This window comes from Ochrobactrum sp. RH2CCR150 (assembly GCA_014138095.1).
Taxonomy (GTDB): Bacteria; Pseudomonadota; Alphaproteobacteria; order Rhizobiales; family Rhizobiaceae; genus Brucella; species Brucella gambitense.
In genome coordinates this window covers 1-44,463 of sequence record JACGXE010000024.1, presented here as the reverse complement: position 1 = coordinate 44,463, position 44,463 = coordinate 1, and the positions used below count along the sequence as shown (strand labels likewise).

Sequence of the window (44,463 nt, the reverse complement as noted above, 5' to 3'; positions counted from 1 at the left end):
TTAAATCAAAACGCGACATCACTGCCTCCAAATCGATGGAGACAGTGAATCACAAACCATTCAAACCGAAAACTATTTTATGGGTATGTGACCTAAAGCGCTAGCGGGCTTTGGGTGCGGTGAATACGGGAAGCGGGTAAGTTTCTCCCAGAACAATCCCAGCTTCTCGCAAAACCGGCTCTGGCGCCGCAAATGGTTTGTGGATCCAGCGGTCCGGTAATGCAGCGATCTCTGGGACCCATTTGCGTACATAGACGCCATGTTTATCGAACTTGTCGCCCTGCAAGACCGGATTGAACACACGGTAGTAAGGCGCCGCATCCATGCCGCAGCCCGCCACCCACTGCCAGCTCCCCGGATTACTGGCTATATCGGCGTCCACCAGCGTATCCCAGAACCATTTCTCGCCTTCACGCCAGTCGATCTGCATGTTCTTGCTTAAGACCGATGCGACCAGCATTCTTACGCGATTGTGCATCCAGCCTGTCGCCCAAAGCTGACGCATACCTGCGTCAATCAACGGGATACCAGTTTTGCCCTTCTGCCAGGCATCAATCACCTCTGCATTGTTGTGCCAACGGATATCAGCCAACGTGTTGCGCATATCGTTTTCAGCAATATCAGGACGATAATAAAGCTGATGATAATGGAAATCGCGCCAGATCAGCTCAGAAAGAAATTTTTCACCGCCAGCTTGAGTGCTCTGATCTTGATCCATGAGTGACAGCGTAGCATGCCATGCTTGTCGTGGACTGATTTCGCCAAAACGAAGATGAGGGGACAGTCTTGATGTGCCTTCAAGGTCGGGGCGGTCACGATCCCCGGCATAGTTGCGAATAGTCGCGTCAAAGAAATGATAGAGTAGGTCAGTGGCAGCCGCTTCGCCTGTGTTCCAAAGACCGCGCATCTTTCTTGACCAGATGGCCTCTTTGTAAGCTTCCCGCTTGGGCTTGTGTTTGACGGTCGACTTCTCGACCCTCCGGTCTGGCGAGGGTAGTGGTCTACTCACGCCATGCTGGCGCAGTGATTTGGCATAGGGTGTAAAAACTTGATAGGAACCACCGTTACCGGTTTTAATCTCCCATGGTTCCGCCAGCAGATTGCCTGCAAAAGACTCCACGTGCAGTCCCTTGTCCCTTAGAACGGATTTGATGAGAGCATCGACTTCCCGCTCCTGAGGCGCATAACGACGGTTCCAGAAAACGGCATCAAAGCCGTTTTCCTCAATTAATTGTTCAATGATACTGAGTGCTTCGCCATCAGCAACAATCAATTCGATATTTCGTTCATTGAGGCTTTTCTCGAGCAAATTTAGGCTCTGGTCCAGCCACCAACGAACGGCACCGCCAGGGACACGCAATTGCGGATTGGTCTCATGCACAAAAAGGGCCGTGATCGTACCCCCCAGCTTAGACGCGGCATGAAGGGCAGGATTGTCAGCAAGGCGCAGATCGTTGCGCAACCAGACAAGCGCTTTCGCGGTCATTCAATCATCCTTGGTTAGAGGGTTGCAGGACGCACTTTTCGACGTAAAAATGGCACCATATTCATGTTGAGCCCCTTGATCTTCCGGAGCTTTTTCGTGGGCCTGGGAAAAACGCATTGACCCGGCTTTGCAGGGCACGGAATTTTTTACCGCGCGATTTCAGCATATGTTCTTCAAGCGGTGGGATGCCGGAGACATGCACCAGCAGCCAGTACATCTGGATCGGGGCGATCAGTGACAGCCAGCTCCATGGCGATGCGGTGATCGCCATCAGCGGCCACGCACACCAGAACAGCCATTCAAAGAAATAGTTTGGATGTCGGGAATAGGCCCAAAGGCCGGTTTCGCAAACTTCAGTTTTGGCTTCTGGCGTTTTGCGAAACTGCGCGAGCTGCGCGTCTGACAGGGCTTCACCAATCAGTGCTATGGCGATGATTACTACCCCGATTATATCCCATAAAGATGGAAAAGTGGGGCGGCTAACAGCAGCGAGATAGACCGCCAGAACCAGCATGAAGGCTGCGAGAGCCTGTATCTGCAAAAACCAGAAAAGGCGGGAAGAAGCATTTTCTCCCCATTCTATTATCAGCTTTGCATAACGTGGGTCTTCACCATGGCCCATGCTTCGCTGCGCTATGTGTAAGCCAAGGCGAAGCGACCACGCCAGAATGAGGATCAGTATCGCTGAACGCCGCTGCCATGTCGCATCTGCAAGCATGACGGCTATGACTGAGCCCGCCCCCACCGAAAACGACCAGATGGCATCGATCCAGCCACTTTTGCCGGTCTTTCGTTCAAGCACCCAGGCAAATGCCATGATGGCGGACAGGCTGACGGCAACAATTGAAAGCAGACCAGATTGCATGGCGGACCTTTGGCGGAGCGTTCGCTTCTTCCTGATCCAATACGTTCTATTCGACGGGTTGGTTTCGTAAGCGGTTCAAAAAAATAAAAAAGTTTATTAGCCGATTGAACCAAACTTCTTCTCACAACGTAAAACGATGAAAATGCAGCACAGATGCGGCGCAAGCACGCGGTGAAGAGAGGGACTATGGATATCACGAACCGTCCGGGCAGCTCTAAACGTCTCAGGGTCGCGATTATCGGCAGCGGGATTTCCGGATTGTCTGCTGCGTGGCTGCTGTCGCAACGCCATGATGTGACTATGTTTGAAGCATCGGACCGCATCGGTGGCCATAGCAACACCGTCGAATTTCAAAGCAGCCATGGTCCCGTGGCAGTCGATACCGGGTTTATTGTCTATAATGAAGTTACCTATCCCAATCTGAATGCCCTGTTTCGCGCGCTTGAAGTTCCAACCGCCGTGTCAAACATGTCGTTTGCTGTTTCAGTCGGAAATGGCTCATATGAATATTCCGGCGGAAACGGGCTTGGCCTTTTTGCCCAGCGCTTCAATCTGGTGAGCCCACGCTTCTGGTCGATGATCCGCGATCTTTTGCGATTTTATCGCAATGCGCCCAAAGATTTGAGCATCATGGGTGGCATTTCGCTTGATGATTATCTTACACGCAATGGTTATGGCCGGGCCTTCCGCGAAGATCATCTTTATCCGATGGCTGCAGCAATCTGGTCCACCCCTGCCATGGAAGTGGGACGATATCCGGCAGCAAGCTTCGTTCGCTTCTGCTGCAATCACAGTCTTCTCGCTCTTCGGAACAGGCCGATCTGGCGCACGGTATCCGGCGGCAGCCGGGAATATGTAAAGCGTATCACCAAGCCCTATGCAGACCGGATTAGGCTTTCGACGCCGATTAAATCCGTTAAGCGCTCCGAAGACTCTGTCGAGTTGATTGACGGAAGCGGCATTTCCCATGTTTTCGATGACGTTGTGATTGCGACGCATGCCGATCAGGCCTTGCGGATGCTGGCCGATCCGAGCGTGGATGAAAGGCGCATTCTCGGCGCATTTCAATATTCGCGTAATGAAGCGGTGTTGCATAGCGATGTGTCGCTGATGCCCAAACGAAGGGCGGCGTGGTCGAGCTGGAATTACCTCACCAACGCAGACACTGGCCCGGCGCAGCCATCCATCACTTACTGGATGAACCGCCTGCAACCGCTGGGCCAAGCGCCCGAGACTTTTGTGACGCTCAATCCATGTCGTGCGCCGCGCGAGGAACTGGTGATCCGTCGAGAGATCTATGAACACCCGATTTTCGATATGACAACGGATCGTGCACAGAAAGAAATCTGGACATTGCAGGGGCAACACCGAACATGGTTTTGCGGCGCGCATTTCGGCTCCGGCTTTCATGAGGACGGGCTTCAGGCCGGACTTGCCGTGGCAGAAGATCTGGGCGGTTTGCGCCGCCCCTGGCAGGTCGATCAGGAAAGCGCGCGTATCGTTCGCCAGCCTTTGCCGATACGGGAAAGGGCGCTGGCATGACCGAAAACTTCCAATCGGCACTGTTTCCCGGCCATGTGACCCATGCGCGTTTGCGGCCTAGGGTTCACAAGTTGGCCTATAAAATCTACTCGCTCCTGCTTGATCTCGACGAGCTGGAAGCGCTTGATCGCAAGTTGAAGCTGTTTTCACTCGATCGTTTCAATCTGTTTTCTTTCTACAGGAAAGACAGAGGCGATGGATCGGCCGTTCCGCTACGCGAGCAGGTGGAACGCGCCATGGAGGCAGCCGGAATAGTACCTGATGGCGGTGCGATCCGCCTACTCACAATGCCGCGTATTGTGGGCTGGGCTTTCAATCCATTGAGCGTTTTCTTCTGCTACAATCGTGGCGGCGAACTCGTGGCGATCCTTTGGGAGGTTGATAACACTTTCCGCCAGCGCCACGGTTACATGATCCCGGTCGAGAACTGCGATAACGGGCGGATCATACAAAGCTGCGGTAAGGCTTTTTACGTTTCGCCTTTCATGGATATGACGTTGCGATATGAGTTTGAAGTCACGCCCCCCGCAGACAGGCTCTCCATCCGCATCAACAGTTCTGACGATGAAGGCCTGCTTTTGACGGCTCGCCATCTGGCGCACCGGGTTGAACTGAGCGACGCCGCCTTACTGCGCGCCTTTGTTGCAATTCCGTTTCTCACCCTGAAAGTGGTGGGCGGCATTCACTGGGAAGCGCTGAGAATCTGGTTGAAGGGCGTTGGAATCCGCAAGCGACCGGCGGCGCCCGAAGTCTCCATCACATCTGTTCGCAACGAGACCGTCCAGCAGAGGAACAAGGCCGCATGAGCCAGCTCGACGAGTATCATCGACTATCGGCATCAAGCCGGATCGAACGACCGGCTTTCAGTCCGTCCGCTATCATGTTGAAGCGACTGCTGAAGCAGGTTCGACATGGGCGGTTGGTGCTTTCGCTACCCGGCGGTGAGGTCATTGCCGTTAATGGCCCGTCGCCCGGACCGGAAGCCAGGATCGCGATTGTTAAATGGAACAGCCTGCGTCGCTTGTTGACGGGCGGCGATATCGGCTTTGCGCAGGCCTATATCGAAGGCGAATGGACATCGCCTGATCTAACCTCGGTCATCCGCTTTGCGGCGCGCAATCGCGACACGCTGATATCCACATTGCGTGGATCTGGTTGGATGCGGACGCTTTACCGTATCGGCCATCTACTCAATGCAAATACGCGTCGCGGCAGCCGGCGCAACATCGAAGCCCATTATGATCTCGGTAATGATTTCTATGCCCGTTGGCTCGACCCTTCGATGCTTTATTCATCTGCGATCTGGAATGAGACGACGCTTAGCCTTGAACGTGCGCAGGAGCTGAAGTTGCAGTGTATTGCTGAAAAACTGGCGCTTGAGGGCGGCGAAAAAATTCTTGAAATCGGGTGCGGTTGGGGTGCGTTGGCGCGCTATCTTGCAGACTATCGCGATGCGCATGTAACAGGAATAACCCTGTCGCCATCGCAGCTCACCTGGGCAAAAGCCGTAATTGAAAACGTGGGGCTGAGCGATGCCGTTGATCTTCGCTTGCAGGACTACCGCGATGTTCAGGGCCAGTTCGACCGCATTGTATCAATTGAAATGTTTGAGGCTGTCGGCGAGGCCTATTGGCCGGAATATTTCGCAACTCTGAAGCGTTGTCTGAAGCCCGGCGGCAGAGCCGTCTTGCAGGTCATTTCAATAGAAGAAACGCGCTACGAAAGTTATCGCCGCAAGGCAGATTTCATCCAGAAATTCATCTTTCCGGGCGGCTTTCTGCCGTCAGATAAAGTTCTTGAGCGCGACCTTGCGAAGGCCGGTCTGGTTTTAAAGGAGACCGAGCATTTCGGCCATTCCTATGCTCTTACGCTTGCCGAATGGCGTCAGCGCTTTATCGCCAACTGGCCTGAAATCGAAAAGCTGGGCTTTGACGATCAATTCCGGCGGCTGTGGGAATACTACCTTTGCTATTGCGAAGGTGGGTTTGAGGAAGGCGCGATCAATGTTGGGCTCTATACGATTGAACATGCTTAAGCTCCACACCTACTAACGGAGGAAGCGTCGATGAAATGGATACTGACGATCGGCATAATGACGGTGTCGTTTCCCTTCGCGGCGCAGGCATCTGAGATCAATGGCAACTGGGCGCGCGGGGATGGAAATGCGCGGGTGAAAATTGCTGAATGCGGCAAGGATATCTGCGCCACCAACACCTGGATCAAGCCCGGAACACCAAAAGAGAAAACCGGCGATCGGCTGGTGATGAGCATCAAAGAAACTGCGAACGGGCAATACTCAGGCACAGCTTTCGATCCGCAACGTAACCTCACCTACAAGATCAGTGTGAAAGTTAACGGCGATACGATGACGAGCAATGGCTGCGTTCTGGCTGGCCTCCTGTGTCGCAATGTCGGCTGGACCCGTATCAAGTAAGAGAGGGAGCTATCGATGAAAGATTATCTCATAGCCTATGTGGTGACAGCGGTGGCATTTCTGGCAATCGACTCCGTGTGGCTATCCAACATGGCGAACGTGTTTTACCGTCCTGTCATGGGCGACATGCTTGCGCCGGGCTTTCGTCTCGCGCCAGCTGTCGCTTTCTATGTGATCTTTGTGTTCGGACTGGTTTTCTTCGCGGTGAGGCCCGGACACATTGTTGGTAGTGGTACAGTCACGCTCGTTCACGGTGCGCTTCTCGGATTCGTCGCTTATGCGACTTATGATCTGACCAATCAGGCCACTTTGAAAAACTGGTCATGGACCCTGACAATCGCAGACGTGGTCTGGGGCACTGTCCTCTCTGCCGCGTCGGCCTATATTGGCTATTGGATCACGTCGCGGGTTAGCGGATAGACTGGAGTAAGCATATGCAAAAATTGGGTCTTCTGGCCGTCTTTGCCTTCGTCATCATTGTAGTCGGAATGGCAATCGGCATTGGCTTCCCGCCGGGCGAATGGTATGCAGCGCTTCAAAAGCCATGGTTTACCCCGCCAAACGCAGCCTTTGGTCCCATCTGGACGATACTCTATATCTTCATTGCCATCGCGGGCTGGCGCACATGGATAAGTGATAGTGGGTGGCAGCGGCGCGGACCGTGGTTTGGCCAGATGGTATTGAACTTCATCTGGACGCCTATTTTCTTTGGCGCTCATTTGACTGTGTTGGGACTTGTCGTAATCATCGGCGTCTGGCTTTGCGTGCTTCTGTTTATCATTCGCGCATGGAGACCAGATCGCATCTCGGCGATGTTATTCGCGCCCTATCTCATATGGCTATCGCTAGCGACAGCGTTGAACGCAGCAATCGTCGTGTTGAACTAACAAAAAGGCGGCATATTTGCCGCCTTTTCTTTAGATGCCGATCAATGGCTGCACGAGCCGCATAAGCCAGCTCTGGAACTTGAGCGGCGCGTCAGTCACCGCAAGACAGATGCAATCGCCATCCGGTGAGGCAACCGGCTGATGCACTAGATCAGCATCCGCTTCCTCAATATCACCGCGCGCAAAGAGCCCGGTTCCATCATTGAAACTGCCGCTCAACACCAATGTCAATTCGCGCCCGCCGTGCCCATGCTCGGGCACTGGTTTCCCCGCAGGAATTCGCAAAAGTCGAACCTGCGTTTCGCTATCGCCGGTCTCGATTGGCACCTGATAGGCGCCCCGGCCAAGCGATTTCCATTTCAGGTCGGGTAAATCACCGCCGACATAGGATCGCAGCGGTTCCGGTATCACGGCAGGCTGCCTTGTCTCGGTGCGTGGAGCCGAATATTCCGTTGATTGCGGTGTCTTCTGCAACCTGTCTTTGAAACTATCCCATGTGGATGCTTCGAGTTTCTGCGGCTCAACCGCGTCAAGAAGCTGCCCGCCAATCTGTTCAAATTGTTTGAGCCTTGAACGGCAGGCCGGGCAGAGCGCAAGATGGGTGGCGACTGCGATGCTCCAACCCTCGGCCAACATGCCTGCAGCATAGCTTGAAAGGAGTTCGTCGCTCAGATGATGCTTGATATCCATCAGTGCGCTCCCGAATTATCGAGCGCTGCGCGCAATTTGTTGAATGCCAGCCGCAGGCGGGATTTAACCGTACCAAGCGGGAGGTTCAGCTTCTTTGCGATGGCGCTATGCGTGCTTTCCTCGAAATAAGCGAGTTCAAGCAAGGTGGATTGCTCCTTCGGCAAGTCAGCCATTGCCGCGCGCAACTGGCTGGCGGATTGCCGCTCGGCAATCCTCAAGTCAGCGGGCTGTTCCTCATCGGGCACAAAGGCCGGATCGGTTGGGTCGAACTCCGGGCGCCGGGCGCGTCGCACTGCATCGATGCGCTGGTTTCGTGCTATGGTGAAAATCCAGGTGGACAAGGCTCCTTTGGCAACATCGAACTGATCAGCCTTGTTCCAGACCGCAATCATAGTCTCTTGCATTAATTCTTCCGCTGTTTGCGTATCAGCAGACAGTTTGGCCATATAAGCCTTCACCCGGGGTGCGAAATGCTTGAAAATCACCTCGAAAGCGTCCACGTCGCGTCGGGAACTGACCGCCAGCATCAATTCCTCCATTGAGGGCTGATCTTCAGGTGCGGTCTGTCCATTCATCCGTATTAAACCCCATCCGCTCAGATGTAGCGAAGCCAGAACCTGTAAATTATGCTGAGCTTTCATGTGCCACTGTTGCGAGAGGAACGAAACTTTTGTGTTCATCAGCATTATACGCAAACAGATTTAGTCTGGATCACATGAGATTTCAAATAGCTCGCATCATCGGCGGCGGCCCTCTAAAGCTCTGCTTTCTAGCAATAATTCATGCATCGCCTGAGTGCGCGAATAGCAGCTCAACATGCTCCAGTGTTGCTCGCGATCTCAGGAGTCACCAAATGCTCTCTCGTAATTGATCTCAAACGTACGAAAGCTGTAAATCGCAGCCTCTGTGCACCGCTCTTCGTCCCTTTTATTGAATGGCATGGATTCAAGCAAAGAAACAGTCTTCTTCCAACCGGTCCGGTTTCCGACCTGCTTTGCCAGATGCCGCGCACCATACTCGGCGTCAAGACCGAGCAATCCCGCCTTCTGAATGAGGAATGTTGCGCCCAAGGCGGAACCTTGAAGCACATATAGCGTACCAATCGCTGAAGGCAGATCAACAGGCGCCCCTCCATCGAATTGTAACTTCGGCTTCTTCAGTTCTTCGCCGTCCGACAGGTCCGCATAATCCATTTGAAGTTCAGATTGAATTTTATGATTGTCCCAATCTGAGAACACTCGTCTCAGGTCACTGACATCCAGCAGCGTTTCCAGAGCCAATCTGCTGCGCCAGGTGGCTTCCAGATATTTGCTGTAGGCGTCCAGCGAATTGAACATGCCATATAACGAACCAAGCCTGTCAATCCGTTCGTGATAGGGTGCGGTAGCCGCCTTCAGATCCCAACGACGGTGCAGGACGGTGCGTTGATTCATTGGCAAAACTTTCTATTGTTTGATACACGAGCCAAGACTACGTACTATCGTTATGAATAGATTCCGTGCATTACAGTGTCGTAATGCTCTTCGATTTCCTGTGTGCACTTGCACGATTTGCGCTTCAAAGCGCTCTTGTCTTTGATGATGAATAGCCCGCGCCTGGTCGCAATAATATCCTCATTGCGCAGTTGACCGACAATGCGGGTTACAAATGTCCGGCCCACTCCAAGCATTTCCGACAACTGATCGTGCGTCATTTCAAACTGATCTGTGCCAGTTCGTTCTGCCGCTGATAGCAGCCATTTGGCCGTTCGCTGTGTGATCGTATGTGTCGCGTTACACGCGGCTGTTTGAAATACCTGTGCCATCAGGCAATCGGAATAACGCGCAAACCAGTGCCGAAGCGAAATGGAATCCAGCTTCAACTGTTCGAGCGCAGCCGTTTTGATCCTGACAAAGCTTCCGGAGTTGCGAACCATGGCGGTGGCGTAGGCGGGTAAACTCCCGTTCGACACAATACCTCCCACGGCCCCTTCCCTTCCGATCAGCGCAATTTCGACGGCGCTGTTGTCTTCGTCGACCCAGCGCTGAAAACTCGCCAGCGCAGAGCCGCACGGAAACCAGGTGTGAATAACATCGTCTCCGGCCTTCTGCAACACAGCCTCCGCCTCAAGTTCGTAGAAGACCGTATGTGGCAGCAGTTTTTGTCGATCTTCCTCGTTGAGCATCATCAAAAGCAAATTGCCCGACATCTCTTGCGTCGATGTTAAGTTCATACCGTCGATTTCCTCTTTTCGCGGGCGTTGTGTCCAATAGTGGACGGACGATCCTTCCGGTCTATGTTACTTTTAGACGCAAATAACGTAACCCATTGAAAAGACGGGTTTGTTTGCGTGCTTTATCGTTGATATCACAATCTCAACAGATATTTTCGTTTGTCAGCGGTCGCTTCGTCTTGCCGTTTTCAGCTCTCAGATAGTTTGGCAATCCTGCAGAAGGTGCGCTCACGAACGGTTAAGTCCGGGAAAGTTCTGCCGCAATGAATGTGCCCGAACCTGTCAATCTCACCAATTGTGACCGCGAACCAATCCACATCCCAGGTTCAATCCAACCGCACGGCGCTATGCTTGTTATGGACCCGTCTGGCCAGAAACTCCTTTTTGCTTCAGCTAATATTCCATGCATAACGGGCTATGGAGGGGATTTGATCCCTGGTACCGCCATTTCTTTGATTGTTGGCGAGAAAAATGCTCATGATTTCCGCAACGCAGCTGCCAAGGCAAGAGAGCCGGGCTTGTCATCCGTAATACTTGGGCTGCGCTTTCCCGGCAAATCCTTGCTCTATGATGCTGTAGTCCACACCCACCTGGAAAGGACTTTCGTTGAAATAGAGCCCTGCGCAGATCGGGGACAAAGTGCTCGTGAGGCACTTGATCTCACGCGTAGCCTCATTCATCGCATTGGTCGCGAGGAAACTGTTGAGAGGGTCGCTAAGACGGGCGTGCGCCTTGTCAGAGCCATGCTGGGTTACGATCGAGTGATGATTTATCAGTTTCTCCACAATGGAGCAGGTCGCGTCATCGCGGAGGCGAAGTCGCCCACGCTTGGCAGCTTCATGGGACAGCATTTTCCTGCATCGGATATCCCCCTGCAGGCCCGACACCTTTATCTTGTTAATACAATCAGAATGATCTCCGACACATCCTATCAATCCATTGCACTTTGTCCTTCACTTGAGTCAGACGAACCTGCTATCGACATGTCCTTTGCGCAGTTGCGCAGTGTTTCCCCGATTCATTGCCAATACCTGCAGAATATGGGCGTCTCCGCATCTCTGTCGATTTCGATTGTCGTTGATGATGAACTATGGGGTTTGATTGCCTGTCATCACGACAGCCCGAAAGTCGCCCCTCTTCCCCTGCGCATAGGAGCTGAACTGTTCGGGCAATATTTTTCACTACATATTGCCGATTGTGAGAGACGCACAACATTGCAGGTCACCGCTGATGCGCGAACCAAGCTCGACGCTATTGTATCGCAACTGAGTATCAGTGACGAAATTCGCGATAGTCTGGGGAAACAACTCAGCCGGCTTTCCGAACTGGTCGCCGGCAATGGAGCTGCATTGTGGATGAACGGGCAGTGGCTGCAAAGTGGCGATACACTCGACGAACATCAAACGCGCCAATTGCTCAAAGTCGCAGGCCGTGACTCTCCCCGTGAGCTTTGGGCAAGCCAGGAAATTAGGGGGCACCTGACCGACTATACAGGAAGCGTTGCAGGCATGCTCGCAATTCCACTTTCCATGGCGTTCAGTGATTATCTTGTTCTGTTCCGTAACGAAGAGGCCCATGCTATCGAATGGGCGGGCGAACCGGTGAAGACGACTGCCGAAACACCTTTCGGTGCCCGATTAACACCCAGAGGTAGCTTCGACACCTGGCGGGAAGAAGTTCGCGGGCGTTCAACGCCCTGGACCGCTAGCGACCTATCCGTAGCGCAGTCAATTGGCACTTATTTACGCGACGTCATCCTTCGGCAAAATGAATTGTCTGAACAGGAAAGAGCGAAGACCGAACAGCGACGCCGGGTGTTGAACGCCGAACTCAATCATCGCGTTAAGAACATTCTGTCTCTGGTGAAGTCAATTGCGCTTCAGACAGGAGCTAACGCTGCAAATATTGCCGACTACGCTCAAACGCTTGAGGGGCGATTGCGCGCACTTGCATCAGCACATGACCAATCTTTGGACGGCAAAGACGGCGGTTCGCTAGCAGGTTTGCTCGAAACCGAGGTCAATCTCTATAGTGACACACCCGGTCGCATAACTCTGGAAGGTCCGCCGGTTCATCTCGATCAAAGAGCATTTAGTGTTATCGCCATGGTCTTTCACGAGATGATGACAAATGCTGCGAAGTATGGCGCGCTTTCGGTTCCAGAGGGACGCCTGAAAATCAGGTGGAAACTGGAAGCCTCCGGTGATTGCGAAATGTTCTGGAATGAGACCAACGGACCATCCGTAACCTGGCCGTCACGAACAGGGTTCGGTAGCAAGCTGATTAAAAATTCTCTCGAGTACGACCTCCGAGGGAAAACCAGAATCGAATACCATCGGGATGGGCTTCAGGCACAGTTTTCTGTTCCATCTGTGTATGTGACACAATCATACGATGGGTTGATAACGCCAGACATTCAAATAGAGGCTGTCGGGAAAACCCACATAGATGGAATGAAGATTTTGGTTGTTGAAGACCAGAGCCTGATCGCCCTTGATATGGAAAACACCTTACGAAAATTGGGCGCCGAACATATTAATCTTGCCTCCAATGCGCCAGAGGCACTTGAGATGATTGAAATATCCAAACCCAATCTAGCGATTCTCGATTTCAACCTTGGAGACAACACTTCGGAGAATATCGCAGAATTGCTTCTAAAGCTGAAAATCCCTTTTCTTTTTACGACAGGCTATAGCGACAGGACGCTCATCCCCGAGAAGCTTCGCGACATAACCATAGTGCGTAAGCCCATAAGCGATTCTGCAATCGCAGCGGCCATCAACTCCGTTCTCGGCTAGAGGTATTCCACCGGTTTGATGAGGTCGAGAGAGTTGGAAGGTGGTTATCGCTGACTGCCTGTCCAGCGACTAAATTGCCGGTCAATTTCATCAACCTGCGATAACGGCAAGTCCTTTGCAAGACCGCACAATGTGACGCTGCTTCGAGTTCGCCGCCCAACGTTGATACTCCAAAAGTCAGACAACTTGGGCCGACACCGCTGCACCATTGTCGGAAAAAATGTGCATGTCCTTCGTCGAAGCTGTAAATGATGACCTATCGGATAACCTGAAATCCGCTTCTTCAGGCGTCTTGATCAAATATTTGGTGTCGGAACCGGCCATATCGATATAAAGGATCTGCGCCTCGCCCAGATGTTCTACAAGATCTACGGTTCCCGAAAAGACAGGTCCGTCAGTTTGCCCGCGGGCAATCCTGGTATTCTCGGGTCGAATTCCAACGCTAATTCTATCATTGAGCGCGAAAGTTCCATCACTAGCTTCAATGGCGAGTTTCGTTCCACAGTCGAGATGACAGGTATAAATGCGCCCCGAGGCTTCGGATATGGTGCCCGCGAGTATGTTCATGGCTGGGGACCCAATAAACTGGGCAACGAAAAGATTGGCTGGCTTTTTGTAGAGCTCCACTGGCGTTCCAATCTGCTCGATATTACCATCTTTGAACACAACGATCCGATCCGCCAACGTCATCGCTTCCACTTGATCGTGTGTCACATAGATCATCGTAACATCGGGCATGCTTAGCTTGAGTTTTGCGAGCTCGATGCGTGTGGCCACCCGCAGGGCTGCATCAAGATTGGACAAGGGTTCGTCAAACAGGAAAACACGCGGGTTTCTAACAATTGCACGTCCAATCGCAACACGTTGTCTCTGTCCACCCGAAAGAGCCTTTGGCAAGCGTTGTAGATAGGCAGTAAGCTGGAGAATTTCGCCCGCTTTCTTGACCCGTTTGTCTATCTCTGCCTTTGCCACACCGGCGATACGCAGACCGAAAGCCATATTCTCATAAACTGTCATATGAGGATAAAGCGCATATGACTGGAAGACCATTGAAATACCCCGTTTCGACGGAGCGACATTGTTCATCCGCTCCCCAGCGATGACGAGATCACCCGACGTTATCGTCTCAAGGCCTGCAATTGACCGCAACAGAGTTGACTTTCCACAACCGGATGGCCCGACGAAAACAATGAATTCACCCGATGTGATATCAAGGTCAATGCCATGGAGTACTTCCAGATTGGCGTAGGATTTACGTATGTTCTTCAGCGACAGGTCGGACATCGTTCCCGTTCCTTATATTCCTATTTCGCGTGGGTGGCTTTTCTCACGGAGCCAGACTTGCCAGAAACCTTGTTATGGGGCCCGGGGCACGGTTGAGGATTTCGGTGTCGTTCTTTCTTCGAATAGCCCTGCGGACGATTTTAGCGCCCAGATAACGCACAGGTTCGGGCGGAAGCTTGGTGCGATTTTTGATCCCCACCAAACTACAACTACTCCATTTATCCACGTGTCCGAGGATCAGGCTTGCAAGGATCCGACCTGCGACAGGTGTCTGTGCAATGCCGGTCCCATTAAAACCCAGAGCATAGAAAATATTCGGATGATGCCTTAGATGATCGAACACCGGCAGATGCTGCGCCGTACAGTCGATAGGACCGCTCCAGTCATGCAGGATGGGCACGTCCTTTAGCTGTGGATATACGCGGTGCAGTTCACGTATGTTGTCTGCACCCCCATCGCCGCTGCGATTAAAACGCGCGTCGATCCGATCATCATAGGCAATTCCACCTGTTCCCCGTCCGAATACGACCTGATCCGATGTCGTACGCTGATAATAGAGCACGTGATGCTGTGCATCGCAGATCGAAGCACCATCAGTCCATCCGATACGCTTGAGTATATCTCCAGCAGGGGCTGTCGCGATGAGCTGACTGCTTACCACATAAAGATAGGGATGAAGTTCTGGGATTGCAGAAGCCCAGGCATTAACTGTTAAAGCGACTTTGGTGGCAGTCAAAGTCCCGTCCGGTGTTTTAAGTTCGGGCCGCTCACCTGGAACGATCTCCAAAACAGGGCTTTTTTCATGAATAACAATCCCCTTGGAAAGCGCAAGCTTGCGAAGGCCAAGAGCAAGCTTGGCGGGTTGGACAGTCCCTGCCCGCTCTTCGACAATACCGACATATGACGCGCTGGAGCCAGTGCGCCGTTCAATATCGTTCGCATTCAGTGTCCCGAACGGGTTAAACCCTGATTTCTGGCAGATATCCAGTGCATTCGCCCATGCACCTTCCTGTGCGACAGAACTTGCGGTCCACAGCCAGCCATCAAGACGCAGATCCATGTCGATGGTTCCGCAATCTTGCAGCGCTTTCAGCTCATCAATCGCATCCCAGGTTGCCTGACAAAGCATGCGGGCATCTTCGTCACCGACAAGGTCGCGCAGCATATCGATTTCGGCATACCAGCTGTGGACTTGCCCGCCATTACGCCCTGATGCGCCCGAACCGCAAAAATCAGCCTCCAGGATTGTGATACGCGCCTTTGGTTCTTGTTCTCGTATCCGCAGTGCCGTCCAAAGTCCGGCATATCCGCCGCCAACGATTGCAATATCGCATTGCTGCTGCCCCATTAAAGGTGCGGTAACCGGATCGGCGTCAATGCTTTGCAGCCAAAAGGAACGATCCTCTTTCGCCGCGACAACAGGTGGTCTCATTTTGATAGAGCTCATAGTCACACCTTCTGTGCTGTTGCAATCACATCATGGTATTTGTCGAGCAACCATTGTGGGATTGACTGCAAGGGCTGGGGAAAACCGCCCGGATGCGCGCAGGTCTCAGACGCACTGACAGCTGCCTTTTGCAGTGCCTCTTCTTCAGAACAACCGTCGAAGAAAAGCGCCACCAGAAATGAGGCGATAAAGCTATCACCAGCTCCACAAGTGTCGACCACATTCACGGGTACGGAACCTGCGGAATACAATTGGCTTCCATTGTCATAGAATGAACCGCGTTTGCCGCAGGTAATAACAACCTGTTGAGCCCCAGCCCGTTTGAATTGTGTAATCAATGGCTGAACCGGTTCGTCCGGGTCGTCTGGTCCTGATGCAAAGACCAGTGGGACGCCCTCGAGAGCCAGGTCAAAATGCCGGGTGGAGACATCCACACTGAACCTGACACTGTCCTTTACAAGCTGACGCACCAGTTTTTCACTGGAATTGGTCCCGAGATGGGTCCAATCGGATGAGAGCAACGCCTGATATCGCTGCTGGTCTGGAATGTAGTTTTCGCCAACACCCAGAGATTCAAACAGAAAATGTCGTTCACCGTCATTATCGGTCAAAAGCGTGACAGCTGAATTTCCCTGAATAGTTTCAATATCGCTTGGAGCAAGTCCGACATCTTCGATCACACCCAGCATGATCTCTGCTTCCCTGTCGGGTGCCAGTGCACCCATATAACGGGCACCGATCCCAAGTCGTTTCCACTGCACAGCAACATTGAGGGCATTTCCACCAACCGTGACGACCCCCTTGTTCAGATAAGCATCAAGGCAGTTGTCACCCACAGCAACAAGTTTAAGATTCGCGTTCTTCATCGTCATTCCGCAGCATCAAAATGGGGGGAAATCGCATCAAGGCAGCGCCGCCAAACTGCAACCGGATCCAGTGCATATGAGCCGTTGCCAAATGGCTCGAAGGTCAATGTACCCCGGAATGAATGATCGGCGATTTCAGCAAGGTAGCCGTCAAGAGGCAAATTTCCGTCCCCCCACGCCAAATGTCCCGCCGGTGTTCCATCGACGACATGAACATGGGCAAGACGTTTGCCAAATCTCGAAAAATAATCACCAACCTTATCTCCGGCCGCGGCCATGGCAACCAGATCAAGTACCAGGTCGACATTTTTCGCATTCAGATCCTGCCAGAGACGTTCAAGATCGGCGGCATTATTGACGATGTTGCTTTCAGTGCGCTGCAAGGGTTCAAGCAGACATCGAAGCCCCAGATTGGCCGCATGTGTCGCAATTCTCTCCAACGACCGAAGAGAATGGCTCCAGGCGCTTTCGCGACTCTTACACTCAAACCCCGGTCCGGGTGTCAAGAAGAGGTAGCTCGCACCCAGTTCGGCACTTAAATCGGCTGCTCGCAGGAAGCATTCAACACTCTTTGCACGATAAGCCTCATCGCCTGAAGCTATGTTTACCGGATAAAGAACCTGTTCCGGGGTGAAGCAATGCACGCTGATCCCGTTATCATTCAGAATGGACCGGACATCTGAAAGCCGTGTCCGGTCGGAATGAAACAGATCTAGATGGGGAGCTATTCCCCACAGTTCCATACGTTGAAAGCCCATCAGCCGAAGCTTTTCTACAACCCATTGAAAGGGATAGTGCTGGAACGAAAAGTTGGCACCGATCAACTGTTCACGTTGTAACATTTTCCACCACACTATTTGCCGATGCCTTCCGCCAGCCCGCGAATGAAGAAACGCTGTGCGGCGAAAAAGACGATCAGGATCGGAAGAGCCGAAAGTGTCATTGCAGCAAAGACAACGGCGTAATTGGTTCCATGTTTTGCCATGATCGATGTAAGGCCGACGGGCAAGGTCTGCACATCGGCACCGCTGGTGAAGATCATGGCAAAGAGATATTCATTCCAGGCAAAGAGAACGTGCAAGATTACACACGAGACCAGTATCGGCTTGCAAAGAGGTAAGGTCACACGCCAGAAAATCTGACCTTCACTTGCCCCGTCCATGACGGCGGCTTCGTCCAGATCGCGCGGAAGACCGAGCATATAGGCGCGAATAAGAAACGTGGTGAACGGGATGCGAAACGCGGTGTAGAGAATGATAAGCGCCCAATAGGTGTTGTAGAGACCAAGCTTTTGCATGATCCGCACCAGCGGAATGACCGCAACCGTTGGGCTCAACATCAATCCACCAAGCACCAGACCGACAAAGAACGGCTTGCCCGGCAGTTTGGATCGCGTCAGGCCATAAGCAGTCCAGGCGCTCACCAGTACCGTACAGACAGCCGAAACCAGCGTGACGATGATGCTCGTTGCAATATAGTTCCTGATGCCCTGGTTCCACGCCGATATATAGTTGTCGAGCGTGAAGCCTGTTGGCAGCGCAAAGGGCTCACCAAATATCTCGGAGTTAGTCTTGAAACCATTCAGGGCCATCCACACCAGCGGATAGATTACAACGATACCAAGACTAATGAGGAAAGTAACTAGACAGACACGCACAAGCGTCTGCACAAAATCCGTGGGTTGCAGCTCGCGCGACTGATAGGAGGCGTTGCTCATAGTTCCACCCTCCGCTTTCTGGTATACCAGAGCTGTCCAAAGCCGGTCAGCAGCGTGATGATAAAAATCACCGTTGCGATAGCAGCGCCATAACCGAAGTCATTTTCAATAAAGCCCTGTTGATAGAGCCATGTTCCCAGCACCTGACTGCTGTTGTTGGGGCCACCGCCTGTCATAACCATGACTTCGTTGAAGACCTGAAACGCTCCGGTAATCGTAACGATCACCATAAGACCGGTCATTTCGCGTGTCAGCGGAAAGGTTATGTTCCACAGCCGACGCCACATACCCGCACCATCCATCGTCGCCGCATCATAAAGTTCGCGCGGTATCTTCTGGATCGCTATCGCAAATAGAAGGGTTGAATAACCAAAGCCTTGCCACTGGCTCATGGCAATGATCGAGTAGATCGCGGTCTGCTCTTCTCCCAGCCATGCCCGTGACAAGGCGCCAAGTCCAAGATGGTTAAACGCGGAATCCAGCAAGCCGATATCAGGCTGATAGATAAAGTAGAACAGCAGCCCCGTCACCGTGATCGAAATTGCTGATGGTATGAAATAGACAGCGCGCCAGAATCTGCGCCAGGTCTCATGCTGCAAACCTTCAATGATCGCAGCAAGCACGAATGCGCCAAACACCTGGAATACGACCGAAATGACAGCATAAAGCGTGTTGTTTAAGATTGCCGTCCAGATCACCGGATCGTCTTGCAGACGCCGATAATTATCCAGACCGACAAAGGCAGTCTCACCAGTAAAAATATCCTGATTTGTCGTGCTGACGATAAAATTGTCGATGATGGGATAGTAGACAAACCATAAGATCAAAACGAACGCGATCAGAACCCAGCGGAACGACAGCAACTTCGCCAGCAAACCGGACTTGTCGAATGACGACCCGTCCGGCAGGGGGGAGCCGTTTTTGGCCGCCTCCCCTCTATATTCACGCTTCATGACAGTCATCGGCCAATAACATCCTTATCGGGAAGAGGCTGCAGCCTTTTTTACCTTTTCCATGACCTGTTCCGGTGTCATGGATCCACCAATCAGAGCTTGGAGGCCTGAAAGCCAGACAGATGCAACGCGCGGTGGATTAGCCGTATCAAGCCACGGCATCAGATAAGACGAACCCGCGATAACCTTTAGACCTTCAACGACGGACGGGTTCATACTTTCGGCCGAATATCCGCCAACAGTCGCGCTTGGCTGCCCATAAGGCGGGGCTGACAAAACCTTTCCGTTTTCGGGTGAGGTGATAAACTTCATGAAGTCCACAGCCAGCGGAATATTCTTCGACGCTGAATTGATCATGTAACCTTCAGGTGCACCTTCTATTGATTTGACATCACCTTTTGCGTCTTTTGTTGCCGGCAGTTTGAAAAAGCCAAAGTCTTCCTTCTTCAGTGCGCCATCTGCCGTGCTTTGATCAAATTCGATAATTTCTTGGTAGTACATTGCGGATTTGGCGTTGCTAAACTGCTGCAATGCCGAAGCGTAAGATGAGCCGTTTGTACCTGCGCCGTCCGAACAATCGTCGATGAGTTTTTTCAGCTGCGTCAGGCTTTCAACATAGCCTGCATCCGAATATTCGGCCGTCTTCGGGTTGAAATCCTTTTCAAGCGTCGCCTGTGGAACGTTATAGGCCAGCAACTGTCCCGCAAAATGCACGGCCGGCCAGCCTTCCTTGTTCCCGAACGAAATCGGCGTCACACCCGACTTGCGCAGAGCCGCACAGGCACTGATCAGTTCATCGAAACTCTTCGGTTCCGCCACACCGGCCTTGTCAAAAAGGGCTTTGTTATAGCCCATGAACTTTGCGTCTAGATAAAGCGGAATTCCGTATAATTTGCCATTATACTGGAATGCGCTGACGGCGGCATGGGCGAGCTGTTTTCCCCATGGCGTGTCGGGACCAATAATCTTGGTCAGGTCGACAGCACGATTGCCTCGTACAAAGTTTTCGCCCCAGCTCCCAGTCCAGGTGAAGTAAATATCTGGCAGCGAGTTAGACGCAACCAGGGCCTTGGTTTTCCCCTTCACGCTATCGTCGCTTTCTTGAATAAGCTCGACTTTTACGCCCGGGTGAAGCTTCTCATATTCCTTGGCGGCGTTCACGAAATAGGGCGAAAGCTGCTGAAGGCCAAACTTCGTCAAAATGCTCAACGTGCCAGAATATTCGACGGGAGCATCAGGTTCCGCAACCACAGCGTCACTGGCGAGAGCTGCATTCATGTTGCCAGCCAACAATCCAAACATCAGGAGTGAAGCAAGGCTCGTTGTGCTCAAAAACGTTTTGCATTTCATCTCGAAGTTCCTCTCTTTTAGCTATTGTTTCTTTACGTCGCCAGAATGCAGGAACCCGATCCGGTAGAACCGGATCGGGAAAGGCTTTTAGTACTCGACACGTTTGTAATAGCGCCGCGTGGTCAACGGGTGGTCGCGCAGCACTTCCAGATGAGCACTCAAACGTTCCAACATGGTTGCCAGGATGATTGGGGAGATCAGGCTGCGAGTCTTTTGGGAAATGCCCGGGAGGCTGGCTGAAGCAGCGTCCAGAATACGAACCTTATCCGTGTAACGCTTTGCGAAACTCTCGACGCGCTCCGTCAATGGACGGCATGCATCCTCGCCCTTGAATATGAACAGGCTGACGCCTGGTTCAACTAGTTCGAGCGTGCCGTGGAAGAAATCGGACGCATGAACTGGACGGGTGCGGATCCATTGCATTTCTTCAAGAATACACATTCCGTAATAGTGGGCCTCTGGCCACGCAGCACCAGCGCCGGTAAAGATGTGATATTTCTCGTCCTTGATTTCCTGCGCGAGCGCGGCTGCGCCTTCTTCAAATTTTTCCTTCACCGAAACCAGCAGTTCGGGCAGGCGCTTCAACTCGGAGACGGTTTCATCGTATTCTGGAAATTCGCCGCGCTCAGCCAACAGTGCCAGCACGATCAAGAGGGTCTGCAGGTAAAACGATTCCGAAGAAGTGTCGTCTTCTGCAAAATTGGTGAAGTTGTAATCGGCATCAAGGCCCAGCGGTGTATCCTTGTGACCAGTGAGCGATAACGTTTTCACGCCCTTCTTCTTCAAGAATGCCAGTAGCTGCACGCTTTCCTTGGTCGTCCCGGACAGCGATGGAAGGATCACAAGAGCCTTTTCGTCCAACCCGGCGGGCGCCTCTAGAACAACCTGAGCGGAAAATGCCGATGACACCGGGAAAACGGTTGCATTACGGGCAATCTCGATTGCGGGCTGGGTCAAAAACTGCACACCGCCCGTCCCCATGAAGAAAATGCGTTCCAGACCATCATCGAGCAGCCTGCGCATCAGAGAGCGCACATCCTCTGCAATTGCGACCGCGCCGCCCTGTATTTTCACAAAGCGATCTTTATCGAAGTTGAGCATTACTACCTTCCCGTTTGCGCAGTTGAAACCTCGAGAAAAGCCCGAACCGGTTTTGCGCCTGAAACTCGTTGAGACAATGTGAGATCGATCTCACATATATTTAGCACACAAGATTTTTCTTGTGGCAAGTGGGTTTCAGAAATTTTTTTGCAGGCAGAAAATCAAGCTTCGTCGGATCATCGACGGCTGACCGAACCTCGGACTATCAGCTTGGTTTCAAAGCTTATTTTCTCCGGCGGTCTCTTTTTCCCTGCTATTTTTTCAAGCAAAAGTCGGGCAGCAGCACGACCTATTTCCGACACCGGCTGGGCAACGACCGTGATCTGTGGATCGGTAAAAGTCGCCAGATTAAAATCATCAAAACCGATCAGAGAGACATCGTGGGGAATCGATATTCCCATCGATCGGAATGCTAAAAGCGCTCCCTGCGTCATCAAACTGTCGACAGTAAAAAGTGCCGTTGGAGGTTTTTTTTGACTGAACAAGCGGATGGTTGCATCCACGGCATACTCAACCGTCGACTGTGCGACGCAGATCAATTTTTCACTGGGTTCGATGCCATGTGCAAGCAACGCAGCCTTATAGCCGTTGAAACGCTCGCGTGATGTGAAGATGCGTGCATCATCCTGCAAAAGCGCAATATCGCGATGCCCCATTTCGATCAGATATTCAATGGCTTTGCGTGCGCCACCTTCATTGTCGACCACAACACTATCGCACTCGACACCCTGCGCTGCGCGATCGATGAGGACCAGGGGTACGTTTTCGGCTATCAGACGTTGCAGATGTGAACTGTCTTCAGCTGATGTCGGTGCCACGATGAAACCGCGAATGCTCAACGACTGAAGGCTGGCCAGCAGTGATTTTTCCTGATCCAGTTGTTCTTCACTGCTCGCAATGATGAGATTGTGCCCCTCTTCGCGCGCCAGCACTTCGACATCATGGGCAATTTTAGCAAAAAACGGATTTTGTATGTCACCAAGAACGCAGCCGATAATCGGCAACTGCCCGCTGCGCAGAGCCTGGGCCAGTCGATTGCCTCTGTATCCCAGTTTCTCCGCAGCAGCCTGAACCTTCTGGGCCGTTTCATCACCAACATAGCCGTAACTGTTGAGTGCGCGGGCAGCAGTGGCGCGCGATACATTCGCTAACGCAGCCACATCCTTAAGGGTCGCCGATTTCAGAGCCATACCATTTTCACAACTGATGAACCTTGATCGTTGTTATCATTCGCAGGGGCGCAATAGTAGTACTGTTTATCAAATGGTTTGCATGATGATCGATCAAAAAAAATTCGGTGTTGATCTATTGGGTCGTGAGCTGGATTTCGCCTCTAAAATCATTCTAGACCGGACTAATCGTCGGTATTTTCGTAACAACGCTACAGGCTGCTATATCAATGGCAGTCGCGGTTTAGAGCTAACCATTTATACTCCGGAACATGAACGATAGAACCTGGCATCATATAGCGTTTTCAATTCGAACAGGCCATCAAGATGGAGAGGCCACCAGGCATTAACTTCGAACCACCCGTCCTTTCAATCAGAATGTTTACTCTGATGGCGACTGCGCTCGAGTGTTAGTTCGGCAGTGGTCTGGCCGAGCCGTTTTGCCAATTCCCGCATGATCGTGACGGCCATTTCCGGGTAGTCGCTGAGAATTTTCGTGAAGTGTTCCTTGCTGATGCGCAAGGTTTCCAGCGGTGTCGCCGCCCTCACCGTGGCGGTGCGCCCCATATCACAAAGAATACCTATTTCACCGACGATTGAATTCGGCTGGGCTTCGGCAACCTTGATCGGTCCACCGGGTGAATCGACCAGAATATCCGCGCTGCCCAAGAGGATCACATAGGCAGCATCGGATATGTCGCCCTGATGGAACAGTGTCTCTCCGGGCTTAAAGGTCATGCGATCAGAGGTGAAGGCGAGAAGCTTCAGCTTCGACGGCTCTATACCGGCAAAGAACGGCATGCGCCGCAGCATTTCGACCTCATCCTTCAACAACATCGATTTCCCCTTTCATCACGCTTTACGACAGCAACTCCTTGAGCGGCCCATCTTCCTGTATCAGTGCCTCATAGGTGCCATCCTGCACCACGCGTCCATGATCAAACACGATAACGCGGTCGAAGTCGCTGGCGAGTGGAAAATTGCTCAGCGCCCATAGTATCGCGGGTTTATGACCTTCTTTATGCAACGTATGCATGATGTTTCCCGCGATCTGGATCTGGATACGCTGATCCAGCGACGGCAACGGCCGGTTGAACACCACATAATCGGCATGTTTCAGCAAAGCCCGCGCCATATTGATCTTCTGACGCTGCACGCTGGTCAACCGCTTGCCGCCCGAACCAACATCAAAATCGAGGCCGATGATCATGATTGTACGCTGCTGACCTGTTTCCTCAAAAAGATCGATAAGGGTCGATCGAATCTTCTCCGACGCGTTCACCTTCCCGTAGCTTATCTTGCCGAACAGAAGATTATCGAGAAGCGTGGCGTGCTTGATGAAACGATCCGGCTCGTAGGGCTCGATAACGGCACGTAAATCCTTCGGCGTATCTCGCAGAAAGCGGGTTCGCGCCTTTACGATCTTGGCCTTCAACGCTTCAGTCAGAAGGCCGAAGCGATGCCGTGGCTCAATATAGGCGAAGCTTAGACGCACAATGCTGACGCGATCATCATCCGACACGGCATCAACACTGAGCCCCTTCACCCGTTGCAAAAGCGTCTCGTAATCGGGAATGTCTTCAGGACGCATGAAGGTCAGTTGCTGGAAGAAGGGATGATCCGGCGGCAGATCTCGGAAAAGCTCAATTGCATTTTCCGCGATTTCGAGACTCATCGCGTAGAGATCGGCGAGAAGATCGTTCTCGCCGATAACATCCCGGAAAAACGGATGCGCCGCCAATTGCCGGATAGTCATGGAGGAGCGGTCGAGCACACCGAACAGGAGATTTTCACCCACCGTCGCCTGCGCGTTATAGACATCCGGCTCGAAAGGAATGACGAGTTCGGCCATATCGCTGCCATCAAGCCGCTGGCGCAACGCCTGCCTGAGTTCAACGATCCGCCCGATGAATTCGGGATGAGCAACCGTATCGACCTTTGACAGAAGCGCTATGTCGAAAATGTCATGGGTCACCATCACCGCATCGAGGACAGGGCGCACAATGGCGTAAAGCTCGTCCCGCCCCTTAATTCCCATCGCCGCGTAATCGACCCAGTCGCTGTTGAGGTCGAAATCAGGGTTTCGTGCGCGGCGCGCTTCTGCGATTTCCCAGCGCCGTTTTTCTGCGTCATCGCCCTCATAGGCGACCTTGGTCAGCGGCGCATGTTTCAGCCCATAGAGCAGATTATCGCGTAAGGAACCGCTGAAGAAATAGCCATCGCCCGACGCATAGGCAATGCGCCGCCCTGTAACCGATTCAGGCAACTCGAGAAGATCGTGACTGTCGATTGAGACCCGTCCCGTCGAGGGCCAGACGAGCCGACCGAGCAGTTCGGCAAAAACGTCGCTGCCGCTGCCAGCAGGCCCGATCAGTGCTACAGTCTCGGTCGGCTTCAACTCGATGCTGAGATGTTCCAGAAGCGACGCGCCGCTGTCGTCCTGCACCGTGACATTGGTGACGACAAGTGGCTGATCAAGCGGGGAAACTGTATCGTAGTGGACGGACTGTACCTTCGGGTTGATGAGATTATCGACGCTGAACTGCTCGACGACCTGAGCATATTTGACCTGCACATCCTGCCGGTTCTGGTCCCAGTCGATCAGTTCCTTGAGCGGACCAGGCAGATCCTTGTAGGCGTTGATGACGGCGACGAGCTGACCAATGTCGAGCCGGCCCTGAAGCGCCAGAAAGCCGCCGATCATGTAGAACAGGAATGGCGTGACCTGCGCCAGGAAATTATTGATGAACTTGACCAGAAATTTCCACTGATAGAGATTATAGCGGATGGTGAAGATGTGGCCCAGTCGATTGGCGATATCGGCGCGCTCGAAATTCGACGTGTCGTTGCTGTGGATGGCGCTGATGCCCTCGACGATTTCGCCCACGCGGCCCGAAAGCTCACGCGCTGACAGCTGGCGCTGACGCCCAAGTTCCAGAAGCCGCTTGCGCATCCGGGGAATGATAATGCCCTGCGCGGCAACAATGATCGCAGCAATCATGCCGAGCCAGAAATTCTGCATCAGAATGAAGGCGAGCGCCGTAACAGCCTGCCCCCCAAGGAGGGCCGGCTGTACAAAGGCGTCGCCGGTAAAGCCTCCGAGCGGCTCCACTTCATCCTTGATCATGGTCGCGATTTCCGCAGAGCGCACCCGCTTGAAATGGAATGGTGGAAAACGCAGCACACGGTCCACGAGATCAAAGCGGATGCGGCGCAGCATGCGCTCGCCGAGCCTGCCCTTATAGGTATTGATGTAGAGCTTGAAGAGACCGTTGATCACCACCAGCAGCAGGAACACCATGCTGAGGCCGACGAGCATCTGGACGCGGTTAAGTTGCAGACCGCCGAAGAAGACCACCTCGCCCACAATCGGGAAATCATAGGTGATGCGCATGAAAGTCTGCGTAGCGCCCGGCTTCTCAAAACCTATGCCCTGAATGGGGCCGTTGATGATCTGTTTGGGCAGATCAAATGACAGGAAATAGGGGATCATCGAAACGGCGACGACAAAAAGAATCCAGGCTTGCTGGGCGCGCGTCGTGGACCAGATATAGCGGGCTAGGTTCTTTTCCATGAAGTCCCATTTGAAATCGATGGCCCGCCGGGCCGTGCTGCTATGGTGCCAATACGGTTGATCGCTCTAGCTATACCGATGCATGTTGCGAAACCTCCTCCGCTCTTGCCAGTATATTTCTAGTGCGTTTGCAACAAAATGGAAGTATCCCGTGTCATATAAAGGCGGGATAAAAAGTTTTAAGCTGAGGGCTGCACTTTGCCAATGAGGCTAACGACGACGATATAGAAAATAGCGCTTCGCCGGGATATTCTGCGGTACTGGTATCGGTGTCAATTCCGGGTGTTCTAGCGGCAGACCGCTGGCCGCGATACCACCCTGTGTCAACAAGCGGGCTGCCGCATCGGGCAGCCATGTCAGCGTCATGGCGTCCAGGTCGTCATGACCGGTGCCAATATCGGCATGCACAAATGCTGCCTCAATGCCAAAATAATCACGGATCGTGTCCTTGATTTCGCCCAGTACCAGATTGTCGCTGTCAGGCGTCGAGCTTTCGAAGGACTGCATCACACGATCAAATGCAATGATACGACGATCGGGAAAAAGCTCCCGGATATGATCATATGTGCGACCGTTACCAAGGCCAAGCTCCATGATGGTGCCCGGGGTTGCGCGTACATCATCCGTAATGCAGTTCAGGATATCACGCTGGGCACAGAGACGGCGGATGAAACTGTCAAGACGGCTCATGGTTTATTCTTCCTGCATGATGGAACGCTGCGGCATTCTTCAACAATGTGCCGAGCTATGCCTTGACGATATTGTCGCCGCTAATGCCACGGCGTCCGAACGCATTGCGGGTGTCGATGACCAAGGGCGCCCAGTTGACCAGCGCCTGATAGTCGATCGGATCATGGTCGGTGGCAACGAGCACAGCGTCAAAGCTTCTGACTACCTCTTCGGTCAGTTCGACCGAACTGCGGCCACGCAGTTCGATATATTCGCGTGTCGTTGGAATCGTCGCGACAAAGGGATCGTGATAGCTGGTCGATCCGCCACGAGCTTCAATCAGCTCGATAAGTTTCAACGATGGACTTTCGCGAATGTCAGGCACATTTTTCTTATAGGCAAGCCCGATGACTAGGACACGCGAACGGCTCACGGCCTTGCCGTGGCGGCGGTCAAGCGCCTCAGCCAACCGGTCGACTACATGGCGCGGCATGGCCGAATTGATCTCACCAGCAAGCTCGATGAAGCGCGTGGGCAGTTCGTATTCGCGCGACTTCCAGGTCAGGTAAAACGGATCGATGGGAATGCAGTGCCCGCCCAGCCCCGGACCCGGATAGAACGGCATATAGCCGAATGGTTTGGTCTTGGCGGCCTCGATCACTTCCCAAATATCGATGCCCATGGCCTCGTAAACGACCTTCAACTCATTGACGAGCGCGATATTGACCGCTCTGAAGATGTTTTCCGTCAGCTTTACCGCCTCGGCGGTGGCGTTGGACGAGACCGGAACAACAGTTTTGACGGCGGCTCCATAGAAGGCCGTCATGAGTTGGGACGCCTCTGGTCCATCGCCAGCCACGATCTTCGGGATGCTCGCGGTCTCGAAATCGCGATTGCCGGGATCCTCGCGTTCTGGCGAAAAGCCAAGGAAGAAATCCGTGCCGGAACGCAGTCCGGTCTCTTCCAGGATCGGTCGCACCACCTCATTCGTGGTGCCGGGATAGGTAGTGGATTCCAGCACGATCAGTTGGCCGGGCTTCAACGTTCGGGCGATCGCCTCGGAGGTCTTGACGACGAATGACAGGTCAGGGTCCCGCTGTTTGGTCAGCGGCGTCGGAACGCAGATGATGATGATATCGCAGTCGCCAAGGCACGCAAAATCAGTTGTCGCGCGGAAACGACCTTCGCCGACATGACACCCCAAAAGCGTATCGGATACGGACTCTATGTAGGATTTGCCATCGTCAATCATGACAATCTTGCCGGGGTCGATATCGAAGCCAATAACGCTAAAACCGCTATTTGCGACGGTCATCGCCAGTGGCAGTCCGACATAGCCAAGGCCGATGACGCCCACTCGCGCCGAACGATCTGCAATAGCGGTAAACAGGTTTCCGTGAAGCGGAACAGAATCGGTCAAGATCATGGATCTCCGGCAGTTGATGCCTTTCAGTGGCGGATTTGCAGGCTCCATGTCAAGCACGCGGCTTAATGGCAACTGCACGTAGAGCGAAAATCCTTTCTATTTTACTTTGGTGAAACTGGCTTTGCGGCTATTACACGCTATATTGGTCAGCGTGATTTGCTGATGACACGCCATGAAACGGCTGATGGCTGGAAAGAACAAAAAGCGATGGATGTCCCCCGGATTACGATTTCCGAAACATTGCTCAGTCCAGTTTTATACTGGCTACAACAGTCCGCGCTGAACGGCGCAAGCCTCGAAACTCTGGCCGAAGGATTTTGCGATCAACTCGCAGCGGCCGGTGTGCCGCTGATGCGTGTTCATTTGAGCTTTTCGATGTTGCATCCGCTCTACGATGCGCTCGGCTTCACGTGGATACGCGGCAAAGGCATGGAAATCGAAGGGTTTCGCGCCTCGGCCAGCGAGAAGGATACGGAGCGCTTTCTCAACAGCCCCTATTTCTATCTTCTCAGCAACAACCTGCCGCATCTGCATCGTGAGATCGACCCGTCCATACCTTCGGAATTCGCGGTTTTCGATGAATTGAAGGAAATCGGCGCCACCGACTATCTCGCCTTCGTACACTCCTTCGGCGAGGGTGACAGCCAGGGTATGGTGGGCTCCTGGACGACGGATGTCCCGGGCGGCTTCGGCGACGACGTCGTCGAGACACTCCTGAAAATTCAGGACAACCTTGCTATCGCGGCGAAGATGGCAGTGCTGGGCAAGCTCGCGGACAACGTGGTCACCACTTATCTCGGCAGCAATGCCGGCAAGCGCGTGTTGTCAGGCCAGATACGTCGCGGGGATGGGGAGACCATTCGCGCGGTACTCGTGATGGGCGACATGCGACAATCGACCAACCTAGCCGACCAGTATGGCAGGCAGGTTTATATCGACACCCTTAACGAATTTTTCGATGCAATCGCTGCGCCATTCAACAAGAATGGCGGCGAGATTCTGAGTTTCATCGGAGACGGTTTCCTTGCCGCTTACCCGTGCGGACGTCACCGGGAGCCTTCCGAGATTGCAGCCCGCGCGGCAATGGAAGCAGTGCGGAAAGCCGCCGCCGCCGTGACAGACATGAACGATGAGCGAAAGAAGAAGGGGTTAGATGAAATCCGCTACGGGATGGGGCTGCATGTCGGCAACGTCATGTTCGGAAATGTCGGGCTTAAGGACCGGCTGACATTCTCCACTTTTGGCAGCGCGGTCAATGAAGTGGCCCGGCTGCAGGGACTGACCAGACTCTATCCCGACCACCCAATCATCGCCAGCGAGGCGTTCGCCACCTATTGCGGCGGCGACTGGTTGATGCTCGGCGCGAAGAAACTGCGCGGTGTTCAGGAAAAGGTAACGATACTGGCGCCAGGTGCAGAGAACATGAAGTTGGGCAACGTCGAGGCAACCGGCCAAAACAAATCGGATGCGGGCTCGGAGGCCGAGCAGGTGATGCTGCTTTACCGCAATTCCCGCGATCAGAAGAAGCCCCGGAAACTTGAGGGAAACTTCATGCAATGATGAAGACATGGGCTGTTGCGTTACTTATACTCACATTCTTTGTCAGAGTCCCAGCGGTTGCCGATCCATTGAACACACCCCTTTTCGACACTTTCGACGGTGAAGATTTTTCACCCACAGGCGGGCTATATTACCGCAACAATGATGAACAGAAAGCAGGATCAGTCGAGTTCCAGAGTGCGGTCACCCGCACCGGAACCGGCGCTCTGAAACTGAGTGTGCGGCCCGGCTGCAAAGCAACAACAGAAAACTGCAGCGAACGGGCGGAAATCTGGGAAAAAACCGCGCTCCGTGTCCCGTATGACGAAGCTGTCTGGTATGGCTTTGCCGTTAAATTCGCCGACCCCATCCCGCAGGACGACCACCGTTATGTCATTGCGCAATGGAAACGCGAGATCGGCCCCGGGACAAAAGGCGACTTCAGCCCGTTTCTGGCGGTGCGGCTCAATAAGGGCAAACTCTTCATGACGGTGGAAACGAATTATCACGCGCCCGTTTCCACCGGGACCAAGGGCATAGCCGCAACATGCACCAAAGGCTCGACACCGGTTTGGTTGCGCCCGGAAACCAACCAGATGCGGGCGCTTGTTGCGACCGACAACAATTGGGTTGCCGAAGATGGCAATCTCTTCACGGGATGCACGGATAAAATCACTGTCACGCTGCGCGGTAACAACCTTCCCGCTCCGGATTCCGGATGGATCGACTTTGCGATCATGACGAAACCCGGACCTGACGGAACCGGCCATATCGAGATTTTCGCCAACGATCTCTGGGTCGCGACAGTCAAGGGCTTTATCGGCCATAACGACCCAGGTTTGGGCAAGAACCAGTATTTCAAATTTGGGCCATATCGTGCGGCTGGAACCGGCGAATGGTCGCTGTTCTATGATGATTTCCGGAGATCGGCCAACTGCAAGGACGTCCTGCGCGACAGCAACGCTTGCAGCCTCATCAAGTAACCCTTCCGGACGAGAAGAAATTCCCGCCGCATATCCTTCAATTGCCGTATGGCGACTACTGGGAGGTAGGAATCTAGTCATAGACTCGACAGCATTCGTGCGCTAGCGTTCACATCGGGGTATCCGCACCGGAAACACGCAACTGTGAAGGCCCACAAGCATGATCTCTGGTACGGATCTCTTGAGGATTGAAAATCTGAGCATTTCCTTCAGCCTGATGGGCGGGGAAATCATGGCCGTGAAGAAGGCGGATCTCCGAGTCCTGCCAGGGAAAGTCACAGCCCTTGTCGGGGAATCCGGTTCCGGAAAATCCGTTATAAGCCAGTCCGTTATGGGAATCCTGCCGCGCACTGCGTCCGCAAGTGGAAGGATACTCTTCCAAGATCCTGCTGCACCGGGCCAGCCGCCGATCGACATTCTCAGCCTTCCAACCGATGGCCCGGAGATTCGCGCCTTGCGCGGCAGCCGTATAGGCAAGATTTTCCAGGAGCCGTTGACCTCCCTATCACCGCTCCACACGATCGGCAACCAGATTTCCGAAGTGCTGTCGATCCATACGAAAGACACCAAAGCCGAACGGCGCGAGCAGACCGAGCAGATGCTTGGACTTGTGGGCTTTCAGAACCCGGCTCGCGCCTATGACAAATATCCATTCGAGCTGTCCGGTGGTATGCGTCAGCGCGCCATGATTGCAATGGCGCTTATATGCAAGCCATCACTGCTGATCGCTGACGAACCCACCACGGCGCTTGATGTTACCATTCAGGCACAAATTCTTGAGCTGCTAGGCGAGCTGCGCACCAAGCTTAACATGGCAATGCTGCTCATCACGCATGATCTGGGCGTTGTTGCGAATGTCGCGGACGAAGTCGTCGTTATCTATCACGGCGAAATCATGGAATCCGGTCCCGTCGAAACGATTTTCCGCAAACCAGCCCACTCCTATCTCAAGGGGCTGATGGCCGCCGTGCCGCATTTCGACATGAGGCCGGGCGAACGGTTGAAATCCTTGCGCGATGTGCCCGTCGATGTCACCAAGTTGATGGGTAAGACAAAGGCGGCTAATGAGGATCGCAGCAATGTGCTGCTCTCCGTGCGCAACGTCTCCAAGACCTTCGCCGCCCGCAAGACCCTCTTTTCAAAAGATGACGGACCGCCGACACGCGCAGTCAACGATGTCAGTTTCGATGTATTGCGCGGCGAATGTTTCGGTCTGGTCGGCGAGAGCGGTTGCGGCAAGACTACACTGAGTAAGATTCTGATGCGCGCCATCACGCCAGATGCCGGCTCAGTGACATTCAACGGCAGTACAGGCCCGATTGATGTCCTCGACGCCAGCGGGAGCGAGCTGCAAGCGCTGCGCACTAAAATCCAGATGGTGTTTCAGGATCCGGTATCGTCGCTATCGCCGCGCATGACGATCCAGAATATTCTCAGCGAACCGCTGGAAATCCACGGGCGCGGAAACGCCAAATCCCGGATGGACAAGGTGTCTGACCTGATGGATGTCGTCGGCCTCAACCGGCGCTATCTTAAACGCTATCCACATGGTCTCTCCGGCGGCCAGCGCCAGCGCGTCGGCATCGCGCGCTCCCTGGCGCTTGGCCCGGAACTGATCCTGTGCGATGAACCGGTATCGGCGCTTGATGTGTCTGTACAGGCGCAGATTCTCAATCTTCTCAAGGATTTGCAGAAGGAGCTCGGGCTCACTTACATCTTCATTTCACACAATCTGGCGGTAGTGGACTATATGGCCGACCGGATCGCCGTGATGTGTGCCGGACGGATCGTCGAAATAGCTCCGCGCAGTACCTTGATGCGGTCGCCCGTCCATCCCTATACGAAGTCGCTGCTTGCGGCGGTTCCATTTCCCGATCTTGATCGTCCGCTTGACTTTGGCAAGCTCCGGGCCAGCGGCGCATCCGACAAGCGCAACTGGGGGATCCAGTTCCGCAACGACGGTCCGGAAGATATGTTGACACCAACGGATCTGGGCAATGGGCATCTTGTGCTTGCACGCAGAACGGCAGATGTGCGGGAGTTGAGACCTTGATCAACCGCCGTACTGCTTTGGCTATGCTTGCTTCCTGCGTTCTGCCTGGCGTTGCGCGGGCGAGATCGTTTGACTGGAACTATTCAATGCCGCCGCGGGGACCTTCAGGGCTGCCCAGCATAACCGACCGTCTCCCCAAAACTCCAAGGGTCATCAACATGGCAGCCCTTGGTCGAAAGCCCGGCGTCAATGGTGGTGTCATCCGGACCTTGATCGGCAACCAGAAAGACATCCGGCTGATGACACTTTATGGCTATTCCCGCCTGGTCGGCTACGATGAAAAGCTCAACATGCATGCGGATATTCTCCAAAGCTTCGAAGTGATCGAGGACAGGGCCTTTACCTTCAAGATACGCCCCGGACACCGCTGGTCGGATGGTTCTCTTCTGACATCAGAGGATTTCCGCTATTGCTGGGAAGACGTGATGCTCAATACGGAGCTGAAGCGCGGTGGACCGCCGCGAGTGCTGCTCGTTGATGGAAGACCACCACGTTTCGAAGTCATCGACGAGTTGACCGTCCGATATAGCTGGGATGCTCCCAATCCGGATTTTCTGCCGCAGCTAGCTGCACCACAGGCGCTGACGATTGTTCTGCCGTCGCAATATATGAAGCAGTTTCACAAGAAATATCAGGACAACTTCCGGCTTTCCGCGCTGATGAAGCAATATCGCGTCAAGAAATGGGTTGATCTTCACTTCAATATGGCCCGCAGCTATCGTCCCGAAAACCCCGAGCTGCCGACGCTCGATCCGTGGCGCAACACGACCGCTTCACCGGCTGAACAGTTCGTTTTTGAGCGCAATCCGTATTTCCACCGTGTCGATGAAAACGGCCTGCAATTGCCCTATGTCGATAAAGTGGTTCTGAACATCAGTTCCCCTGCAATCATAGCAGCCAAAACCGGCGCAGGAGAAAGCGACCTGCAGGCACATGGTCTCGATTTTGCCGACTACGCTTTCCTGAAGGATTCAGAGAAGCGATTTCCGATCAAGGTCAGTTTATGGAAACGGACGGAAGGCTCGCGAGTGAGCTTGCTGCCCAATCTCAACTGTACCGACGCGACCTGGCGGTCGCTTTTCTGGGATGTACGGGTGCGCCGCGCGTTGTCGCTTGCGATCGACCGAACTGAGATCAACAAGGCGGTGTTCTACGGCCTTGCCGTTGACAGTGCCAATACCATCCTGCCCGAAAGCCCGCTGTTCAAACCCGGATACCGAACTGCGTGGAGTGCACACGATCCAGCGCAAGCGAACGCCCTGCTGGACGCCGCAGGTCTGCAAAAGCGTGACGAGAATGGCATACGCTTGCTACCCGACGGTCGTCCGGCAAAAATCGTGGTCGAAACCGCTGGCGAAAGTACGCTGGAGACAGATATCCTTGAGCTGATCACAGATCACTGGCTGGATATCGGCATTGCGCTGTTCATCCGGACATCTCAGCGTGACGTTTTCCGCAGCCGGGCCATGGGGGGCGAAATCATGATGGCAATGTGGTCAGGGCTCGACAATGGCATCCCTACTGCCGACATGAACCCGGGCGAACTCGCGCCAACCTCCGATGACCAATTGCAATGGCCGGTCTGGGGCATGTATTACATGTCGAACGGGATGAAAGGCCATCCCCCGGAAATTCCCGAGGTCAAGCAACTTATCGAGCTTCTTGACCAATGGCGGGATTCCAGCGACATGACCGAAAGAGCCGCCATTTGGACGCAGATGCTCGATATCTATTCGCAACAGGTATTTTCTATCGGCATCGTCAACAGCACGCCACAACCCGTCTTGCGAGCAGACAGTCTCCGGAACGTGCCAGACAAGGGACTTTACGGCTTCGACCCGACGGGTTTTCTCGGAGTATTTATGCCGGATGCGTTCTGGTATGGTAAGGATGCCTGACCATGCTGCGATACATCCTTTGGCGCATCGCAGCGATGATCCCCACACTGGTAATCATTTCAGCTCTGGTCTTCACCATCATCGAATTGCCGCCCGGCGACTACTTTGAAAGCTACGTGTCCGAACTTCGTGCCCAGGGTGAAGCGGTCGACATGCAGGAAATCGAAGAGCTGCGTGTCCAGTATGGCTTCGATAAGCCGCCAGTGCTTCGCTATTTCCACTGGGTCGCCGGCATGCTGCAAGGTGATTTCGGCTATTCATTCGAATATCAGCTTCCTGTCAGTGATGTGGTCGGCGACAGATTGTGGCTGACAGTGATGGTGTCGTTCTTCACGATCATCTTCACCTGGCTGATCGCCTTCCCCATCGGTATTTATTCGGCAACGCATCAATATAGCTGGGCGGATTACGGGCTGACACTCATCGGCCTGCTTGGCATTGCGATCCCGAACTTCATGTTCGCGCTCATCCTGATGTATTTCGCCAATATCTGGTTCGGGACGTCAATTGGGCATCTCATGGACCAGAAATACCTTGCCGAACCAATGAGCTGGGCCAAGGCATCCTCGATCCTCTCCCATCTCTGGATCCCGGTGCTGATCGTCGGCACCGCTGGCACTGCGGGCATGATCCGGCGTCTGCGCGCCAATCTTCTGGACGAATTGCAGAAACAATATGTGGTGACGGCACGCGCCAAGGGTATGCACCCTTTCCGTGCCTTGGTGAAATACCCCCTGCGTATGGCGCTTAACTTTTTCATCTCGGATATCGGCTCGATCCTGCCCGCGATCATTTCCGGTGCTGAAATCACAGCAATCGTCCTTTCGCTGGAGACGACGGGACCTATGCTCATCAAGGCATTGCAAAGCCAGGACATGTATCTCGCGGGTTCGTTCCTGATGTTTCTAGCAACATTGACGGTGATTGGCGTGTTGATCTCCGATATCGCGCTCGCCTTTCTCGATCCGCGCATCAGACTGCAAGGCGGAAGCACAAAATGACATCACCGCTTCCCGAACCCGGCGCACCCCTTCCTCACTTTGTCTCGACGAAGCCCTTCGATCCGCATTCGGTTGATGTCATGACCGAGGAGCAGAACCGCCTCTATCGGGCATCGCAGATGCAGCTGATGTGGTGGAAGTTCAAAAAGCACAAGCTGGCTCTTGCCTCTGCGATTTTCCTCGCCGCGCTCTATCTGATGATCGCATTCGTCGAATTTCTGGCGCCTTACAATCTCCACACACGCAACGTCGACTTCATCTATAGCCCCCCGCAAGCCGTTCGCCTTTTTCACAACGGCGATTTCATCGGACCGTTCGTCTACGGCCGCAAGATGACGCTCGATATGGATACGCTGCGGCGGGTCTATGTGGACCAAAAAGATCAGGTTGAGCCCTTACGGTTTTTCTGCTCGGGCGACCCATACAAATTCTGGGGCGTGGTCGCGACGGATTTCCACCTTGTCTGCCCCGCGAAGGGCGGGCAGCTGTTTCTGCTTGGCACTGATCGCCTCGGGCGCGACGTGCTGTCGCGCATTCTCTATGGCGCTCGCATTTCGCTTACAATCGGCGTAATCGGCATCGTTATCAGCTTCACTCTGGGAATTGTTATCGGCGGCCTTGCCGGTTACCATGGTGGAGTTTTCGACCTAATTGTCCAACGAATCATCGAAGTACTTCAGTCTATTCCAAGTATACCCCTGTGGATGGCCCTCGCCGCTATTATGCCGATTACATGGAGCCCCATGCTGATTTACCTCGGGATCACCGCCATCCTCGGACTGCTCGACTGGACGGGGTTGGCGCGCGCCGTGCGTTCCAAGCTGCTTTCACTTCGTGAAGAGGACTATGTGCTCGCGGCCCAGTTGATGGGTGCAAATAGTCGCCGCATCATAGGACGACATCTCATTCCCGGTTTCATGTCACACCTGATCGCAACTGCAACCATGTCTATTCCGGGCATGATCCTCGGTGAAACCGCGCTGAGCTTTCTCGGGCTTGGATTACGGCCACCCATAACAAGCTGGGGCATCCTTCTAACCGAAGCCCGAAGTGTAAGCGTCATCGTCTTCTACCCATGGCTATTGTTCCCCATCATTCCGGTCATTCTGGTGGTTCTGGCCTTCAATTTTCTTGGTGACGGTCTCCGCGACGTTGCTGATCCGTATAGTTGAGGTGGATGCTCATATGTTGAAAAATTTCCCATATCACGGGTTGCGTCACCACATTGCCGCGAGGTTCGCATCATGACACGCCGCCTGGAGGACGTCCGTATCCTGATGTATAGCCACGACACGTTCGGGCTCGGCCATTTGCGACGCTGCCGGACGATTGCCCATTCGCTGGTCGAGGACTATCGCGGTCTGAATATCATGATCATATCCGGCGCCACGATCGCCGGTGCTTTCGACTATCGCGCGCGTGTCGATTTCGTCAAAATCCCAAGCGTGATCAAGCTGCGCAATGGTGAATATGAGTCAATGGAGCGGCACACCGATCTTCATGACACACTGAAAATGCGCCAATCGATCATCCGCCACACGGCCGAAACGTTCCAGCCCGACATTTTCATCGTCGACAAAGAACCGATGGGCATGAAAGGCGAAGTCGAGGAAACCCTCACCTATCTCAAGACCCGTGGAGCGATGCTGATCCTCGGCCTGCGTGAAGTCATGGACGCCCCGCATTTGCTCGATGCCGAGTGGAAGCGCAAGAATGTGATGGACAAGATTGACAAGCTTTATGACGCGGTGTGGGTCTATGGTCCGCCGGATTTCTACGATCCGCTGGTTGGGCTCGACGTGCCCAAGAGCGTCCGCGATAAAATGAGTTTCGTCGGTTTCCTGCAGCGTAGCGTCTCCACCCATGAACTCCCGGACCATCGTCCAAAGGGCGAATACATTCTCGTTACCACGGGTGGAGGCGGTGACGGCGCCGATCTCGTCAACGACGTCATACGGGCCTACCAGCACGATCACACACTCCAGCACAAGTCACTCGTCGTTCTCGGACCGTATATGCCCGCGAAGAAGCGCCGCAAGATGATAAGCAAGAGCAGGGCGATCCCTCATATCGAGGTCATCGAATTCGATAACAGGATGGAAGAGCTGGTGGCGGGCGCCAAGGCCGTCGTTGCGATGGGCGGATACAATACCTATTGCGAGATCCTGTCCTTCGACAAGCCAGCGCTGATTGTTCCGCGCGTCCTTCCGCGCGAAGAACAGTTAATTCGCGCCAGACGCGCCGCAGAGCTTGGACTGATCGACATGCTGCTTCCCAGCGAATCCGAGGACCCGGTTCGCATGGCTGGCGCGCTCAAAGCCCTGCCCAGCAGACCTGCACCTTCCAAGAGTGCACTCAAGGGTTTCAGACTGGAAGGCTTGCCGCATATTTCTCAAATTGTCGGGGACCTAATGGATCGACGTCAACCGAACCACCTGTCACTCGTCAAGGGATAATCGCGTGTCATATCGTCGAAAAACGGTCGTGGTGTTAAAGGGATATCCGCGCCTGTCTGAAACATTTATCGCCCAGGAATTGCTTGGGTTGGAACAGTCGGGCTTCGAACTGGTCCTCGTGGCTCTGCGTCGACCAACGGATAAGAAGACCCATCCAGTGCACGACGAAATTCGTGCACCAGTACACTACCTACCGGAATATCTCCGTGATGAACCCCGCCGTGTTCTGTCGGCACTGATCGCCTGTATGCCGCGCCCGGGTTTCTGGCGCGGTTTGACGACAGCGCTCAAGGACTTTCGGAAGGACCCGACGCGCAATCGTATCAGGCGCTTCGGACAGGCCGCAGTTCTTGCCGCGGAATGGCCGGATGGAGCAGAATGGATTCACGCGCATTTTATCCACACCCCTGCATCCGTCGCAGCCTATGCCAGCCAGATCACCGGCATTGGATGGACATGCTCCGCTCATGCCAAGGACATCTGGACTTCGCCGGATTGGGAGTTGCAAGGTAAACTTACCAGCACACGGTGGACGGTGACTTGCACGCAGTCGGGCTTCAACCATCTGCGTCAGCTAGGAGGCCCCAAGTCCAATGTGCATCTGAGCTACCACGGCCTCGATCTTGCCCGGTTTGGGCCTTTCGAGGGGAGTCGCTCGCTGCGCGACGGGAGTGAAGCCGACGATCCTGTAAGAATCCTGAGTGTCGGTCGCGCCGTTGAGAAGAAGGGTTATGACATTGTGCTGAAAGCGCTCAGCCTGCTGCCCGACGACCTTCACTGGCGGTTCGAGCATATCGGCGATGGAGACAAGATCGCCAGCCTGAAAGCGCTCGCAAGCGAGCTGGTGATTGCAGACAAAATCCAATGGAAGGGCGCGCTTGACCAGAAGGACGTCCTCGCTGGCTATCAAGCCGCCGATATTTTCGTACTTGCCTGCCGGATCACGACGGATGGTGACAGGGATGGTCTGCCGAATGTGTTGGTGGAAGCGTCAAGTCAGGGGTTGATCTCGGTCTCCACCAACATATCCGGCGTGCCCGAACTACTGGTGGACGGGGAGAATGGCCTGCTTGTTGCGCCTGAAGATCCCCAAGCATTGGCTAGCGCCATGGAAACAGCGATCCGCGATGCGAATTTCCGCCATCGTCTGGGGCGTGCCGCCGAAAAGCGGGTGCGAACGGAATTCAACTTCCACAATAGCATCCGTCAATTAAAATCCTTGTTCGAAACCGAATGGCAGCCAAACAAATGAGGCAATCGACGGCAAGACCGCGCGTTTTGTTCTATGTTCAGCATCTGCTCGGCATCGGCCATCTCGCGCGCGCCAGTCGTATCGCCCGCGCACTGACGCAAGATGGTTTCGACGTCACCATGGTCACCGGCGGCATGCCTGTTCCGGGATTTCCGGGACCTGAAGTAAACCATGTGGCACTACCGGCGATTGCTTCGGGTGATGCTGGGTTTTCAGGTCTTGCCGATGCCTTCGGTAACCCGCTGACCGATGAGTTCAAGGCGGCCCGCCGTGAGATGCTGCTTGTAACATTTCGGGATATCAGGCCCGATATCGTCATCATCGAGGCATTTCCTTTTGGACGTCGGCAGGTTCGCTTCGAACTTATCCCTCTGCTGGATGAGATCAGCGGAATGACGCCGAAACCACTCGTGCTGACCTCGTTGCGCGACATCCTGCAGGAGCGCGCCAAGCCCGGTCGCGATGAGGAAAGTGTTGCGCTGGTGCAGCGCTATTTCGATCGCGTGCTGGTTCACGGCGATCCGCAGTTTGCACGTCTGGAGGATAGTTTTCCGCTGCATTCAGATATTGCCGACAAGGTTATCTATACCGGCCTTGTCGCCGCGCCACCGCCCTCATCGCCTTCGGAGACTTTTGATATCGTCGTCTCGGCGGGTGGCGGTGCCGTGGGCGCCTTGCTCATCCGTGCAGCTCTGGAGGCCGCAAAGCGCCAGTCGCCCGACCTTTCCTGGTGCATTGTGACTGGCCCTAATCTGCAGCAGACAGTTTTCGACGACATCTCAGCGGGGGCCCCGGACAATGTTCGTATCTTCCGCTTCCGGCAGGACTTTCCAAGCCTGTTATTGGGTGCTCGCCTGTCAGTCTCTCAGGCCGGATACAACACCGTGTGCGATATCCTTCGTGCGGGCTGCAGTTCCTTGCTCATCCCGTTCACAGCGGGTGGAGAAACCGAGCAGACTGCACGCGCACGCCATTTGGAAAAGCTCGGCCTCGCATCGGTTCTGACTGAAGACGAGCTATCGGCGGATAGCATGACCGACGCCATAGGCAAGGCGCTTGCCACACCTCGTTTGTCCGCTCACAATCTTGATCTCGATGGCGCGCATCGCACTGCAGAAATCCTGCATGATCTTCTGACAGTACGCTAGACGGTACCGATCAGCATAAATCTGGTATATTTCTTCATGGGCAGTGCGCCGGCAAACGCAATCGTTTCCAACGACGCTTGAGCTATGAACGCATCCAGCGAAGCGACGCAGTTCACATGGGTCGGCTCGCTGAAATAATCATTCGACTGCAGAAGAACGCGGGTTCCTTTGGGCAAAAGCGATAGCCAGGCAGGCAGATCAGCAATATGCTCGCAGCTGGTGTTGATCACCAGATCGGCTCCAAGGTCCGGATAGGCAAGATCATACATATCGGCGGTCAATGCCCGGAACCGATCATTCCACGCGCTGTTCAGGGTTTCCGCGACAGCGCCAACATCAGGATCAATATCAAAACTGTCGATCGCCTCGATCTCAAAGCGCGGATCATCGAAAAACATCGCGGCCAAAATGCCGTACCAGCCGCCAAGTATAACCACACGGCTGAATTTTCCGCCGAGAGTTTCAAACAGCGATTGCCGCGCCCATAGTTTGCAAGCCACTTGTTTGTGGTTGAAGGCATTTCCAAGATCAGCTTCGGGGTGGCGGGCAACGACCCGCGACAAACCCTTGATCAGCGGGCTTGATGTGTAGGCGGCAGTACCACGCAGAATGTCGAATGCGCTTTCATGCCAGTCAATGGTAGTCGCGTTTGCGTCGAATGTGTCCATCATGGGTAAGTTGTAGGCCAGACATTTATTGCTGGTCAATTCCTATGGCCGATCTTCAAACAGAAATGCGCTGGTTAGCTGGGATGTATCTTGCCGGTTGTCAGATCAATAGCAAAGTTTCGTGACGGCAAACCGGACATGAAGCGGTCGAACATCTGAAAAATTTTGCCAAAGGCTTCTTGCATTGATCCCGTTTCCATTACCTCTATACGACGGGCATAGAGGTCCGACACCCATTTATAGGCTGCAAGGTGTGGCCCAGATATCGCATCAAGCCCCAGATCGCTGCCCATCCGCACACGATACCAGTCACGGAGAAACGTCATTGCCTCAGTTCGCGACAGAAAATCCATATCAAGTCCGTATTCAACGGCAGATATAGTTAGCCGGCGCTGGATCTCTCCATCCGCAAGTACCGCCTTAAGATCGGGAAGCGCGCCGCAACTGACAGGAGGTTCGACCAGCGCGATGGCGGCCAAATCCAGAAGTCCAAGATTTTTCATTGCTTCTGCAAGGTCCTGCGGCCATTCCCGGCGCAAAAAACGCCGGCCGATGAGATGCGCGAGGTGGCTCGACAGGAATTCCCCATAATTGGCAGCGTTAAGCAGATTGCCGGGATTGATCTTGTTCCTCTCCGCTTCGTCTGCATATAGAGAGAGGATATCAGCGTCGAGCGTCATATCACCGATGCTGACCGTCTCGATATCCAGCGAATTGGGCTGGATGTGCAAAATCTTGTAAGCGCCGGGAAAAGCGACCAGCGAGGGCACGGACACATTGAACAGAAAGCCATTGGAATTGCGATAGCAAGCGGTATCGTTGATATGAAGATGACCGCTGAAATGCACGCGAACACCAGCATCAATCAAGGCGTCACCGACATCCACTTCCGGGATGCGTCCCAAGAGGCTTGTTTGCCCGAGAACTGAAAGTTCGTCATTCCGCGTGCCATCCAGTGGATCAAGCGCCGGATAATGAGAAAATGCGACGACTGTTTTGCCAAGTTTCCGCGCACGGTCCGTGACCGACTGTATCCAATCCAGAATGAAACGCTTGTGGATCAGCATAGCGTTCCAACCGGCATCGGTGCTGTCCGTGATAGCCTCCTCCGCATCGCCGGTGTGTCCCGTCACCGGCACGAACACGTTGGCGTCGATCATCAGCATCCATAGATCTTCAAAAGGCTCAACAAGATAGGACCCATCCATGAGCGTGCGCACCGTCAGTCCGTCAGGCGAGCGAATTTCGAATTGTCTAGCAGATGGATGATCTGCAACTCCGAAAGGGGTTTCCCAATGCAGATATTGCGGCTTTCGGAAAAAGCCGACATCACCTGGCGACTGAAGGCCGAGCGGATAGCCTGCGCAACGTAGATTTTCATTGACGATCAAGGCATCGTCGTCTGGCGAAGCCTCGCGCGCCGGATTGCTGGTTACCAGATCGTGGCCGCCGCGAGCATTCAGAAAACGTTTCGATCGATGCCTCCCGCCGGGACCAAAAATGTCGTGATTGCCGGGCACCGCATAGAACTGCATTCCATGGCGTCTGGTATAATCGTTCAGAAGGGCCCGCAAGCCAGTCATGGTCGCCGTCTGACCGTCATCCGAGTAGTCACCCAGAAGGACAACGTGGCGGATTCCTTGCCCAGCTATATCCTCCAGCGCGTATCGCAATGCGGCAAAGCTCTCGTTGAACACACGCGTCGAACGCACCGTGTTGGCAAATGGACGCAATGCCATGGCCCGGTTGTTCACAGTGACCCCGGCAGTGCCATAGTCACCGAAAATGTCATGGAAATGCGCGTCAGCAATCACGGCAATGGGCGGGAATTCAGATGTCATCCCTGGGAGATTTCCTTTTCAACATCTCGCGCTTCATACGACTGACAAGAGTGCTACATATTTAGTAGCAGGCTAGATTCGGTGCTCGCATATGCTTCACCGTCTGGCTAACATGCCATGATTGCGACAAAACCGGAAACGGTCGGACAAACGTTGATTTTCTTGCCGAAGAGCCAGCAGTCTCATGTAGCGGCGGCCTTCGGGATTGCGCGACGGCAGAAAGAGAGAGCGACACAGTGTTTCGGGTGCGTTTTTGGGGAGTGCGGGGCAGTTTGCCGGTATCAGGACCGGATTTCCGGCAGTATGGCGGCAATACTGTCTGCATAGAGATGCAATGCGGTGAGCACAGATTATTGTTCGATGCGGGTTCAGGCCTGCTGCCCGCAGGCAGATCGTTGCTCGCCGAAGGTATTTCCGACTTCAAACTGTTCTTCTCACACTGCCACTACGATCACATTATAGGTCTGCCCTATTTTGCGCCACTCTTTGATGCCCGCTCAACGGTGGAACTCTGGTCGGGGCATATGTACGGAAAGATGAGCACGAGCGAAATTGTCGCAGAGTTTATCCATCCCCCGTGGTTTCCCATTGAAATAAATGTCTGTCCCGCACGAATGATCTGCAGGGACTTTAAATCTGGCGAGGTTCTGAAACCCTATCCGGGTGTTGAGATTATGACCGGAAGCCTCAATCATCCCGGCGGCGCAATTGGCTATCGCGTGCAATGGGGTGGACGTTCCATAGCGCTGATCACCGATACCGAGCATGAACCTGGCATCCTTGACCCAGCGGTGCTGGACCTGATCGAAGATGTGGACCTCTTTCTCTACGACACCACCTATACCGACGATGAAATGCCCAAGCATGTCGGCTATGGTCACTCATCGTGGCAGCACGCTATCCGGCTTGCCAAGGCAGCCCGTGCGAAGAATGTTGCCTTCATCCATCATTCGCCGCTACGCACAGACGCAGAAATCGAAGCAATCGATCGCCAAGCCGCGAGCCAGTTTGCTGGCGCCTTTTCAGCCCGGGAAGGACAGGTGTTCGACGTCTGAACCACTAGGTCACATACCCATAAAATAGTTTTCGGTTTGAATGGTTTGTGATTCACTGTCTCCATCGATTTGGAGGCAGTGATGTCGCGTTTTGATTTA

The 44,463-nt window shown here is 53.8% G+C and carries 38 protein-coding genes; 17 read left to right on the top strand and 21 right to left on the bottom strand.

Annotated features, from left to right (window positions below):
* Positions 1–100: 100 nt before the first annotated feature.
* Together FHW03_RS25005 and FHW03_RS25000 are read right to left on the bottom strand one after the other, a co-directional pair.
* Entirely contained in the window at positions 101–1,486 is a 1,386-nt protein-coding gene (locus FHW03_RS25005; RefSeq protein WP_182523124.1) for a deoxyribodipyrimidine photo-lyase, read from the bottom strand.
* A 61-nt stretch (positions 1,487–1,547) separates the two neighbouring features.
* Positions 1,548–2,351, bottom strand: a complete 804-nt coding sequence (locus FHW03_RS25000) for a DUF1295 domain-containing protein (RefSeq protein WP_182523123.1) — start codon at positions 2,349–2,351, stop codon at positions 1,548–1,550.
* A 186-nt stretch (positions 2,352–2,537) separates the two neighbouring features.
* Here FHW03_RS25000 and FHW03_RS24995 point away from each other — a divergent pair, with 186 nt between their 5' ends.
* The 6 genes from FHW03_RS24995 to FHW03_RS24970 are packed head-to-tail and all read left to right on the top strand — an operon-like array spanning position 2,538 to position 7,214.
* Positions 2,538–3,893, top strand: coding sequence for an NAD(P)/FAD-dependent oxidoreductase (locus FHW03_RS24995; protein WP_182523122.1), 1,356 nt, complete (start codon positions 2,538–2,540; stop codon positions 3,891–3,893).
* Positions 3,890–4,699 carry a DUF1365 family protein gene (locus tag FHW03_RS24990; RefSeq protein ID WP_182523121.1) on the top strand — a complete coding sequence of 270 codons (810 nt, stop codon included), beginning with the start codon at positions 3,890–3,892 and terminating at the stop codon, positions 4,697–4,699. Before FHW03_RS24995 ends, FHW03_RS24990 begins: the two co-directional genes overlap by 4 nt.
* Positions 4,696–5,928, top strand: coding sequence for a cyclopropane-fatty-acyl-phospholipid synthase family protein (locus FHW03_RS24985; RefSeq protein ID WP_182523120.1), 1,233 nt, complete (start codon positions 4,696–4,698; stop codon positions 5,926–5,928). Before FHW03_RS24990 ends, FHW03_RS24985 begins: the two co-directional genes overlap by 4 nt.
* Positions 5,929–5,958: 30 nt before the next feature.
* A complete protein-coding gene (locus FHW03_RS24980; protein ID WP_182523119.1) occupies positions 5,959–6,327 on the top strand; it encodes a DUF2147 domain-containing protein in 369 nt (122 codons plus the stop codon).
* Between the two features lie 15 nt (positions 6,328–6,342).
* Complete coding sequence (locus FHW03_RS24975) at positions 6,343–6,747, top strand: DUF2177 family protein (RefSeq protein ID WP_182523118.1); 405 nt, start codon at positions 6,343–6,345, stop codon at positions 6,745–6,747.
* A 14-nt stretch (positions 6,748–6,761) separates the two neighbouring features.
* Positions 6,762–7,214 (top strand): TspO/MBR family protein, encoded by a 453-nt coding sequence (locus tag FHW03_RS24970; protein WP_182523117.1) that lies wholly within the window; start codon positions 6,762–6,764, stop codon positions 7,212–7,214.
* A gap of 30 nt (positions 7,215–7,244) precedes the next feature.
* Here FHW03_RS24970 and FHW03_RS24965 read toward each other — a convergent pair whose 3' ends face one another.
* From FHW03_RS24965 to FHW03_RS24950, 4 genes are all read right to left on the bottom strand, one after another.
* Positions 7,245–7,904: a ChrR family anti-sigma-E factor gene (locus FHW03_RS24965; protein WP_182523116.1), complete on the bottom strand. Its 660-nt coding sequence runs from the start codon at positions 7,902–7,904 to the stop codon at positions 7,245–7,247.
* Positions 7,904–8,479 (bottom strand): sigma-70 family RNA polymerase sigma factor, encoded by a 576-nt coding sequence (locus FHW03_RS24960; RefSeq protein ID WP_377515716.1) that lies wholly within the window; start codon positions 8,477–8,479, stop codon positions 7,904–7,906. The genes FHW03_RS24965 and FHW03_RS24960 overlap by 1 nt, the downstream gene beginning before the upstream one ends.
* A 264-nt stretch (positions 8,480–8,743) precedes the next feature.
* Positions 8,744–9,337 (bottom strand): biliverdin-producing heme oxygenase, encoded by a 594-nt coding sequence (locus FHW03_RS24955; RefSeq protein ID WP_182523115.1) that lies wholly within the window; start codon positions 9,335–9,337, stop codon positions 8,744–8,746.
* Positions 9,338–9,387: 50 nt separating this feature from the next.
* On the bottom strand, positions 9,388–10,116 hold the full coding sequence (locus tag FHW03_RS24950) for a Crp/Fnr family transcriptional regulator (protein ID WP_182523114.1): 729 nt from the start codon (positions 10,114–10,116) through the stop codon (positions 9,388–9,390).
* Between the two features lie 263 nt (positions 10,117–10,379).
* On the opposite strand from FHW03_RS24950, the gene FHW03_RS24945 reads away from it, so the two are divergent.
* The gene (locus tag FHW03_RS24945) at positions 10,380–12,914 is read left to right on the top strand and encodes an HWE histidine kinase domain-containing protein (protein ID WP_182523113.1); all 2,535 of its coding nucleotides are present in this window, start codon (positions 10,380–10,382) and stop codon (positions 12,912–12,914) included.
* A gap of 177 nt (positions 12,915–13,091) precedes the next feature.
* Here FHW03_RS24945 and FHW03_RS24940 read toward each other — a convergent pair whose 3' ends face one another.
* From FHW03_RS24940 to FHW03_RS24880, 13 genes are all read right to left on the bottom strand, one after another.
* Positions 13,092–14,198 (bottom strand): sn-glycerol-3-phosphate ABC transporter ATP-binding protein UgpC, encoded by a 1,107-nt coding sequence (locus FHW03_RS24940; protein ID WP_182523112.1) that lies wholly within the window; start codon positions 14,196–14,198, stop codon positions 13,092–13,094.
* A 43-nt stretch (positions 14,199–14,241) separates the two neighbouring features.
* A complete protein-coding gene (locus FHW03_RS24935; RefSeq protein ID WP_182523111.1) occupies positions 14,242–15,645 on the bottom strand; it encodes an FAD-binding oxidoreductase in 1,404 nt (467 codons plus the stop codon).
* A 2-nt stretch (positions 15,646–15,647) separates the two neighbouring features.
* A complete protein-coding gene (locus FHW03_RS24930) occupies positions 15,648–16,511 on the bottom strand; it encodes a PfkB family carbohydrate kinase (RefSeq protein ID WP_377515713.1) in 864 nt (287 codons plus the stop codon).
* A gap of 2 nt (positions 16,512–16,513) precedes the next feature.
* A complete protein-coding gene (locus tag FHW03_RS24925) occupies positions 16,514–17,353 on the bottom strand; it encodes a TIM barrel protein (RefSeq protein ID WP_182523109.1) in 840 nt (279 codons plus the stop codon).
* Positions 17,354–17,364: 11 nt separating this feature from the next.
* Positions 17,365–18,228: a carbohydrate ABC transporter permease gene (locus FHW03_RS24920; RefSeq protein ID WP_182523108.1), complete on the bottom strand. Its 864-nt coding sequence runs from the start codon at positions 18,226–18,228 to the stop codon at positions 17,365–17,367.
* Positions 18,225–19,190, bottom strand: a complete 966-nt coding sequence (locus FHW03_RS24915) for a carbohydrate ABC transporter permease (protein WP_182523107.1) — start codon at positions 19,188–19,190, stop codon at positions 18,225–18,227. Before FHW03_RS24915 ends, FHW03_RS24920 begins: the two co-directional genes overlap by 4 nt.
* Before the next feature lie 15 nt (positions 19,191–19,205).
* Complete coding sequence (locus tag FHW03_RS24910; protein WP_182523106.1) at positions 19,206–20,531, bottom strand: extracellular solute-binding protein; 1,326 nt, start codon at positions 20,529–20,531, stop codon at positions 19,206–19,208.
* Between the two features lie 87 nt (positions 20,532–20,618).
* The gene (locus FHW03_RS24905) at positions 20,619–21,632 is read right to left on the bottom strand and encodes an SIS domain-containing protein (RefSeq protein ID WP_182523105.1); all 1,014 of its coding nucleotides are present in this window, start codon (positions 21,630–21,632) and stop codon (positions 20,619–20,621) included.
* A gap of 176 nt (positions 21,633–21,808) precedes the next feature.
* The gene (locus FHW03_RS24900) at positions 21,809–22,822 is read right to left on the bottom strand and encodes a LacI family DNA-binding transcriptional regulator (protein WP_182523104.1); all 1,014 of its coding nucleotides are present in this window, start codon (positions 22,820–22,822) and stop codon (positions 21,809–21,811) included.
* Between the two features lie 348 nt (positions 22,823–23,170).
* A complete protein-coding gene (locus FHW03_RS24895) occupies positions 23,171–23,638 on the bottom strand; it encodes a cyclic nucleotide-binding domain-containing protein (protein WP_182523103.1) in 468 nt (155 codons plus the stop codon).
* A gap of 22 nt (positions 23,639–23,660) precedes the next feature.
* The gene (locus FHW03_RS24890; RefSeq protein WP_182523102.1) at positions 23,661–26,375 is read right to left on the bottom strand and encodes an ABC transporter transmembrane domain-containing protein; all 2,715 of its coding nucleotides are present in this window, start codon (positions 26,373–26,375) and stop codon (positions 23,661–23,663) included.
* 210 nt (positions 26,376–26,585) lie between these two features.
* Entirely contained in the window at positions 26,586–27,065 is a 480-nt protein-coding gene (locus tag FHW03_RS24885; RefSeq protein ID WP_182523101.1) for a class I SAM-dependent methyltransferase, read from the bottom strand.
* Between the two features lie 55 nt (positions 27,066–27,120).
* Positions 27,121–28,464, bottom strand: coding sequence for a nucleotide sugar dehydrogenase (locus FHW03_RS24880; RefSeq protein ID WP_377515709.1), 1,344 nt, complete (start codon positions 28,462–28,464; stop codon positions 27,121–27,123).
* Between the two features lie 213 nt (positions 28,465–28,677).
* On the opposite strand from FHW03_RS24880, the gene FHW03_RS24875 reads away from it, so the two are divergent.
* The 9 genes from FHW03_RS24875 to FHW03_RS24835 all read left to right on the top strand — a co-directional run bounded on the left by FHW03_RS24875 (position 28,678) and on the right by FHW03_RS24835 (position 40,800).
* Complete coding sequence (locus FHW03_RS24875) at positions 28,678–30,030, top strand: adenylate/guanylate cyclase domain-containing protein (RefSeq protein WP_182523129.1); 1,353 nt, start codon at positions 28,678–28,680, stop codon at positions 30,028–30,030.
* Positions 30,027–30,992: a polysaccharide lyase gene (locus FHW03_RS24870; protein ID WP_182523100.1), complete on the top strand. Its 966-nt coding sequence runs from the start codon at positions 30,027–30,029 to the stop codon at positions 30,990–30,992. The genes FHW03_RS24875 and FHW03_RS24870 overlap by 4 nt, the downstream gene beginning before the upstream one ends.
* Positions 30,993–31,152: 160 nt before the next feature.
* Positions 31,153–33,045, top strand: coding sequence for an ABC transporter ATP-binding protein (locus FHW03_RS24865; protein WP_182523099.1), 1,893 nt, complete (start codon positions 31,153–31,155; stop codon positions 33,043–33,045).
* Complete coding sequence (locus FHW03_RS24860) at positions 33,042–34,943, top strand: ABC transporter substrate-binding protein (protein ID WP_377515707.1); 1,902 nt, start codon at positions 33,042–33,044, stop codon at positions 34,941–34,943. Before FHW03_RS24865 ends, FHW03_RS24860 begins: the two co-directional genes overlap by 4 nt.
* Positions 34,944–34,945: 2 nt before the next feature.
* Entirely contained in the window at positions 34,946–35,944 is a 999-nt protein-coding gene (locus FHW03_RS24855) for an ABC transporter permease (protein ID WP_182523098.1), read from the top strand.
* On the top strand, positions 35,941–37,116 hold the full coding sequence (locus tag FHW03_RS24850; protein WP_182523097.1) for an ABC transporter permease: 1,176 nt from the start codon (positions 35,941–35,943) through the stop codon (positions 37,114–37,116). Before FHW03_RS24855 ends, FHW03_RS24850 begins: the two co-directional genes overlap by 4 nt.
* 72 nt (positions 37,117–37,188) lie before the next feature.
* Positions 37,189–38,400, top strand: a complete 1,212-nt coding sequence (locus FHW03_RS24845; RefSeq protein ID WP_182523096.1) for a glycosyltransferase family protein — start codon at positions 37,189–37,191, stop codon at positions 38,398–38,400.
* A 4-nt stretch (positions 38,401–38,404) separates the two neighbouring features.
* Positions 38,405–39,652, top strand: a complete 1,248-nt coding sequence (locus FHW03_RS24840; protein WP_182523095.1) for a glycosyltransferase family 4 protein — start codon at positions 38,405–38,407, stop codon at positions 39,650–39,652.
* Entirely contained in the window at positions 39,649–40,800 is a 1,152-nt protein-coding gene (locus FHW03_RS24835) for a glycosyltransferase (protein WP_182523126.1), read from the top strand. Before FHW03_RS24840 ends, FHW03_RS24835 begins: the two co-directional genes overlap by 4 nt.
* Here the strand turns inward: FHW03_RS24835 and FHW03_RS24830 are convergent.
* Complete coding sequence (locus FHW03_RS24830) at positions 40,797–41,471, bottom strand: class I SAM-dependent methyltransferase (RefSeq protein WP_280992484.1); 675 nt, start codon at positions 41,469–41,471, stop codon at positions 40,797–40,799. The genes FHW03_RS24835 and FHW03_RS24830 overlap by 4 nt on opposite strands.
* 71 nt (positions 41,472–41,542) lie before the next feature.
* Positions 41,543–43,309, bottom strand: a complete 1,767-nt coding sequence (locus FHW03_RS24825) for a metallophosphoesterase (RefSeq protein ID WP_182523094.1) — start codon at positions 43,307–43,309, stop codon at positions 41,543–41,545.
* Between the two features lie 236 nt (positions 43,310–43,545).
* Here FHW03_RS24825 and FHW03_RS24820 point away from each other — a divergent pair, with 236 nt between their 5' ends.
* Positions 43,546–44,364 carry an MBL fold metallo-hydrolase gene (locus tag FHW03_RS24820; protein WP_377515703.1) on the top strand — a complete coding sequence of 273 codons (819 nt, stop codon included), beginning with the start codon at positions 43,546–43,548 and terminating at the stop codon, positions 44,362–44,364.
* Positions 44,365–44,463: the final 99 nt, after the last annotated feature.

Coding starts and splice junctions, on each gene's coding strand:
- FHW03_RS25005 (WP_182523124.1), bottom strand. CDS start 1,486: ATGACCGCGAAAGCGCTTGTCTGGTTGCGCAACGATCTGCGCCTTGCT.
- FHW03_RS25000 (WP_182523123.1), bottom strand. CDS start 2,351: ATGCAATCTGGTCTGCTTTCAATTGTTGCCGTCAGCCTGTCCGCCATC.
- FHW03_RS24995 (WP_182523122.1), top strand. CDS start 2,538: ATGGATATCACGAACCGTCCGGGCAGCTCTAAACGTCTCAGGGTCGCG.
- FHW03_RS24990 (WP_182523121.1), top strand. CDS start 3,890: ATGACCGAAAACTTCCAATCGGCACTGTTTCCCGGCCATGTGACCCAT.
- FHW03_RS24985 (WP_182523120.1), top strand. CDS start 4,696: ATGAGCCAGCTCGACGAGTATCATCGACTATCGGCATCAAGCCGGATC.
- FHW03_RS24980 (WP_182523119.1), top strand. CDS start 5,959: ATGAAATGGATACTGACGATCGGCATAATGACGGTGTCGTTTCCCTTC.
- FHW03_RS24975 (WP_182523118.1), top strand. CDS start 6,343: ATGAAAGATTATCTCATAGCCTATGTGGTGACAGCGGTGGCATTTCTG.
- FHW03_RS24970 (WP_182523117.1), top strand. CDS start 6,762: ATGCAAAAATTGGGTCTTCTGGCCGTCTTTGCCTTCGTCATCATTGTA.
- FHW03_RS24965 (WP_182523116.1), bottom strand. CDS start 7,904: ATGGATATCAAGCATCATCTGAGCGACGAACTCCTTTCAAGCTATGCT.
- FHW03_RS24960 (WP_377515716.1), bottom strand. CDS start 8,479: ATGAATGGACAGACCGCACCTGAAGATCAGCCCTCAATGGAGGAATTG.
- FHW03_RS24955 (WP_182523115.1), bottom strand. CDS start 9,337: ATGAATCAACGCACCGTCCTGCACCGTCGTTGGGATCTGAAGGCGGCT.
- FHW03_RS24950 (WP_182523114.1), bottom strand. CDS start 10,116: ATGAACTTAACATCGACGCAAGAGATGTCGGGCAATTTGCTTTTGATG.
- FHW03_RS24945 (WP_182523113.1), top strand. CDS start 10,380: ATGAATGTGCCCGAACCTGTCAATCTCACCAATTGTGACCGCGAACCA.
- FHW03_RS24940 (WP_182523112.1), bottom strand. CDS start 14,198: ATGTCCGACCTGTCGCTGAAGAACATACGTAAATCCTACGCCAATCTG.
- FHW03_RS24935 (WP_182523111.1), bottom strand. CDS start 15,645: ATGAGCTCTATCAAAATGAGACCACCTGTTGTCGCGGCGAAAGAGGAT.
- FHW03_RS24930 (WP_377515713.1), bottom strand. CDS start 16,511: ATGAAGAACGCGAATCTTAAACTTGTTGCTGTGGGTGACAACTGCCTT.
- FHW03_RS24925 (WP_182523109.1), bottom strand. CDS start 17,353: ATGTTACAACGTGAACAGTTGATCGGTGCCAACTTTTCGTTCCAGCAC.
- FHW03_RS24920 (WP_182523108.1), bottom strand. CDS start 18,228: ATGAGCAACGCCTCCTATCAGTCGCGCGAGCTGCAACCCACGGATTTT.
- FHW03_RS24915 (WP_182523107.1), bottom strand. CDS start 19,190: ATGACTGTCATGAAGCGTGAATATAGAGGGGAGGCGGCCAAAAACGGC.
- FHW03_RS24910 (WP_182523106.1), bottom strand. CDS start 20,531: ATGAAATGCAAAACGTTTTTGAGCACAACGAGCCTTGCTTCACTCCTG.
- FHW03_RS24905 (WP_182523105.1), bottom strand. CDS start 21,632: ATGCTCAACTTCGATAAAGATCGCTTTGTGAAAATACAGGGCGGCGCG.
- FHW03_RS24900 (WP_182523104.1), bottom strand. CDS start 22,822: ATGGCTCTGAAATCGGCGACCCTTAAGGATGTGGCTGCGTTAGCGAAT.
- FHW03_RS24895 (WP_182523103.1), bottom strand. CDS start 23,638: ATGTTGTTGAAGGATGAGGTCGAAATGCTGCGGCGCATGCCGTTCTTT.
- FHW03_RS24890 (WP_182523102.1), bottom strand. CDS start 26,375: ATGGAAAAGAACCTAGCCCGCTATATCTGGTCCACGACGCGCGCCCAG.
- FHW03_RS24885 (WP_182523101.1), bottom strand. CDS start 27,065: ATGAGCCGTCTTGACAGTTTCATCCGCCGTCTCTGTGCCCAGCGTGAT.
- FHW03_RS24875 (WP_182523129.1), top strand. CDS start 28,678: ATGGATGTCCCCCGGATTACGATTTCCGAAACATTGCTCAGTCCAGTT.
- FHW03_RS24870 (WP_182523100.1), top strand. CDS start 30,027: ATGATGAAGACATGGGCTGTTGCGTTACTTATACTCACATTCTTTGTC.
- FHW03_RS24865 (WP_182523099.1), top strand. CDS start 31,153: ATGATCTCTGGTACGGATCTCTTGAGGATTGAAAATCTGAGCATTTCC.
- FHW03_RS24855 (WP_182523098.1), top strand. CDS start 34,946: ATGCTGCGATACATCCTTTGGCGCATCGCAGCGATGATCCCCACACTG.
- FHW03_RS24850 (WP_182523097.1), top strand. CDS start 35,941: ATGACATCACCGCTTCCCGAACCCGGCGCACCCCTTCCTCACTTTGTC.
- FHW03_RS24845 (WP_182523096.1), top strand. CDS start 37,189: ATGACACGCCGCCTGGAGGACGTCCGTATCCTGATGTATAGCCACGAC.
- FHW03_RS24835 (WP_182523126.1), top strand. CDS start 39,649: ATGAGGCAATCGACGGCAAGACCGCGCGTTTTGTTCTATGTTCAGCAT.
- FHW03_RS24830 (WP_280992484.1), bottom strand. CDS start 41,471: ATGATGGACACATTCGACGCAAACGCGACTACCATTGACTGGCATGAA.
- FHW03_RS24825 (WP_182523094.1), bottom strand. CDS start 43,309: ATGACATCTGAATTCCCGCCCATTGCCGTGATTGCTGACGCGCATTTC.